Annotated in this window: 52 protein-coding genes, 1 tRNA gene and 1 pseudogene (2 of these 54 only partly in view); 29 read left to right on the forward strand and 25 right to left on the reverse strand. The window is 71.7% G+C overall.

The window, feature by feature from the left end:
* The 3 genes from RNL97_RS11085 to RNL97_RS11095 form a co-directional block, all read right to left on the reverse strand.
* A protein-coding gene (locus tag RNL97_RS11085) for a thiamine pyrophosphate-binding protein (protein WP_030592392.1) crosses the window boundary here: on the reverse strand, nt 1–1,216 show its 5' portion. It extends 467 nt beyond the left edge of the window; 1,216 of the gene's 1,683 nt are visible here — the first part of the coding sequence; the start codon lies at nt 1,214–1,216; the stop codon falls past the left edge of the window.
* Nucleotides 1,213–2,184, reverse strand: a complete 972-nt coding sequence (gene speB, locus RNL97_RS11090; protein WP_030592395.1) for an agmatinase — start codon at nt 2,182–2,184, stop codon at nt 1,213–1,215. Before speB ends, RNL97_RS11085 begins: the two co-directional genes overlap by 4 nt.
* Nucleotides 2,185–2,273: 89 nt before the next feature.
* A complete protein-coding gene (locus RNL97_RS11095; protein ID WP_030592398.1) occupies nt 2,274–3,785 on the reverse strand; it encodes a sodium:solute symporter family protein in 1,512 nt (503 codons plus the stop codon).
* A 104-nt stretch (nt 3,786–3,889) separates the two neighbouring features.
* Between RNL97_RS11095 and RNL97_RS11100 the strand changes: the two genes are divergently transcribed.
* Both RNL97_RS11100 and RNL97_RS11105 read left to right on the forward strand, forming a co-directional pair.
* The gene (locus RNL97_RS11100; RefSeq protein ID WP_243314076.1) at nt 3,890–5,467 is read left to right on the forward strand and encodes a PucR family transcriptional regulator; all 1,578 of its coding nucleotides are present in this window, start codon (nt 3,890–3,892) and stop codon (nt 5,465–5,467) included.
* A gap of 112 nt (nt 5,468–5,579) precedes the next feature.
* Complete coding sequence (locus RNL97_RS11105) at nt 5,580–5,849, forward strand: DUF1905 domain-containing protein (RefSeq protein WP_030592404.1); 270 nt, start codon at nt 5,580–5,582, stop codon at nt 5,847–5,849.
* 61 nt (nt 5,850–5,910) lie between these two features.
* Here the strand turns inward: RNL97_RS11105 and RNL97_RS11110 are convergent, their stop codons facing one another.
* The 3 genes from RNL97_RS11110 to RNL97_RS11120 all read right to left on the reverse strand — a co-directional run bounded on the left by RNL97_RS11110 (nt 5,911) and on the right by RNL97_RS11120 (nt 8,603).
* Nucleotides 5,911–6,867 carry an IS481 family transposase gene (locus RNL97_RS11110; protein ID WP_313750640.1) on the reverse strand — a complete coding sequence of 319 codons (957 nt, stop codon included), beginning with the start codon at nt 6,865–6,867 and terminating at the stop codon, nt 5,911–5,913.
* Nucleotides 6,868–6,970: 103 nt separating this feature from the next.
* Complete coding sequence (locus RNL97_RS11115; protein ID WP_030592407.1) at nt 6,971–7,591, reverse strand: DUF1707 SHOCT-like domain-containing protein; 621 nt, start codon at nt 7,589–7,591, stop codon at nt 6,971–6,973.
* Between the two features lie 94 nt (nt 7,592–7,685).
* Nucleotides 7,686–8,603 (reverse strand): LysR family transcriptional regulator, encoded by a 918-nt coding sequence (locus RNL97_RS11120; RefSeq protein ID WP_313750641.1) that lies wholly within the window; start codon nt 8,601–8,603, stop codon nt 7,686–7,688.
* A gap of 215 nt (nt 8,604–8,818) precedes the next feature.
* Here RNL97_RS11120 and RNL97_RS11125 point away from each other — a divergent pair, with 215 nt between their 5' ends.
* Both RNL97_RS11125 and RNL97_RS11130 read left to right on the forward strand, forming a co-directional pair.
* A complete protein-coding gene (locus tag RNL97_RS11125) occupies nt 8,819–9,913 on the forward strand; it encodes a M20 family metallopeptidase (RefSeq protein WP_030592413.1) in 1,095 nt (364 codons plus the stop codon).
* Entirely contained in the window at nt 9,910–10,560 is a 651-nt protein-coding gene (locus RNL97_RS11130) for a hypothetical protein (RefSeq protein ID WP_030592417.1), read from the forward strand. Before RNL97_RS11125 ends, RNL97_RS11130 begins: the two co-directional genes overlap by 4 nt.
* 236 nt (nt 10,561–10,796) lie before the next feature.
* Here the strand turns inward: RNL97_RS11130 and RNL97_RS11135 are convergent, their stop codons facing one another.
* Nucleotides 10,797–12,218 carry an FG-GAP and VCBS repeat-containing protein gene (locus RNL97_RS11135; RefSeq protein ID WP_313750642.1) on the reverse strand — a complete coding sequence of 474 codons (1,422 nt, stop codon included), beginning with the start codon at nt 12,216–12,218 and terminating at the stop codon, nt 10,797–10,799.
* 262 nt (nt 12,219–12,480) lie between these two features.
* Here RNL97_RS11135 and RNL97_RS11140 point away from each other — a divergent pair, with 262 nt between their 5' ends.
* From RNL97_RS11140 to RNL97_RS11150, 3 genes are all read left to right on the forward strand, one after another.
* Nucleotides 12,481–13,383, forward strand: coding sequence for a class I SAM-dependent methyltransferase (locus RNL97_RS11140; RefSeq protein WP_313750643.1), 903 nt, complete (start codon nt 12,481–12,483; stop codon nt 13,381–13,383).
* A 123-nt stretch (nt 13,384–13,506) separates the two neighbouring features.
* Nucleotides 13,507–14,199, forward strand: a complete 693-nt coding sequence (locus RNL97_RS11145; protein WP_398866436.1) for an eCIS core domain-containing protein — start codon at nt 13,507–13,509, stop codon at nt 14,197–14,199.
* Nucleotides 14,200–14,214: 15 nt separating this feature from the next.
* Nucleotides 14,215–14,358, forward strand: coding sequence for a ParB N-terminal domain-containing protein (locus RNL97_RS11150; RefSeq protein ID WP_313750644.1), 144 nt, complete (start codon nt 14,215–14,217; stop codon nt 14,356–14,358).
* 53 nt (nt 14,359–14,411) lie between these two features.
* Here the strand turns inward: RNL97_RS11150 and RNL97_RS11155 are convergent, their stop codons facing one another.
* On the reverse strand, nt 14,412–15,101 hold the full coding sequence (locus RNL97_RS11155) for a GOLPH3/VPS74 family protein (protein WP_030592426.1): 690 nt from the start codon (nt 15,099–15,101) through the stop codon (nt 14,412–14,414).
* Nucleotides 15,102–15,302: 201 nt separating this feature from the next.
* Between RNL97_RS11155 and RNL97_RS11160 the strand changes: the two genes are divergently transcribed.
* Nucleotides 15,303–16,220: an alpha/beta hydrolase gene (locus RNL97_RS11160; RefSeq protein ID WP_030592430.1), complete on the forward strand. Its 918-nt coding sequence runs from the start codon at nt 15,303–15,305 to the stop codon at nt 16,218–16,220.
* A gap of 9 nt (nt 16,221–16,229) precedes the next feature.
* Here the strand turns inward: RNL97_RS11160 and RNL97_RS11165 are convergent, their stop codons facing one another.
* From RNL97_RS11165 to RNL97_RS11185, 5 genes are all read right to left on the reverse strand, one after another.
* Nucleotides 16,230–16,820, reverse strand: coding sequence for a GNAT family N-acetyltransferase (locus tag RNL97_RS11165; protein ID WP_313750645.1), 591 nt, complete (start codon nt 16,818–16,820; stop codon nt 16,230–16,232).
* Nucleotides 16,821–17,022: 202 nt separating this feature from the next.
* Nucleotides 17,023–17,610 (reverse strand): YciI family protein, encoded by a 588-nt coding sequence (locus tag RNL97_RS11170; protein ID WP_313750646.1) that lies wholly within the window; start codon nt 17,608–17,610, stop codon nt 17,023–17,025.
* A 133-nt stretch (nt 17,611–17,743) separates the two neighbouring features.
* On the reverse strand, nt 17,744–20,131 hold the full coding sequence (locus RNL97_RS11175; protein ID WP_030592435.1) for an excinuclease ABC subunit UvrA: 2,388 nt from the start codon (nt 20,129–20,131) through the stop codon (nt 17,744–17,746).
* 108 nt (nt 20,132–20,239) lie between these two features.
* Entirely contained in the window at nt 20,240–20,653 is a 414-nt protein-coding gene (locus RNL97_RS11180) for a VOC family protein (protein ID WP_030592437.1), read from the reverse strand.
* 10 nt (nt 20,654–20,663) lie between these two features.
* Nucleotides 20,664–21,083 (reverse strand): helix-turn-helix transcriptional regulator, encoded by a 420-nt coding sequence (locus RNL97_RS11185; protein WP_030592439.1) that lies wholly within the window; start codon nt 21,081–21,083, stop codon nt 20,664–20,666.
* A 206-nt stretch (nt 21,084–21,289) separates the two neighbouring features.
* Between RNL97_RS11185 and RNL97_RS11190 the strand changes: the two genes are divergently transcribed.
* The 4 genes from RNL97_RS11190 (at nt 21,290) to RNL97_RS11205 (ending at nt 25,450) form a co-directional block, all read left to right on the forward strand.
* Nucleotides 21,290–22,447 carry an acyl-CoA dehydrogenase family protein gene (locus RNL97_RS11190; RefSeq protein ID WP_030592441.1) on the forward strand — a complete coding sequence of 386 codons (1,158 nt, stop codon included), beginning with the start codon at nt 21,290–21,292 and terminating at the stop codon, nt 22,445–22,447.
* Nucleotides 22,448–22,465: 18 nt separating this feature from the next.
* Nucleotides 22,466–23,350 carry an acyl-CoA thioesterase gene (locus tag RNL97_RS11195; protein WP_030592443.1) on the forward strand — a complete coding sequence of 295 codons (885 nt, stop codon included), beginning with the start codon at nt 22,466–22,468 and terminating at the stop codon, nt 23,348–23,350.
* Between the two features lie 38 nt (nt 23,351–23,388).
* On the forward strand, nt 23,389–24,357 hold the full coding sequence (locus tag RNL97_RS11200) for a cation diffusion facilitator family transporter (protein WP_030592445.1): 969 nt from the start codon (nt 23,389–23,391) through the stop codon (nt 24,355–24,357).
* Between the two features lie 169 nt (nt 24,358–24,526).
* Complete coding sequence (locus RNL97_RS11205) at nt 24,527–25,450, forward strand: hypothetical protein (RefSeq protein ID WP_050500223.1); 924 nt, start codon at nt 24,527–24,529, stop codon at nt 25,448–25,450.
* 64 nt (nt 25,451–25,514) lie between these two features.
* On the opposite strand, the gene RNL97_RS11210 is transcribed toward RNL97_RS11205, so the two are convergent.
* Together RNL97_RS11210 and RNL97_RS11215 are read right to left on the reverse strand one after the other, a co-directional pair.
* Nucleotides 25,515–26,312 (reverse strand): phosphatase, encoded by a 798-nt coding sequence (locus tag RNL97_RS11210; protein ID WP_243314082.1) that lies wholly within the window; start codon nt 26,310–26,312, stop codon nt 25,515–25,517.
* Nucleotides 26,313–26,378: 66 nt separating this feature from the next.
* Complete coding sequence (locus RNL97_RS11215) at nt 26,379–26,948, reverse strand: TetR/AcrR family transcriptional regulator (RefSeq protein ID WP_030592453.1); 570 nt, start codon at nt 26,946–26,948, stop codon at nt 26,379–26,381.
* 158 nt (nt 26,949–27,106) lie between these two features.
* On the opposite strand from RNL97_RS11215, the gene RNL97_RS11220 reads away from it, so the two are divergent.
* Nucleotides 27,107–28,018, forward strand: coding sequence for an NmrA family NAD(P)-binding protein (locus RNL97_RS11220; RefSeq protein ID WP_030592456.1), 912 nt, complete (start codon nt 27,107–27,109; stop codon nt 28,016–28,018).
* Between the two features lie 58 nt (nt 28,019–28,076).
* On the opposite strand, the gene RNL97_RS11225 is transcribed toward RNL97_RS11220, so the two are convergent.
* Nucleotides 28,077–28,742 carry a GOLPH3/VPS74 family protein gene (locus RNL97_RS11225; RefSeq protein WP_030592459.1) on the reverse strand — a complete coding sequence of 222 codons (666 nt, stop codon included), beginning with the start codon at nt 28,740–28,742 and terminating at the stop codon, nt 28,077–28,079.
* A gap of 100 nt (nt 28,743–28,842) precedes the next feature.
* On the reverse strand, nt 28,843–29,460 hold the full coding sequence (locus tag RNL97_RS11230; RefSeq protein WP_030592462.1) for an SACE_7040 family transcriptional regulator: 618 nt from the start codon (nt 29,458–29,460) through the stop codon (nt 28,843–28,845).
* Nucleotides 29,461–29,578: 118 nt separating this feature from the next.
* On the opposite strand from RNL97_RS11230, the gene RNL97_RS11235 reads away from it, so the two are divergent.
* Genes RNL97_RS11235 through RNL97_RS11250 form a run of 4 tightly spaced genes read left to right on the forward strand, consistent with a single transcriptional unit; the run spans nt 29,579 to nt 35,306 of the window.
* Entirely contained in the window at nt 29,579–31,201 is a 1,623-nt protein-coding gene (locus RNL97_RS11235) for a carboxyl transferase domain-containing protein (RefSeq protein ID WP_030592465.1), read from the forward strand.
* 7 nt (nt 31,202–31,208) lie between these two features.
* The gene (locus RNL97_RS11240; RefSeq protein WP_030592467.1) at nt 31,209–33,164 is read left to right on the forward strand and encodes an acetyl-CoA carboxylase biotin carboxylase subunit; all 1,956 of its coding nucleotides are present in this window, start codon (nt 31,209–31,211) and stop codon (nt 33,162–33,164) included.
* A 17-nt stretch (nt 33,165–33,181) separates the two neighbouring features.
* Nucleotides 33,182–34,135: a hydroxymethylglutaryl-CoA lyase gene (locus tag RNL97_RS11245; RefSeq protein ID WP_374115200.1), complete on the forward strand. Its 954-nt coding sequence runs from the start codon at nt 33,182–33,184 to the stop codon at nt 34,133–34,135.
* A gap of 4 nt (nt 34,136–34,139) precedes the next feature.
* Entirely contained in the window at nt 34,140–35,306 is a 1,167-nt protein-coding gene (locus tag RNL97_RS11250; RefSeq protein ID WP_030592471.1) for an acyl-CoA dehydrogenase family protein, read from the forward strand.
* Nucleotides 35,307–35,398: 92 nt separating this feature from the next.
* On the opposite strand, the gene RNL97_RS11255 is transcribed toward RNL97_RS11250, so the two are convergent.
* The 3 genes from RNL97_RS11255 to RNL97_RS11265 form a co-directional block, all read right to left on the reverse strand.
* The gene (locus tag RNL97_RS11255; protein WP_030592474.1) at nt 35,399–36,064 is read right to left on the reverse strand and encodes a hypothetical protein; all 666 of its coding nucleotides are present in this window, start codon (nt 36,062–36,064) and stop codon (nt 35,399–35,401) included.
* A gap of 190 nt (nt 36,065–36,254) precedes the next feature.
* Nucleotides 36,255–36,797, reverse strand: a complete 543-nt coding sequence (locus tag RNL97_RS11260; protein ID WP_030592477.1) for a DUF1707 SHOCT-like domain-containing protein — start codon at nt 36,795–36,797, stop codon at nt 36,255–36,257.
* Nucleotides 36,798–36,850: 53 nt separating this feature from the next.
* Nucleotides 36,851–37,294, reverse strand: a complete 444-nt coding sequence (locus tag RNL97_RS11265; RefSeq protein WP_030592479.1) for a winged helix-turn-helix transcriptional regulator — start codon at nt 37,292–37,294, stop codon at nt 36,851–36,853.
* Between the two features lie 225 nt (nt 37,295–37,519).
* Between RNL97_RS11265 and RNL97_RS11270 the strand changes: the two genes are divergently transcribed.
* From RNL97_RS11270 to glmS, 9 genes and pseudogenes are all read left to right on the forward strand, one after another.
* A complete protein-coding gene (locus RNL97_RS11270) occupies nt 37,520–38,977 on the forward strand; it encodes an MFS transporter (RefSeq protein ID WP_313751618.1) in 1,458 nt (485 codons plus the stop codon).
* 45 nt (nt 38,978–39,022) lie between these two features.
* A pseudogene (locus RNL97_RS11275) lies at nt 39,023–39,214 on the forward strand (GNAT family N-acetyltransferase); the annotation flags it as partial.
* A gap of 351 nt (nt 39,215–39,565) precedes the next feature.
* Nucleotides 39,566–41,014: a pyridoxal phosphate-dependent decarboxylase family protein gene (locus tag RNL97_RS11280; RefSeq protein ID WP_030592485.1), complete on the forward strand. Its 1,449-nt coding sequence runs from the start codon at nt 39,566–39,568 to the stop codon at nt 41,012–41,014.
* On the forward strand, nt 40,998–42,275 hold the full coding sequence (locus RNL97_RS11285; RefSeq protein WP_313750647.1) for a lysine N(6)-hydroxylase/L-ornithine N(5)-oxygenase family protein: 1,278 nt from the start codon (nt 40,998–41,000) through the stop codon (nt 42,273–42,275). The genes RNL97_RS11280 and RNL97_RS11285 overlap by 17 nt, the downstream gene beginning before the upstream one ends.
* Nucleotides 42,272–42,841 (forward strand): GNAT family N-acetyltransferase, encoded by a 570-nt coding sequence (locus RNL97_RS11290; protein ID WP_030592489.1) that lies wholly within the window; start codon nt 42,272–42,274, stop codon nt 42,839–42,841. The genes RNL97_RS11285 and RNL97_RS11290 overlap by 4 nt, the downstream gene beginning before the upstream one ends.
* A complete protein-coding gene (locus tag RNL97_RS11295) occupies nt 42,838–44,616 on the forward strand; it encodes an IucA/IucC family protein (RefSeq protein WP_313750648.1) in 1,779 nt (592 codons plus the stop codon). Before RNL97_RS11290 ends, RNL97_RS11295 begins: the two co-directional genes overlap by 4 nt.
* 104 nt (nt 44,617–44,720) lie before the next feature.
* A complete protein-coding gene (locus RNL97_RS11300; RefSeq protein WP_243314087.1) occupies nt 44,721–45,602 on the forward strand; it encodes a DUF4429 domain-containing protein in 882 nt (293 codons plus the stop codon).
* Nucleotides 45,603–45,688: 86 nt separating this feature from the next.
* Nucleotides 45,689–45,964: a hypothetical protein gene (locus RNL97_RS11305; RefSeq protein WP_003968990.1), complete on the forward strand. Its 276-nt coding sequence runs from the start codon at nt 45,689–45,691 to the stop codon at nt 45,962–45,964.
* Nucleotides 45,965–46,037: 73 nt separating this feature from the next.
* Nucleotides 46,038–47,867 (forward strand): glutamine--fructose-6-phosphate transaminase (isomerizing), encoded by a 1,830-nt coding sequence (gene glmS, locus RNL97_RS11310; protein ID WP_030592497.1) that lies wholly within the window; start codon nt 46,038–46,040, stop codon nt 47,865–47,867.
* 104 nt (nt 47,868–47,971) lie between these two features.
* Here the strand turns inward: glmS and RNL97_RS11315 are convergent, their stop codons facing one another.
* On the reverse strand, nt 47,972–48,493 hold the full coding sequence (locus tag RNL97_RS11315; protein WP_313750649.1) for a universal stress protein: 522 nt from the start codon (nt 48,491–48,493) through the stop codon (nt 47,972–47,974).
* Between the two features lie 919 nt (nt 48,494–49,412).
* Here RNL97_RS11315 and RNL97_RS11320 point away from each other — a divergent pair.
* The 3 genes from RNL97_RS11320 (at nt 49,413) to RNL97_RS11330 (ending at nt 51,439) form a co-directional block, all read left to right on the forward strand.
* The gene (locus RNL97_RS11320; RefSeq protein WP_243314088.1) at nt 49,413–50,630 is read left to right on the forward strand and encodes a helix-turn-helix domain-containing protein; all 1,218 of its coding nucleotides are present in this window, start codon (nt 49,413–49,415) and stop codon (nt 50,628–50,630) included.
* A gap of 10 nt (nt 50,631–50,640) precedes the next feature.
* Complete coding sequence (gene orn / locus RNL97_RS11325) at nt 50,641–51,246, forward strand: oligoribonuclease (protein ID WP_030592501.1); 606 nt, start codon at nt 50,641–50,643, stop codon at nt 51,244–51,246.
* Nucleotides 51,247–51,366: 120 nt separating this feature from the next.
* Nucleotides 51,367–51,439 (forward strand) — tRNA-His (locus tag RNL97_RS11330).
* 77 nt (nt 51,440–51,516) lie between these two features.
* Here the strand turns inward: RNL97_RS11330 and RNL97_RS11335 are convergent.
* The 4 genes from RNL97_RS11335 to RNL97_RS11350 all read right to left on the reverse strand — a co-directional run.
* A complete protein-coding gene (locus RNL97_RS11335; RefSeq protein ID WP_243314089.1) occupies nt 51,517–52,107 on the reverse strand; it encodes a lytic polysaccharide monooxygenase auxiliary activity family 9 protein in 591 nt (196 codons plus the stop codon).
* A 157-nt stretch (nt 52,108–52,264) separates the two neighbouring features.
* Nucleotides 52,265–53,302, reverse strand: a complete 1,038-nt coding sequence (locus RNL97_RS11340; protein WP_030592505.1) for a LacI family DNA-binding transcriptional regulator — start codon at nt 53,300–53,302, stop codon at nt 52,265–52,267.
* Between the two features lie 172 nt (nt 53,303–53,474).
* Entirely contained in the window at nt 53,475–54,932 is a 1,458-nt protein-coding gene (locus tag RNL97_RS11345) for a GH1 family beta-glucosidase (RefSeq protein ID WP_313750650.1), read from the reverse strand.
* Between the two features lie 61 nt (nt 54,933–54,993).
* Nucleotides 54,994–55,899 carry the 3' portion of a carbohydrate ABC transporter permease gene (locus RNL97_RS11350; RefSeq protein ID WP_313750651.1) on the reverse strand. Its footprint extends 15 nt past the window's final position, so 906 of the gene's 921 nt are visible here — the last part of the coding sequence; the start codon falls outside the window, past its right edge; its stop codon occupies nt 54,994–54,996.

Here is a 55,899-nt window from a genome sequence, read left to right on the forward strand (position 1 = left end):
TCGTCATGTCCCAGAAGCTGGGCGCGGCGTCGGGCAGCGCCTCGCGGACGGCCGCGAGGACCTGCTGCTCCAGGGTGAGGTCCTGGGCCTCGATCCGGACCCGTACCTTCTCCAGCACCGTACGTACGCGTTCGGCGGCGCCCGGGTCCTCGCGGCGCCCGACGGTGTCCAGGAGGTCGGCCAGCGCCTCGCGGGCGTCGGAGTGGATGCCGAGGGCGGGGTGGTTGGACTCCAGCTTCCCGGCGTCCGCCTCGATCTGGACCACGCGGCCGCGCGGGCGGAAGGTGTGGTAGTTCGAGGAGAGCTCGCCCAGGCCGGAGCCGACGACGAGCAGGACGTCCGCGTCCTCCAGGAAGTCGGTGGTGTGCCGGTCCTCCAGCCAGGAGCGCAGCGACAGCGGGTGGTCCCACGGGAAGGCGCCCTTGCCGCCGAAGGTGGTGACGACCGGCGCGTCGATCTTCTCGGCCAGCGCACGCAGCTTGCCGGAGGCGTCGGAGCGTACGACTCCGCCGCCCGCGACGATCACGGGCCGCTCGGCGTTCGACAGCAGGTGCGCGGCGGCGATGGTCAGCTCGGGCCGCGGGTACAGCTCACGCGGGGTGGCGTCCATCGCGCTGACGACGGGGAGCGTGGTCTCGGCCAGCAGTACGTCCTGCGGGATCTCGACCCAGACCGGCCCGTGCGGAGCGGTCAGCGCGGACGCCCAGGCGGCGGCGATCGCGGACGGGATCTGCGACGCGGTCCGCACGGTGTGCACGGACTTCACGATGTCGCGGACGGATGCCTGCTGGTCACGCAGCTCGTGGAGATAGCCGTGCCGCCCGCCGCCGAGCCCCGCCGTCGGGATCTGGCTGGAGATCGCGAGAACGGGGGCCGAGGCGGCTGCCGCCTCCTGGAGCGCGGCGAGCGAGGTGAGCGCGCCGGGCCCGGTCGACAGCAGCAGCGGGGCCACCTCCCCGGTGATCCGGCCGTACGCGTCGGCGGCGAACCCCGCGTTGTTCTCGACGCGGAGCCCGACGTACCGGAGCGAGGAGCGGCGCAGCGCGTCGAACATGCCGAGCGCGTGCTGACCGGGCAGGCCGAAGACGGTGGTCGCGCCGAGCCCCTGGAGGGTTTCGACGACGAGGTCACCGCCATTGCGGCCGGCCGGCGGGTTCAGTACGGCGGCGGCCTGGGCGGCGGTGAGCTGCGGCCGGTCGTCGTGGTCGTGGCTCACTTGGCGTCCTTCTCCGCCGCGATCTGGCGGGACATGATCGTCGTCAACTCGTACGCGGCGTGGGAGGCGGCCACAGAGGTGATCTCGGCGTGGTCGTACGCGGGGGCGACCTCGACCAGGTCGGCGGAGACCAGGTGGCAGGAGGAGAGCCCGCGCAGGATCTCCAGCAGCTCGCGGGAGGTGAGGCCACCCGCCTCGGGGGTGCCGGTGCCGGGGGCGTGCGCCGGGTCGAGGACGTCGATGTCGATGGAGATGTACAGCGGCCGGTCGCCGATGCGCTGGCGCAGCTGGTCGGCGATCTCGTCGACGCCGCGCCGCATGACGTCGGCGGAGGTGACGATGCCGAAGCCCATCTTCTCGTCGTCGGTCAGGTCCTGCTTGCCGTAGAGCGGGCCGCGGGTGCCGACGTGGGAGAGGGCGGAGGTGTCGAGGATGCCCTCCTCGACGGCCCGGCGGAACGGGGTGCCGTGGGTGTACTCGGCGCCGAAGTAGGTGTCCCAGGTGTCCAGGTGCGCGTCGAAGTGGAGCAGGGCGACGGGCCCGTGCTTCTTGGCGACGGAGCGCAGGAGGGGCAGGGCGATGGTGTGGTCGCCGCCGAGGGTCATCAGGCGTGCGCCGGTGCCCAGCAGGTCGTCGGCCGCGCCCTCGATGGTCTCGACGGCCTCGTTGATGTTGAACGGGTTCGCCGCGATGTCGCCGGCGTCGGCGACCTGGGCGAGGGCGAAGGGGGAGGCGTCCTGGGCCGGGTTGTACGGGCGCAGCAGCCGGGATGCCTCGCGGATGGCGTTGCCGCCGAAGCGGGCGCCGGGCCGGTAGGAGACGCCGGTGTCGAAGGGCACGCCGACCACGGCGACGTCGGTACGCCCGACCTCGTCGAGCCGGGGCAGCCGGGCGAACGTCGCGGGCCCGGCGTAGCGCGGGACACGGGAGGAGTCGATGGGGCCGCGCGGCGAATCGGTGCTGCTCATGGGGGGTGTGCCTTTCCTTCGGTTTCGTACGGTGTCAAGTGTGCGGGCACTTCAGCCCGTGCGGCCGCCTCAGGCCCGTCCGGCCGCGATCAGCCCGTCCGGCGGTTGAGGACGTCTGCGGGCTCGGCCGGATCCGGCGCGAGGGTTCTGCCCTCGAACGCCGGACGGGCCGGACTGCCCGCCAGACGTTCGCGCCACGCGGTCAGAACGGCGGCGTCCGTCGGCGGCGTGGCCAGCGAGACGACGACGTACACGACCAGCGACGCCAGCAGCCCGTAGTAGATCGGCTGGTTGGCGAGGATCCCGTAGTGCCACATCAGCCCGACCACCGCGACACCCCCCACGCACACCGCCGACAGCGCCCCGGCCGCCGTGCCGCGCCGCCACAGCAGCCCGGCGATGATCGGCACGAGGAGCCCGCCCACCAGCAGGTTGTAGGCCACGGTCAGCGCCTCGACCACGTCGTTGAGCGCGATGGCGATGAGGATGACGGCGATGCCCATGATGAGGATGAACGCCCGGTTCCCCCTGACCTCGTCATGCGGCTCGTCACCGGCCCCGCCCCCGCCGACGACCCCCCTCAACCGGGACCAGATGTCGTTGTTGGCGACTGTGGCGCAGGCGATCAGCGCACCGGAGGACGTCGACATCACGGCGGCCAGCGCGGCGGCGAGCACGAGCCCGCGCACCCCCACCGGCAGCTCGTCCTTGACGATCGTCGCGAAGGCGGAGTCGGCGCTGGCCAGGTTCGGGTACATCACCTTGGCGGCGGTGCCGATGACGGCCCCGGCGACGGCGTAGACGAGACAGTACGTACCGGCGACCGTCCCGCCCCACCGCGCCGTCGTGTCGCTGCGCGCGGTGAAGACGCGCTGCCAGATGTCCTGCCCGATCAGCATGCCGAAGGTGTAGATCAGGACATACGTGAAGATCGTCTCGCCGCCGATGCCGAGCGGGTCGAAGTACTCGGTCGGCAGCTTGGCCTTCATCTCGCTGAAGCCGCCCGCCTTGACGACGGCGATGGGCAGCAGGAGCAGCAGCAGTCCGATGGTCTTGACGACGAACTGGACCATGTCGGTCAGGGTGATCGACCACATGCCGCCGAGCGTCGAGTACGCGACGACGATGGTGCCGCCGAGGATGATGGCGACGGTGCGGTTCACGTCGAAGAGGACGTCGAAGATGGTGGCGTACGCGATGGTCGAGGTGACCGCGAGCATCAGCGTGTACGCCCACATGACGACACCGGAGATGATCCCGGCCCGCCCGCCGTAGCGGAGGTCGAGCATTTCGGAGACGGTGTAGACCTTCAGCCGGGCGATCCGCGCCGAGAAGAAGACGGAGAGCGCGAGGAGCCCGAGGCCGATGGTGAAGACCATCCACGCGCCGGAGAGCCCGTACTGGTAGCCGAGGCCGACGCCGCCGATGGTGGAGGCGCCGCCGAGGACGATGGCGGCCATGGTGCCGGAGTACATGGCGGGCCCGAGGCGGCGTCCGGCGACCAGGAACTCGCTCTTGGACTTGGCACGGCGCATGCCCCACCAGCCCATGGCGAGCATGCCGGCCAGGTAGACGACGATCACGGCGTAGTCGACAGCCATGGGCTTCCCTCCGTCTCGCGCAAACAGATGTACGTGCGAGGAAGACGGTAGGTGGCCGAAAGCCGACGCTGAAGTGTACGTTTCCTCCACTCTTACCCCATCGAATGGATGAACCGTCCATGCCGACCCCTCCCGCAGGCACCGCTCCCCCGCCCCCGTCCTCGTCCCCCGGACCGCCTGCCCCGCCCATCCCCTTGGCGGAACTGCTGGCGAGCAAGGACCTGGGCCTGCGCCGGATCGCGGGCCCGGCCGAGGCCGATCTGCTCTGGGTGCACACCTCGGAGATGGCGGACCCGTATCCGTACCTCCTCGGCGGTGAGCTGCTGCTGAGCGCCGGGGTGCTGCTGACGGACCCGGACCACTACGTCGGCCGGCTGGTGGAGGCGGGGGCGGCGGCGCTGGGATTCGGGGTGCGCCCGGTGCACGAGACGGTGCCCGGGGCGCTGATCGAGGCGTGCGACCGGTACGGGCTGCCGCTGCTGGAGGTGCCACCGCAGACCCCGTTCACGGCGATCGCGCGGGCGGTGTGGCGGTTGATGGCCGAGGCGCGCCACCGCGAGCTGCGCCGGGTGACCCGCGCCCAGCAGGCCCTGGCGACGGCGGCGGCCCGTTCCGACCCCGTACCGGCGGTCCTGCACCAGCTGGCGGCGCAGCTCGGCGGCCGGGCGGTGCTGCTGACGGCCCGGGGCGAGGAGGTCCACGCGGCGGGCCGCCGCCTGCCCCCGGAGCCGGCGGGAGCCCTGACCCGCCTGGCCCGCGTGGTGGCCCGGGAACGCCCCGGCTCCCCCGCGTCCGCCACCGACACCCACGGCGACACGCATCTGTCGGCGTACGCGCTGGGCGGCGGCCACGGCCTGGTCCTGGCGCTGGCCGCCGGGCGGCGGGAGTCCGGCGACCACACGGTGGCGGGCATCGCGGTCGTCCTGCTGTCGCTGCTGGCCGCCCCGCACCAGGGCGCGGACGCGGCGGGCCGTTCGGCGGCCCTGGTCCGCATGCTCCTGGGCGCCGGCCCCGCCGAGGTGGCCCCGCTCCTCGGCTCCACCGGCCCCTGGACGGTGATCCACGCCCGCCGCACGGACGGCACCCCGGCGGACGCCTTGACCGCCGGGGCCCTGGGCGCGTCGCTGGGCACGGCCTTGGTGGACGCGGCCCGCGAGGGTGGCGGCGAGGCGGTACGGCTGCTGCTGCCGGGCACGGCGCCGGGGGGCGAGACGGGGCGACGGCAACCGGGCACGGCACCGGAGGACGAGGCTGAACGACTGCTGCCGGAGGGGCACGGGGTCACCCCGCAGCCCGGCTGGACGCTCGGCGCATCCGCCCCCACGCCCGTCACCGCGCTCGACGCCGCCGACTCCCTGGCCGCCCGCGCCCTGGCCCATGCGCAGGCGACCCGCTCACCGCTGACGGTGGACGCCCCCGTGAGCGGCCTCGCCGCCCTGGTCCCGCCCCAGGAGGCGGCGGCCCACGCCCGCGCCCTCCTCGCCCCGCTCACCGCACCGCTGGCCGACACCCTGCGCTGCTGGCTCTCCCTGCACGGCAACTGGGACCGTACGGCGGTGGCGCTCGGGGTCCACCGCAACACGGTGCGCCAACGCATCGGGCGGTGCGGGGAGCTGCTGGGCGCGGAGCTGGACGACATGGACGTACGGGCGGAGCTGTGGTTCGCGCTGCGGCAGGGGTGAGCGGGGAAGGCCGGGCCTCCGAGTCACCGATGAGTTTCCGTGCCCGCCCCTGTCCTATGGGTGAACACCGCGACGGGCCCCGCCGCGGGCTCACGGACAGGCGGTACCGATGATGGACGAGCAATTCACCGCGACTCTGCGGAAGAGCCCGAGCAAGGGCGGCTGGACCTACGTGGTGTGGCCCGAGTCGGCCGAGTTCTTCGGCACCCGCGGCCTGGTGAAGGTCCGGGGCACCGTCGACGGCCACCCGTTCCGGAGTTCCTTCATGGCCCTGGGGGACGGCACGCACAAGCTGCCCGTGAAGGCGGACGTACGCAAGGCGATCGGCAAGGAGGAGGGGGACACCGTGACCGTCCGCCTGGAGGAGCGCATCTCCGGCTGACCCGGGCGGCCGACAGCGTGACGGCCCCGGCAGCGCGCTGAACGGACAGCGGGTTCAGGACCTAGTTGTATTGACCCGCAGGGTTGTTGACACGGGTGATGGGTGGGTGGCCGCCGAGTGCGGTGTGGCTGCGGTGGTGGTTGTAGGTGTGGAGGAAGTCTGCCAGGGCATCGGTGCGTTCGGTGTTGGTGGTGTAGGGCCGTTGGTAGGCCCATTCGTCGGCGAGGGTGCGGTTGAAGCGTTCGACTTTGCCGTTGGTCTGGGGCCGGTAAGGGCGGGTGAGTTTGCCGGTCGCGCCGATGTCGGCCAGGGCTTGCTTCCAGACCAGGCCCTTGCGGTAGGCCCACGCGTTGTCCGTCAGAACGCGCTCGATCCGGGTGATGCCCAGGTCGGCGAAGAACGCGGCGGCCCGGGTCAGGAAGGCTGCGCAGGTCGCGACTTTCTCGTCGGGGTGGATCTCGCTGTAGGCGAGGCGGGAGTGGTCGTCGAGGGCGGAGTGGATGTAGTCGAAGCCGACGTTGCTGCGGGTGGCGCGGCCGGCCTGGCGGCCCAGGGTCCTGTGGCCGCCGCCGTCGGGGATCCGGCCGAGCTTCTTCACGTCGACGTGGATCAGCTCGCCGGGTCGCTCACGTTCGTAGCGGCGGATCACGATGCCGGTCGGGCGGTCGAGCCAGGCCAGCCGGTTGAGCCGGTGGCGGGTGAGGACACGGTGCACGGTCGAGGCGGGCAGTCCAAGGATCGGGCCGATCCGCGCAGGTCCGAGCTTTCGGGTTCGCCGCAGATCGCAGACGCGATCTTCCACGGCGGCCGGTGTCCGGTGCGGTGTCCTGCAGGGCCTGCTGGACCGGTCGACAAGACCCGCGTCGCCCTCGCTCTTCCAGCGGCGGACCCATTTGTGAGCCGTGGGCCTCGATATGCCCATCTCGGCAGCCACATGCGCGACCGGACGGCCCGCCAGGACACGTGCGACCAGGATCCGCCTGCCGTGAACGGTCAGGCGGGCATTACGGTGTGACACGAAGACCTCCGTGTGCGGTGCGGCGTAGACACCCCCACCACACCGGAGGTCTTCGTCATGATCAAGACCTGCCCAGCGTTAACAACGCTCATGGTCAATACACCTAGTGCCTCGCATCGCCGGCCAGCTTGCGGCGTTCCCGCTTGTTGGGGTGGCGGATGACCACTCCGGCCATGCCGCCGGACCCGGTGAGCCGGATCAGCGGAGTGCCCGGGAGACGGTCGGATGTGGTCTTGTCCTTCAGGCCCCCGAAGCCGGGGTCCATGCCGGTGGTGTCCGCGGCCCAGCCGTCGGGGATGACGATCGTGACGCCGGAGGTCTCCCCGTACGCCTCCACCACGACCTGCGCGAGGCGGCATTCGGCCCTGGTGAAGTCGAGGCTCACCCCTCCCAGGCCCGCGCGCGCGACCACGTGCCCGGGAACCTCCCAGCGGCCGGGGCCCCGGGACGCGCCGTACATGCCGCCCTTGAGCACCAGCGGCGGCAGGTCCTGCGCGGCCGACGCCGGCGGCTTCGGCAGGTCGGCCGTCAGGACGGCCAGCTCGGCGTACGTCTTCGACGTCAGCGCCTGCTCCAGGCGGGAATCCAGCTCATCGAGGTCGATGCGCCCCTCGGCCGCCGCATCGCGCAGCTGCTCCACCACTGCTTCCCGGTCGTCGTGAGATGCGCGGAGCTCTCCTGCTGGGACGGGGCGCGGAGTGGGCTCCGGAAGCTGGGCAGTCATGATCCCAAGAATAGGTAGTCGGCGGGCCGGGCGACCAGAGGTCGCCGCACCGTGAGCAGCGTCCTGTGCCCCGTACCGGATCGGGCCTGTTCCTTCATGGCCGCCTCCCCCTCCCGAGGCCCCCGCCGTCGGCGGCTGCCGTTCGGAGCAGACCGCGCAGGGTCAGCGCTGACGGCAGCGGGGCGGCGGGCAGGGCGATGTGCAGGGTCCGGCAGAGCGCGGGGTCGGTGAGCCGGACCAGGACGAGCCCGTCCGGCACCGCCCAGGCGGCCAGGGACGGGACCAGTGCGACGCCGAGGCCCGCGGCCACGTAACCGAACTTCCCCGCCCACTCGGCGATCCGGATGATCTTCCTGGGGACGAAACCCGCCCGCGCGCAGGCGTCGGCGAGCATCGTGGGGCGGTCCCCGTACGCGTCCTGCAGCCAGGCCTCGTCGCGCAGTTCGAACAGGTCGACCACGTCGGCTCCGGCCAGGCGGTGTTCGCAGGGGAGGGCGACGAGCAGTTCGTCCTCGCACAGCGGTGTCGTGGTGACCCTGTCGGCGGAGGGCAGCCCGGAGGGGTAGTCGCTGACCACGGCCAGGTCGAGCGCCCCGTCCGCGAGCCGGGCCGTCAGCATGCCGCTGCGGCCCTCGACCGCGATGACCTCGACCTCCGGTCGAGCCAGCCGGAACGCCCGTAGCGCGGCCGGCACCAACGAGAAGTTGGCGGTGGAGAACGCCCCGACGTGGAGCAGCCCGCCATGCCCTCGGTGCAGCACGGCCAACTCCTGTTCCGCACGCGCCAGTCGGTCGAGGACGTCCACGGCGTGCCGGTACAGGGCACGGCCGGACGGGTTCAGCCGTACGCCTCGCGGAAGCCTCTCGAAGAGCGGCCCGCCCGCTTCCTGCTCCAGCGACGCGATGCGCCGGGAGACCGCCGACTGCGTGTAGTTGAGGCTGACCGCGGCCTTGGTGAAGGACCCCGTCCCCGCCACGGTCACCAGCAGCCGCAGCGCGTCGATGTCGAACACGGGACACCCCTCCTCAGCGCGACCCATTCCGGTGCCGCATGGCTCCCATGCAATGCAGTCGCTGGTGGAATGTACCGCCTCGTCCTAGCGTCGACGGGGCGGCCCCACGCGAGCCGCTCCGATCACTCCGGGGGATCCGACTCCCCTGCCCGACGAGGGGAAGTGCCGTGCTGAGCAGAGAAGTTGATACCGAGGAGGCAGGCGCGCTATCGGCGATGCTCGCCGACCTGGAGACGCTGGTGCGCTGCGAGTCCCACTCGGCCGACCTCGCCGCGCTCGCCCGGAGCGCCGACGCGGTCGGCGCCCTGGGGACGAGACTGCTGGGGACCGCTCCCGAGAGCATCGTGATCGACGGGGTGACCCATCTGCGCTGGGTCTTCGGCACGCCACGGGTGCTGCTGCTGGGGCACCACGACACGGTGTGGCCGATGGGCTCGCTGGAAGCCCGGCCGTGGTCGGTGGCCACGGGGATCGCGAGGGGGCCCGGCGTGCTCGACATGAAGGCCGGACTGGTCCAGATGCTCCACGCCCTGGCCTCCCTCCGCACCCTGGACGGGGTGTGCGTGCTGGTCAACGGGGACGAGGAGATCGGCTCCCCGACCTCGCGCGAGCTGATCGAGGAGGCGGCGCGGGGAAGTGTGGCGGCGTTCGTCCTGGAGGCGTCCGGCGACCGCGACGGGGCCTTGAAGACAGCGCGCAAAGGGAGCTCCCGCTACGAGGTGACCGTGCACGGACGGGCGGCGCATGCGGGGCTGGCCCCCGAGAAGGGGGTCAACGCCGCGGTCGAGGCGGCGCATCAGGTACTGGCCATCGCGGGAATCGGAGCGGCGGTGGCAGGAGGCGGCGGGGGGCCGGGCAGTGCGACCGTCACGCCCACCCTGATGTCGGCCGGCAGCACATCCAACACGGTGCCCGCACGGGCGAGGATCGCGGTGGACGTACGCGTACCCACCTCGGCCGCGCGGGATCACGTCGACACGCTCCTACGGGGGCTGTCGCCCCGCACACCCGGGGCCCGGCTGGAGATCGAGGACATCGGCGGACGGCCGCCCATGGAACCCGGTGCCTCCGCCGCACTCTTCGCCCTCGCCTCCCGGATCGCCCGGGAACTGGGCCAGCGCCCCCTGCGCGGGATCGCCGTCGGCGGCGTCTCGGACGGCAACTGCACGGCGGCCGTGGGCTGCCCGACGCTGGACGGGCTGGGAGCGGTGGGCGCGGGAGCTCACGCCGAAGACGAATACGTGGAGGTCGCGAGCATGATCCCCCGGTCCCGGCTGCTGGCCGAACTGGTCACCCGGACCCTGCGATGACCCGTCCCGGACGCGCCCGCGTCGCACTGCTCCTCACGGTCGTCACCGCCGCACTGCTGACCGCCTGCACGGGAACCGACACCGATCAGGCCCGCGCCGACGCCACCGCGACCACGCAACCGACCCCGGCCCCGACTTCGTCCCCGACTCCGGGCTCGCCGCCACCCCCGTCTCCGACCGCCTCGCCGACACCGAGTACCGCCGCCGAGATCGCCGAAGCCGTCGCCAAGTGGTACACGTACGGGGGCGAGACAGCGGTGGTCACCCTGGTCAAGGAGGCCCGGAACGCCGAATCCGCCCGCCCCCGCGAGGCGTTCGACCTCGTGATCCTGGACTTCGGTGGCCTCACGGAAGCGCTCAGCACGGCCCGGCTGATGGGTTCCATCCCCGACCCCAAGACCCAGACGGCCTGGGCGGCCGCCATCGAGCACCTCGACGGGGCGGTGCGTCAGGTCTCGAATTCGGTGCCGAAGGACGGCAGAACGATCCAGTCACCCCAGGAGACCGGACAGATGCTGCGGGGGTGGTCCACGTTCGACGAAGGGATCAAGAGCCTCAAGGCAGCGCAGGCGCTGCTGAACCGGAGGTTCGGCCTGAAGCCGTCGGTGGACCCGTGGGAGGTGGAACAGTCCCCGTCCGGCGGGTAGGGGCATCCCCGGCAGCTCAGGCGGCGGGCTCGGTTCCGACCTCGCCTGCGGTGTCCCAGCGGTGTCATGGTGACCGATCCGGCCGCCCATCTGTACGCCGCTCTGTACGCCGCCCACGGTCTCCCTGACCGACCGTGGGCCCCTCGCCGGGCCCGGGCTTCAACGGGTCGCCGTCTTCACCCTGTTCGTGCTCGACTCGGCACCCTCTGTCCGCCGGTGGCTCGTGAACGGACCCGTCAGCCCAGCCGGTTGCCGAAGCGGACCGCCGACGGCGTCATGCCCAGGCTCGCCTCGCCGAAGGAGACACTGCCCGTGGTGACCGGGCCCGTGCGGCTGCCCTTGAGGAGCCAGACACCGCCCTGACCGGTGTTCTCGCCGGGGGCCGCCACCGCCGACGTGGCCGGTACGCCCTTGGCGCCGGCCACCACGTGGACCTCGCCGCCGAAGGCGTCGCCCTGCTCGTCGACGCCGGGGACGTCCGCGGTGGACTGGCCGATCACCTTCGTGTTGGCGCCCGTGATGCCCGAGGCGCGGCCCTTGAAGACCAGGACCCCGCCGGCGTCCTTCGCCGTGCCGACGTCCTCACCCGGCAGGCCCACGACGACCTCGCCGTAGCCGTCGCCGTCCAGGTCCCCCACCGCGGCGCTCGCGCCCATGGCGTCGCCCTTCTCGTCGGCGCCCGGCACCCCGGCGGTGGCCTGGGTGATCCACTTCGGCTTCACGGAGGTGTTCTGCCCCTGGGGGCCGCCGAGGGCGACGGCCACCGCACCGCCCTTGCTCGGGAAGTCCACGTCGCTGTCCAGGCCGGTCGGCTGCCGGGTGAGGACCAGGTCCGGATACGCGTCGCCGTTGACCGAACCGACCGTCACCGAGGCGTGGTCGAGGTACGTTCCCGGCGCGGTGGCGATGGGGGTGTGGGCGAAGCCCGTGCCGGTCGACAGATACAGCGACGTCCCGCCGCAGTCCGGCTCCTCGGTGCAGCCGGTGCGTACCAGCAGGTCGTCCTTGCCGTCGTTGTCGATGTCCGCGGCCTGCAGGCCCTCGTAGGCCGTGACGCCGTCGGACGTGAGCGCCGTGCGGGTGCTCCCGACCGAGCCGTCCGCGCCGATGTTCTCGCTCAGCACGACCTTCCCGCCCCAGTCGGAATGGTCGATCCCGGCCACGTCCGCCCGGCCGTCGCCGTCGAAGTCGCCCACCGCGTCGCCCTGGCCCTGGAGCTCGACGGCCCGGGCGCCGAGACCGCTCCTGCCGCCGAACAGGATGATCGGCCGGCCGTTGCCGGCCGAGACCAGCAGGTCGGTGGAGCCGTCGCCGTCGATGTCGGCGGGCGTCGAACCGCCGAAGCGCGCGTTCGCGGCGGCCGAGCCCGGGACTCCGGCCGTGTTCTGGTGGATCACCTGGTGCCGGGCCGGGTTGATGCCCTTCGCGTCGCCCGGATACACCGCCACGTAACCGGCCTTCTTGATACCGGACACGGTCCCGTCGGGCACCGAGGCGACCATGTCCTCGTACCCGTCTCCGTTGAAGTCGACCTGCTGACGTGCGACGGGGGCCGGTGCGGCCGCCACCGCCGTACCCGAGACGGCCGGGGCGGCGGTCGCCGTGGCGGCGAGCGTCACGAGGATCGCCGAAGCGGTACGGAGTCGAGAAGTCTTCACTGGTCATCCCCCGGGATGCGCGCGTGCGCTCGTAGGCGGGCCTGCTGCCGCCACCTGCCCAGAAAGACCATCCGGGGGGCAACAGGTTGCGCACTCCGGTTCCGGACGTCTGCCCACGCGCCGCCCGTCGGCCGCCCACGAACCGGCCAACGGCCGCCTACGCGTGTCTGCGCATTGCCTGAGCGGCTGGTTTCGACGCCATCTTCTTGCGTTATAGGCAAGCTCGTATGCGTCAGACGCAGCAGACCGTACGCTCGACCGCATGGCCCACAGACACCAGCACCAGCATCAGCACGGGGCGCCCTCCGCGCATGCCCACTCCCACACCCACGGCTCCGGGGCGACACCGAACGGCCTTCCCGAAATCCTCGACCTCGACGCCGCCCTCTTCGCAGCCCACCTGACCGCGCTCACCGGGCGTATCGCCTGTCTGGCGGGTGATGACGTCCGGCACATCGTCGACCTCGGCTCGGGTACCGGGACCGGCACGTTCGCCCTGTTGGAGCGGTTCCCGACCGCCCGCGTGACCGCCGTCGACAGCTCCCCCGCGATGCTGGAGCGGCTCGTCTCGGCGGCCCGCGAGCGGGGGCTGGACGACCGTGTGCGGGCGCTGGAGGCCGACGCCGGTGCGGGACTGCCGGAAGTGGTCGACGCCGACCTCGTCTGGGCGTCGGCGTCCCTGCACCACCTGGACGACCCCGCGACCGCCCTGGCCGGCATCCGGGCCGCGCTGCGTCCCGGAGGGCTGCTGGCCGTCGCGGAGGTGGACGGGATGCCGTCCTTCCTGCCCGCGGACGGGGAGCCGGGCGAGCTGGAGGCCCGCTGTCGCGCCGCGCTCGACGGCCTGCACGCCGAGCGGATGCCGCACCGGGGTGCCGACTGGGGCTCCCTGCTGACGGCCGCCGGCTTCTCCGTCGAGCAGGAGCGCGCCGAGCCGTGGGAGCTGCGCGCCCCGCTGCCCGAGGGGGCGGGGCGGTACGCCTTCCTGGTCTTCGAGCGGATCCGCGGCTCTCTCGACGGGCGCGTCGACGCCGACGACCTGGCCGCGCTCGACCGGCTGGTCGACGGCGGGCCCGAGGACGTACGTCACCGCGACGACCTCGTCGTACGGTCCACGCGCCGGACGTGGATGGCCCGTCCCGTCCAGGAGGACATGAAGGAATGAGGAAGCAGGCAGCATCGCCGGACCCCCGGGGCACGGTGTGCTGCCCTGCCGTACCTTCCGCCGGGCGTACGCGGTCGAGCAGCCTGGAAAGGCTAGCCATCCACGCGACGAAGGAACCTCTCTGTGCGTGCGCACGCCTCGGGAAAAGAGCCTGCCGACAGCCCCGCACGGGCCCGGGCCGCGGCTCCGGCCCGCCTCCCGGGCGGCACCGGCGCCCTCGACGCCGGGAGTGCCCTGGCGCTGCAACGGTCCCTGGGCAATGCGGCGGTGACGCGCCTGCTGGAAGAGAAGCGGGAGCGGGAAGAGGAGTCGGCCCGGACCGGCGGGGCGGAAGCCGCGCCCGATGTGCAGCGTTCCGCCGTCCAGAACGTCCTCCGGGCCCCGGGCCGCCCCCTGGACACCGCGCTCAAGGACGACATGGAGAGCCGGTTCGACGCCGACTTCTCGGACGTCCGCCTGCACACCGGCGCGGCCGCCCGGGACTCCGCCGCCGGGATCGGTGCTCGCGCCTACACCTCCGGAAGCCACATCGTGATCGGCGACCGGGGCGACGACAAGCACACGCTCGCCCACGAACTGACCCACGTCCTCCAGCAACGCACGGGTCCCGTCTCCGGCAGCGACGACGGAACCGGTCTGCGGATCAGCGACCCCTCCGACCGATACGAACGCGAGGCCGAGGCGAACGCGTCGCGGGTGCTGTCCTCCCGGCTACCGGCCCACAGCCCGGCGGAGGGCGCGGGCCATGCCCCGTCCTCCCGCGGTTCCGGGGCAGCCGTTCAGCGGCGCTCCCGGGAGAAGCCTGCCGAGGAGTAGGGCGATCCGACGCACGTGGACCCCGACTGCCCCGGGCTGCGGCTGACGGTGGACCAGTCCCTGGCCGACGAGTACTACGAGACGGTTTCGGACGGGAACCACCGGCCGGCCGCGGCCGCCCGCGAGGGCCGCGCCTACGCGCCGTGCGTGGTCGTCTGATCGGGGCCCGGGCCCTCGACCCGGCCGGGTGGGACGTCGGCGTGACGCCCTTTCTAGGTGCTGCTGACGGCGACGGCGGTCCCGGCGGAAACCGCCGCCACCGTCCGCAGCACCGCCGCGTTCACCGCTTCCGCGCCCCAACTGCTCCGCTCCAGCTCCTTGGCCCGCTGGTAGACCTTGCCGGACCACGGGATGGAGCGGTGCAGCGTCGGGAGCGTGCCGCTCGCGGACAGCAGTCCGGCCAGCGCCGCCGTACGGTCGTCGGGCTCGGCGCCGTCGACCAGGACGGCACGAACCCTCTCCACCAGGGCCTTCTTGTACCCGGTGTCCGCGACCGTCGTCGACGTCGTACGGAACAGGCCCAGGGTCTTCTTCGTCTCCTGGCGCAGCACGCCCCGCTCCACGAGCCGGTCGAGCACCGTCTCCCGCTTCCCCGCCCCCGTGCCGATCTCGATCAGCAGGGTCTGTACGCCGCGCACCCGCTCACCGACCTTCGCGTGGACGGCCCGGAGCAGCGGGTCCGACGGCGTACGACCGGCGACGGCATGCACCTTCACGCCGTTCAGGCCCGTGCCGTTCCCGTCGGCCCTGAGGTGCCCGCCGAGGCCCAGCTCCACGAGGAGTGCGCCGCCCAGCGTGTAGTACAGCGTGCCCGCCCCCGCGATGGCCCCCGACGTGTCGTCCATCATCAGCAGGGTCAGGTCTTCGACGATGAGCAGGTCGTTCCCGGTCTTCTTCTGCATGGCCTCTGTCCAACCGTCGGCGTCCGGTGCGCGGGTCTCCGTCCAGCCTGCCCCGCGAGGGGCGGGCGGAGGGGTGCGCCCTGTCACCGCTGTTCATGACAGACGTCATGTCCGGGCGTCCGGCAGGGCCGCCCGGCCCCGCGGCGGCGCCGATAGCATCCGGGGAGACCCGAACGGACGAGGACGGAGAAGGAGCGACACGTGCGATTCGTCCTGGAAGCACTGTTCGAGGACGTGCCCGCCGAGCAGATCGCCGCGGCCCGTGACTTCTACCGGTCGCGGGCGGCGGGCCGGGGGCCCGCCGGCTTCGAGGAGCTCAAGGAGGCGCGAGCGAAGAAGGCCGCCCCCCGTGCCGCCGTTCCGCCGCCGGTCGAAGAGACGGTCGAGGCCGCCGGCGTACGCGTCCCGGTCCGGATCTTCCTGCCGTCCGGCGGTCCGCCCCAGGGTGTCCACCTGGGCATCCACGGCGGCGGCTTCTTCATGGGTGCCGCCGCTCAGGGCGACGAACGCCACCGTGCGCTCGCGGACACCCTGCGGATCGCCGTCGTCGGCGTCGACTACCGGCTCGCGCCCGAAGACCCCTGGCCGGCCGCGCCCGACGACTGCGAAGCGGTGGCACTCTGGCTCGTCGAGCAGGCCGAGGCCCGCTTCGGGACCGCGCGGCTCACGATCGGCGGCAGTTCCGCCGGAGCCACCCTCGCCCTCGCGGCCCTCCTCCGGCTGCGGGACCGGGGCGTCGTCGACCGGTTCGCCGGGGCGGCGCTCCGCTTCGGCGCCTACGACCTGAGCGCGCACACCCCGAGCGGCCGCCTCATCGCGGACGAGTACTTCATCCGGGCGTACGTCGGCCATGTGCGGGACCGCGACCGCACCCTTCCCGATATCTCGCCCCTCTACGCCGACCTGACCGGGCTTCCCCCGGCCCTGCTGGTCGTGGGTGCCGAGGACATCCTGCTGGAGGACAACCTGACGCTGGCGGGCAGGCTGTCGGCGGCCGGCAACGACGTCGAGCTGCGCGTCTACCCCGCGGCGCCCCACGGCTTCACGGGCCACCCCACCGCTCTGGCCGCCACCGCGCTCGACGGGATCAACTCCTGGCTGCGCGAGCGGATCAGCTGAGCGAACGGATCAGCGGTCGCCTCTGACGCGGGCGTGCAGATGCATGTCGTGCCGGCCGTCGTCGTGCACGGCAGCGCTGCGCCTGGTCCCCTCCAGCAGGTAGCCGGCCTTGGTGGCGACCCGGCAGGAGGCGTCGTTACGCGTCGAGTGGTCCAACTCCAGCCGGTGGAAGCCGATGCCGTCCAGCGCCCACGCGCTCACCGCCGCGAGGGCGCGGGAGGCGACCCCCGCGCCGCGTGCGGCGGGGAGCACCCAGTACGCCGCGTTCGCGACGCCGTCGGCGAAGTCCACGCCGCGCAGGGCCATCCGGCCGAGCACCTCGCCGCTGTCGCGGGCGACGGCCCAGTGGCAGCCCTTCTCCCGCTCCCAGTCCTGCCGGTACCCGTCGAACCACTCCCGGACCTCGGCCTCGGTCGACGGCCGGTGGGTGTGCCAGCGGCGGGTTTCCTCGTCCTCGTACGCGGAGAGGAACGCCCGCGCGTCGGCTCGCTCCCACGGACGCAGCAACAGCCCGCAGCCGACCACCGGGAGCACGGGTTGCGGGGCTCCGGCGAGGCGGCCGGTGGTCAGGGTGGGCGGCGTCGACAACGTACGGGTCATGGCCTCATGGTCACCTACCGCGCCCTGGTGGGGCGTTCGCCCCCGCGAGGGCCCAAGGCCGGCACGGATGTGCTGCCCGGGCCGGAGGACGCCGCGATGGCCTCGTGCGTACGCCACCGGGTGCTGGACGCGCTGCCGTACGGGGGGCGGCGGCTGTTCTCCACCGCCGGGATCCGAGGACGAGCCCCGGCAGCCCCTGCTGTCAGTGCCGCCCACCGCGCTCCCAGCGCTGGGCCGTGAATGCCGCAGGCCGTCCACCGGCCAGCCGTTCCGCGAACGGCCGGACGAGTCCCCGTGCCTCGTCCGGTAGCGCCCGTACGGCGGCGACCACTCCCGTCGTGCCGGTCCCCTCGTCGTCCGTCAGAGCAGCCACGAAGACGAACCGGCTGTCCGGCTCCGTGCCCCACAGGCCCTGCTGCTCGGCATCGTCCGAGGCCGGATCGCCTGTGGCGCGGACCGACAGAGGCCACTGAGCCGCGACGAGCGTGTACGTCACGCCCGCCTCAGGTCCACGGTTCAGCAGCACATCCGCCGCGACGACCGTGAGATCCCGGTAGAGCCCGGCCTTCCAGAACGGCTCTTCCCTCCCGAACCGCTCGGCGGCGGCACGGTCGGCGAGATCGACGACGTGGACGCTCCCCGTGTGCTCTTCCCCGTCGTCGGACACGGTGGGTCCGCGGAGCATCAACCGGCTGTCGAACCGGTCCATGTAGGACCAGTGCTCCTCGGACAGCTCCGTCAACTGGTCGGCGACATCCGGCCGATCCTCGGCGTATACGTAGAACGGCATGCCGAGACCGTACCGGGGCCCCTGACGCGGACGCGCAACGCCGCCTCAGGGGCGCAACCGGATCAGCCGCGAAGCCCAGGACCACCACCCCGCCGCCGGGGGCCTCCTTCGTGGACGCGGTCACGCGCGGGGCCTACTCCCCCACGTACTCCGCGAGGTGTTCGCCCGTCAGCGTCGAACGGCCGGCCACCAGGTCGGCGGGGGTGCCCTCGAAGACGATCCTGCCGCCGTCGTGGCCCGCGCCGGGGCCGAGGTCGATGATCCAGTCGGCGTGGGCCATGACCGCCTGGTGGTGCTCGATGACGATCACCGACTTCCCGGAGTCGACCAGGCGGTCCAGCAGGCCGAGGAGCTGCTCCACGTCCGCGAGGTGCAGGCCGGTGGTCGGCTCGTCGAGGACGTAGACGCCGCCCTTGTCACCCATGTGCGTCGCCAGCTTCAAGCGCTGGCGTTCGCCGCCGGACAGGGTGGTGAGCGGTTGGCCGAGGCTCAGGTAGCCGAGGCCGACGTCCACGAGGCGGTCGAGGATCCTGTGCGCGGCCGGGAGGGCCGCCTCGCCGGAGCCGAAGAACTCCTCGGCCTCGGTGACCGACATGGCGAGGACCTCGCTGATGTCGCGGCCGCCGAGGTGGTACTCCAGGACTGAGGCATGGAACCGCTTGCCCTCGCAGTCCTCGCAGGGGCTGGAGACGCTCGCCATGACGCCGAGGTCGGTGAAGATGACGCCCGCGCCGTTGCACGTGGGGCAGGCGCCCTCGGAGTTGGCGCTGAACAGGGCGGGCTTCACGCCGTTGGCCTTGGCGAAGGCCTTGCGGATCGGCTCCAGCAGGCCGGTGTACGTCGCCGGGTTGCTGCGGCGGGACCCCTTGATGGGGCTCTGGTCGACCGAGATGACGTTCTCGCCCGCCGGGATCGAGCCGTGGACGAGCGAACTCTTTCCGGAGCCGGCGACGCCCGTGATGACGGTGAGGACGCCGAGCGGGATGTCGACGTCGACGTCCTGGAGGTTGTGCGCCGTCGCACCGCGGATCTCCAGCGCGCCGGTGGGCTTGCGGACCTCGTCCTTGAGGGCGGCCCGGTCGTCGAGGTGGCGGCCGGTGACGGTGTCGGAGGCGCGGAGCCCCTCCAGGGTGCCCTCGAAGCAGACGGCGCCGCCCGCCGTACCGGCCCCGGGGCCGAGGTCGACCACGTGGTCCGCGATGGCGATCGCCTCCGGCTTGTGCTCGACGACCAGGACCGTGTTGCCCTTGTCGCGCAGGCGCAGCAGGAGGTCGTTCATGCGCTGGATGTCGTGCGGGTGGAGGCCGATGGTCGGCTCGTCGAAGACGTACGTGACGTCGGTGAGCGAGGAGCCGAGGTGGCGGATCATCTTGACGCGCTGGGCCTCGCCGCCGGACAGGGTGCCGGAGGGGCGGTCCAGGGCGAGGTAGCCGAGGCCGATCTCCACGAACGAGTCCAGCGTCTGCTGGAGGGCTTCGAGCAGCGGGGCGACCGAGGGTTCGTTCAGGCCGCGGACCCATTCCGCGAGGTCCCGGATCTCCATCGCGCAGGCGTCGGCGATGGAGATCTTCTTGATCTTCGAGGAGCGCGCGCCCTCGGTCAGCCGCGTTCCCTCGCACTCGGGGCAGGTGGCGAAGGTGACCGCGCGGTCGACGAACTCCCGGATGTGGGGCTGCATCGCCTCGCGGTCCTTGGACAGGAAGGACTTCTGGATCTTGGGGATCAGCCCCTCGAAGGTGAGGGTGGAGCCCTCGACCTTCACCTTGGTCGGCTCCTTGTAGAGGAAGTCCCGCATCTCCCTCGTGGTGAACTTGGCGATCGGCTTGTTCGGGTCGAGGAAGCCGGACTCGGCGTAGATCCGCACGGTCCACCAGCTGTCCGACTTCCAGCCGGGGATGGTGAACGCGCCCTCGGCGATCGACTTGGAGTCGTCGTAGAGCTGGGTGAGGTCGATGTCGGAGACCGATCCGCGGCCCTCGCAGCGCGGGCACATGCCGCCGGTGCGGCTGAAGGTCGCCTTGACCGCCTTCTTGTTGCCGCGCTCGACGGTGATCGCACCGCTGGCGGTCACCGAGGGGACGTTGAAGGCGAACGCGCCGGGCGGGCCGATGTGCGGCTTGCCGAGCCGGCTGAAGAGGATGCGCAGCATGGCGTTGGCGTCGGTGGCGGTGCCGACGGTGGAGCGGGGGTCGCTGCCCATGCGCTGCTGGTCGACGATGATCGCGGTCGTCAGGCCGTCGAGCACATCGACGTCGGGCCGGGCCTGCGAGGGCATGAAGCCCTGGACGAACGCGGGGTACGTCTCGTTGATCAGCCGCTGGGACTCGGCGGCGATGGTGGCGAAGACGAGCGAGCTCTTGCCCGAGCCGGAGACTCCGGTGAACACCGTCAGCCGGCGCTTGGGCAGCTCGATGCTGACGTCCTTCAGGTTGTTCTCCCGCGCACCGTGCACGCGGATCAGATCGTGGCTGTCGGCGGCGTGCGGCGCGGGCGGCTGCGGGGTCTTCGTTCTCGGAGCCATGCTCGTCGTCTCTCCGTTACTGGGTTACTGGTGCGCGGAGCCTACTGTCCGTGCGTGGGGCCGGGGCCCGCGTTCCGGGCTCCGGCCCCTGGGGCGGTAGGGAGGGTGCTATCCCTTGGCCTGGGTGATGCGCAGCATGTTGCCGGAGGGGTCCCGGAAGGCGCAGTCGCGGACGCCGTACGGCTGGTCGATCGGCTCCTGGAGCACTTCGCCTCCCGCCGCGCGGACCTTCTCGAACGCCCCGTCGACGTCGTCGGAGGTGAGGATGACCCCGCGCAGCATGCCCTTGGCGAGCAGCTCGGCCATGGTCTGCCGGTCGGCGGCCGGGGCGTTCGGGTCGGCGAGCGGGGGCTCCAGGACGATCTCCACGTCCGGCTGCGCGGGGGACCCGACGGTCACCCAGCGCATGCCTTCGAACCCGACATCGTTGCGCACCTCCATTCCCAGGGCGTCGCGGTAGAAGGCGAGGGCCTTGTCGTGGTCGTCGACGGCGATGAAGCACTGCGAGAGCTTGATGTCCATGGATTTCACGCTACGGGCGGGGCCCCCGATCCGCTTCTCCATTCCTGACCGGTCGGGTCAGCATCTTGGCGACGCACGCGGGGATGGTCTCGCCGGCCTCGTGGGGGCGGGCCCGGTAGGCGCGGGGGCTCTCCCCGACCAGCTCCGTGAAGCGGGAGCTGAACGAGCCCAGCGACGTACAGCCGACGGCGAAGCAGACGTCCGTGACCGACAGGTCGCCCCGGCGCAGCAGCGCCTTGGCCCGCTCGATGCGGCGGGTCATGAGATAGCTGTACGGGGTCTCGCCGAAGGCGGCGCGGAAGCTGCGGGAGAAGTGGCCGGCCGACATCAGGGCGTCGCGGGCCAGCGAGGGGACGTCGAGCGGTTCGGCGTACTCGCGGTCCATACGGTCACGCGCCCGACGCAGCCGGGCCAGGTCCTCCAGCCTCACGTCCCCGCCTTCCTCCCGCCGCTTTCGCCGTCTCCCTCCGATACTCCCCCACGCCGCTGGCAGTCGGGCCGTCCCTCGGCCTCCGCCGGTCCGTCGCGTGCCGAGCATCACCCTGGACAGCGACCGCAACCGGCGGGTAACTTCGAAGGGAGTCTGAGCAAGCGCTTAGCCATGGACGAACCGACTGCCGACCTAGGAGGCATCCCGTGCGCCGTACGGTATTCAACGAGGACCACGAGGCGTTCCGGGAGACCATCCGCGCCTTCATCGCGGCCGAGGTCGTGCCGGTCTACGACGAGTGGTTCGCCGCGGGCCAGGCTCCGCGCGACTTCTACCTCAAGCTGGGCGAGCTGGGCGTCTTCGGCATCGAGGTCGACGAGGAGTACGGCGGCGCGGGCATCGACTCGCACAAGTACGAGGCCGTCATCTACGAGGAGACCGCCCGCGCCGGCGTCTCCTTCGGCGGCTCCGGCGTGCACACGCTGCTCGGCCTGCCCTACATCAAGATGCTCGCCACCGACGAGCAGAAGAAGCGCTGGCTGCCGAAGTTCGCGAGCGGTGAGGAGATGTGGGCCCTCGCGATGACCGAGCCGGGCACCGGCTCCGACGTCGCGGGCATGAAGACCACCGCCAAGCTCTCCGAGGACGGCACCCATTACGTCCTCAACGGTGCGAAGACCTTCATCACCGGCGGCGTCCACGCCGACCGCGTCATCGTCTGCGCCCGTACCGCCGCCCCGCGCGAGGACGACCGCCGCTTCGGCATCTCCCTCTTCGCCGTCGACACGAAGTCCGAGGGCTACTCGGTCGGCCGCAAGCTCGACAAGCTGGGCCTGAAGGTCTCCGACACCGCCGAGCTGGCGTTCGTCGACGTCAAGGTCCCGGCCGAGGACCTCATGGGCGAGGAGAACAAGGGCTTCGGCTACCTCGGCACCAACCTGGCCTCCGAGCGCTGGGGCATCGCCTTCGGCGCGTACGCCCAGGCCGCGGCGGCCGTCCGGTTCGCCAAGGAGTACGTCCAGGACCGCACGGTCTTCGGCAAGACCGTCGCCTCGTTCCAGAACACCAAGTTCGAGCTGGCCGCCTGCCAGGCCGAGGTGGACGCGGCCCAGGCCGTCGCCGACCGCGCGCTGGAGGCCCTGGACGCCGGTGAGCTGACGGCGGCGGAGGCCGCCTCCGCGAAGCTGTTCTGCACCGAGGTCGCGCACCGCGTCATCGACCGCTGCCTCCAGCTGCACGGCGGCTACGGCTTCATGAACGAGTACCCGATCGCCCGCCTGTACGCGGACAACCGCGTCAACCGCATCTACGGCGGCACCAGCGAGGTCATGAAGTCGATCATCGCCAAGTCCATGGGTCTGTAAGGGATTACCTTTCCCTCCATGAACGAGAGTCCCGACCCCCTGCTCGATCTGCTCCACCTGCTCGACCTGGAGCAGATCGAGCGGGACATCTTCCGGGGCGAGAGCCGCAGCGCGCTCGTACCCCGGGTGTTCGGCGGCCAGGTCGCGGCCCAGGCGCTCGTCGCCGCGGGCCGCACCGTCCCCGCCGACCGGGGAGCCCACTCCCTGCACTCCTACTTCCTGCGGACCGGCGACCCCGGCGCGCCCATCGTCTACACCGTCGACCGCATCCGCGACGGGAAGTCCTTCACCACCCGCCGCGTCGTCGCCGTCCAGCACGGGCAGCCGGTCTTCCACCTCTCCGCGTCCTTCCAGACGCACGAGGAGGGCATGGAGCACCAGGCCCCGATGCCCGCCGCCCCGGACCCGGAGACCCTGCCGACGGCCGCCGAGATGCTGCCCCGGTACGCGGACCGCTTCAGCGATCCGGGGGTCGTGGACCGGCTGATCGAGGCGCGGCAGGCGGTGGACCTGCGGTACGTGGACGCGCCACCGTTCGGCACGGTGGGCGAGCCGCGCGAACCCCGCTCCCAGGTGTGGTTCCGGACCAACGGCAAGCTCGCCGACGACCCGCTGCTGCACGTCTGCATGGCGACGTACGTCTCCGACATGACCCTGCTCGACTCGGTGCTCCTCGCCCACGGGCGGGGCGGCTGGGCGGTCGGGGACGTGGTCGGGGCCAGCCTGGACCACGCGATGTGGTTCCACCGGCCGTTCCGGGCGGACGAGTGGCTGCTGTACGACCAGGAGTCGCCGTCGGCCTCCGGTGGCCGGGGACTGGGCCAGGCCCGTATCTACACCGCCGACGGCCGCCTCGCGATCACGGTCATCCAGGAAGGCGTCGTCCGTATCCCGCGAGGATGAGCGGCCTCCGAAGCCGCGATTCCGACATACTCCCCACCATGAGCGACGCGAAAGCCGACAAGACAGCTGACGGTGGGGAGTCCGCCTTCACCGTGATCGTGGCGGCCCTCGCCAACCTCGGTATCGCGGTGGCCAAGGCAGTAGCCGGTCTGATCAGCGGCTCCAGCGCGATGCTCTCCGAGGCTGCCCACTCGGTCGCCGACACCGTCACCGAGGTCATGCTCCTCACCGCCCTCAAGCGGAGCGGGAAGCCGGCGGACGAGGACCACCCCCTCGGCTACGGCCCCGAGCGCTACATCTGGGCGATGCTCGCCTCCATCGCCACCTTCGTCGGCGGGGCCGTCTTCTCGGTCTACGACGGGGTGCACACCCTGGTCGCGGGCGAGGAGCTGGGCGACCCGCTCATCTCCTACATCGTCCTGGCCGTCGCCTTCCTGCTGGAGGGCTACTCGCTGCGCACCGGGGTCAAGCAGGTGCGGCGCGAGGCGTCCCGGCTGCGGGTGCCGGACACGTACTACCTGCGCCACACCCCCGACACGGCCGTGAAAGCCGTCGTGATGGAGGATTCGGCGGCCCTGATCGGCCTGCTGCTGGCGGCGGGCGGGCTGCTGGGCGGGCAGCTCTCCGGCTCGGGCGTCTGGGACGGGATCGCGTCCTGCCTGATCGGTCTGCTGCTCGTCTACGTCGCCTGGGTGCTCGGCCGGTCCAACGCCCAGCTGCTCATCGGGCGGCCCCTGCCCGCGGCGGTGCGTTCCGCGGTGCGCGAGGAGCTGCTGTCGGTGCCCCACATCGTGGAGGTCCTGGAGCTGACCACGTTGATCCAGGGCCCGGACGAGATCCTGATCGCCGCGAAGATCGACTTCCGGGACATGGCCACCGCGGCGGAGGTCGAGTGGGCCTGCGAGGAGGCGGAGGCCCAGTTGCGCGGGCGGTTCCCGTCGGTCCGGCGGGTGTATCTGGACCCGACGCCGGGGCGGGCGCAGCGGCTGCGGCACCCGGAGCGCTGACGCCCGGGACGCCGGACGTCGTGGGTGATGCACCTCAACTGCGCGCGCGTACAACCCTTTCGCTCCGTCGACGATCAAGACTGTGCGGTCGCTGCGACCGTGCGCGGTTGCGGGTCCGCCCTTTCACGGCCTGCGCCCGCCCGCCGATAGTCGATCACGGAGACTCCTCATGTCCCAGCACTCCCGCAAGAAGCTGACGTCCGGCAAGAAGGTGATCCTGGGCGTCAGCGCACTGGCCGCCTCCGGGCTCGCCGTCGGCCTGCTCGTCACACCGGCCGCGGTGGCGGAGGGGACCGGTGCGGCCGAGGCGCAGAAGCAGAGCAAGGCCGCGGCCGCCGACGCGTCGGCGGCGAAGACCGCCGCGCCCAGCGCTTCGGCCGCGAGAACCGCCGCCTCCACGGTGGTCTCCGGCGTCACCGTCAACGGGAGCAACAGCGCCGGCGTCGGAACGACGAACACGCAGACGATCACCGTGAAGTGGAAGATCAGCGGCGGGTCGAAGCTCTACGGCAGCCACGCGTCGATCTGGCGCGGCACCGACCGCGACGGCGGACTGAAGCGGTTCATCAACTCCGAGCAGTTCGATGCGGACACCGACCCCTGCGCTCCGTCCGGCGACGCCACGTTCAGCTGCACGGCCACCTTCAGGATGGACCCCCGGAGCGACCTGACTAACGAGGATGCCGGAGCCTGGAAGATCTCCCTCTGGGCAGTCACCGACGCAGTCACCGACGTGCGCACCGACAACGCCAAGACCTGGTACCTCAAGCGCTGGTCCCGGCTGAGCAGCAACGCGGCCCCCGAGCCCGTCGCCAAGGGCAGGACGATCACGATCACCGGCAAGTTGGAGCGCGCCAACTGGGACACCCACAAGTACGCCGGCTACACCCAGCAGACCGTCCGCCTCCAGGAGCGTTCGCTGACCGGCTCGTACGCCACCACCAGCAGTCACCGCACCGGCACCGGCAGCCAGGCGGGCGTCGAGAAGAAGACGCGCACCGCCACTGCCGACCGCTGCTACCGCTACATGTTCGAGGGCACCTCCACCACGCCGCCGGTCACCGCCACCGGTGACTGCGTGGACGTGCGCTGAGCCCGCTGACCCGGCCGGCCACCGGGTCAGCGAGGTGACGGGCCACGTCGCGGAGCCGGCGCCCCTACGCGACGGACTCCTCCTCCAGCAGCCCCGCCGCGTGCAGCAGGTAGTCCGTCATCGGGTCGTAGAAGCGCGGGTCGGTGACGTGGTCGTCCAGCGGGACCGTGACCTGGAGGGTGCCCTCCGACTCGCCGAGGAAGAGGGCCGGGTCGTTGCAGTCGGCGTACCCGATCGCGTCCAGCCCCCGCTGTCCCGCGCAGCCCGCCCAGCCGTGGTCGGCCACGACCAGGTCGGGCAGCGGGCGGCCGAGATGGGCCATGGCGTCGAGGATGGCGGCCATCGGGGCCGGGGAGTGGGTGTGCCAGAGGGTCGCGCCGCGTTCCAGCATCGCGACGTCGGCGAACTGGAAGACCATGCCCTCGTCGGCGATCAGCCCGGACGGGATGCGGACGATCTCGCAGCCGGCCCGGCGCAGCGCGTCCGCCGTCTGCCGGTGCACGTCCAGCAGGCCGCCGGGGTGCCCGGTGGCGAACAGGACCCGCTCACCGCCGTCGGCGGCCTTGCGCAGACGGGCCGCCATCCGCTCCAGGGCGTCGACCGTCAGTTCCGGGTCGATGGTGTCCTGGCCCTGCCGGTGCGCGGGATCGTCGTTCACCCCGCAGCGCTCGGCCATGACGGCGAGGACGTCCTGCTCGTCGGTCCAGCGGTCGCCGAGCTCCAGACCGAGCCAGTAGTGGCGGTCGCCGTTGGCGAGCTTGCGGTAGTGGGAGAGGTTGTTGTCGCGTGGCGTGGCGACGTCCCCCGCGATACGCGTACGGACGAGGTGGTCGACGAGGGCGGCGCGGCTGGGTATCGGCATGGACCCATTGTGCCGTCCGGTGTGCGGACCGTGCCCGGTTCCTGATCAACGGAGAGGGCACGGCCGTCAGGGGCTCGGGGGGCTCGGGCTGAGCCCTTCGACGGCGAGGGCGAAGAGGCGGCCGGCCTGGACGGACGGTTCGGTGTGGTGCTCGGTGGCCAGAGCGATGCCGACGGCGAGGGTCAGCAGATCGTGGAAGGTGGTGCCCGGCCTGACCGACCCGTCGCGCAGGGCCCGGCGGAGCAGCGGCGTGGCCGCGTCCTCGATCACCGCGCCGCAGGAGTGCTGCCCGGGGGCGTCGGTGGGGGGCTCGAAGGTCAGGGCGTCGGCGAGGCCGCGGGCGCCCACGGCGTACGCGAGGAGGCCGTGCAGCCACTCCAGCAGGGCGGCGCGGCTGTCTTCGGCGCGGCTCAGCTCGTCGGCGCGCTCGCACAGGGCCTGGATGCGGGTCCGGAAGACGGCTTCGAGCAGGGCCTGCCGGGTGGGGAAGTGGCGGCGCACGGTGGCGGAGCCGACGCCTGCCGTGCGGGCGACCTGTTCGAGGGAGGCGGCAGCCCCGTGCTGGGCGACCTCGGCCTCGGCCACGGCGAGGATGCGGCTGTAGTTGCGGCGGGCGTCCGCGCGCTGACCGGTCACTTTCTCTCCCTGTTTGCTAAGTGGTGGGCCCCGCCATATCGTAGCCAACGAGAAACGGCGGACCCCGCCGTTTTACGGCTGCGTGACGCCGGCAGGAGAGTGCGGGTCGTCCACAGGAGGTGCGCCCGGCATTCGCCCGAACAAGAGGAGCCATCACCATGGCATCGGAATCCGCCCCCGTACTGGTCACCGGAGCCACCGGCCGCCAGGGCGGGGCCACCGCCCGGGCCCTGCTGGCCGCCGGCATGCCGGTGCGCGCGCTGGTGCGCGACCCGCACACGCGGCGCGCGAAGGACGTCGAGGCGCTGGGCGTCGAGCTGGTGACCGGGGACCTGACCGACCGGTCCTCGCTGGACGCGCCCTGCTCGGGCGTCCGGGCCGTGTTCTCGGTGCAGATGCCGCCGATGGACGCGAGCGGCGTCGACTTCGCGGGGGAACGGGCGCAGGCGGCCAACCTGATCGAGGCGGCGCGGGCGGCCGGCGTGCCCCAGTTCGTCCAGTCCTCGACCAGCGGCGTCGGGACTCACACGCGGACGCCCGGCTGGGCCGAGGGCCGCTGGGCCGCGATGACCCCGTACTTCGACACCAAGGAGGCGATCCTGGAGCAGGTGCGCGGAGCGGGTTTCGCCCGCTGGGCCGTGGTCAAGCCCGCGTTCTTCATGGAGAACCTCCCCCAACTGGCGCCGAACGGGCCCGAAGGCGGCCTGGCGACGGTGATACGGCCGGACACGGTCCTGGCGCTGGTGGCGAGCGAGGACATCGGCGCGGCCGTCGCGCACGCCGTACAGGAGCCGGACCGGTTCCACGGGGTGGAGCTGGAGCTGGCGGGCGACCGCCTCACGATGGCGGAGGTCGCCGAGGTGCTGTCCACGGCCTGGGGCGTACCGGTGACGGCCCCGTCGATGGACCTCGACGAGGCGCTCGCGGCGGGGATGCCCACCTGGGGCGCCGGTCATCTGTGGAGCAACGCCATCACCCAGCCGGCCCGCCCCGAGCTCGCACGGGAACTCGGCATTCCGGTGACCTCGTTCGCCACCTGGGCGCACCGGCACCTGACGCCGGCGACCTGAGGGGGACGGCCCGAGGACAGCGATCCGGCAGCGGTCCGGGCGCCGTACACCGGGCGTCCTACGACACCGCGGTGAGGACCGTCACGACGGTCACCGCGGAGATCGCCGCCTGGAGATTGCGGATCGCCTCGCCCACGCTCACGCCCGCCCAGTGGCCCTCGGCGATCTCGGCCATGCGCGGGGCGACCTGCTTCTTCGGCAGGGCGGGGAAGGCCTGGCGGTGCATGCCCGTGGCGTGCACCAGGGCGACGAGCGCGCCGGTGCGGGCGTCCGGCTCGGCGCCCTCCAGCACCGCGGCGGCCAGCCGGGCGCGCAGCTCCCGCTCGACGGTTCCGTCGGCCTCCGGGTAGCGGCGCACCGGGAAGACGCCGAGGGCGCGGTGCTTCTCCTCGGTCACCAGGCCGCGGGCGACGAGGCTGTCCACGACGTCCTGGGAGCCCTTGGCGTGGTCCCGGGTCAGCCAGTCGGTCACCTTGCGGCTGCTGGAAGCCCCGTGGACCCAGCGCGTGAGCCGGTCGAGCCGGCCGTCCAGGAGGGCGTCGCCGGTCGGGGTCGGGTCGAAGACCTCGACGCGGCCGCCCCTCACCGTGACGCGCCCCGCCATGACCAGCTCCAGGAGCATGCCGGCCGCCACGCCCCAGCGGGCGGCGGTCTCGCCCTTGGCCGCGCCGGTCTCGTCGTCCAGCGACAGCAGCATGATCTCTTCACCCAGTGAGACGGTCATGGTGCGGCTCCCCGATTCGTGGCGTGTCGACCGGACAGACGTACGTACCCCGTCCGTGGTTGCCCGGAACCCGGGGTGGCCCGGAAGAGCGGGCCGCCGCTCAGGAAGGTTCCGCCGCGGCGAAGGCGCCCCGGGCCAGCCGGTGCAGCAGGGCGGCGGTCGCCGCGCGGCCGGGCAGGGCGTCGGGGCGGGCCAGGTGCGGGGTGGAGTTCAGCAGGCCGAAGACGGCGTGCACGGTGACGCGGGCCCGGTTCTCGGCCAGCGACGGGTAGAGGGCGCGGACGACGCCGACCCAGACCTCGACGTACTCGCGCTGGAGCCGGCGCACCCGCTTGCGGTCCGTGTCGCGCAGCCGGTCCAGCTCCCGGTCGTGGAGGGTGATCAGGGGGCGGTCGTCGAGGGCGAAGTCGATATGGCCCTCGATGAGCGCGTCCAGGAGCGCCTCCGGGGAGCCGTCGCCCCGGGCCGCGTCCTCCGAGACCCGCAGCCGTCCGCCCTCCAGCAGGCGTTCGCTGATGCCCACCAGCAGTTCGGCGAGCATCGCGTCCTTGCCGGGGAAGTGGCGGTAGAGGCCGGGGCCGCTGATTCCGACGGCGGCGCCTATCTCGTCGACGCCGACACCGTGGAAGCCGCGCTCGGCGAAGAGGCGGGCGGCCTCCCGGAGGATCTGCTCGCGGCGGGTGGGGGCCGCGACGCGGGCGGCGGCATGGGTGCTCATGAGGATTCATTCTAGACAGGGTCGTTAGCGGTCGTTAACCTGAGGGAAACGCGTTAACGCTCATTAACAGCACGTCAACGCTTTCACCACTGCGGTACGGGCAAGGGGGCTCGACACGATGCAGCAGGCACCGGTCCTGGCGAGCGCGGCCGATCCCGCCTCGGAGGCCTGGCGGGCCAACGAGGCGGCGCATCGCGCGCTCTCCGACGACCTGGCGGGACGTCTCGCCACGGCACGGCTGGGCGGGGGTGAGAAGGCACGGGCCCGCCACGAGGCACGCGGCAAGCTGCTCCCCCGGGACCGGGTGGACACCCTTCTCGACCCGGGCTCGCCGTTCCTGGAGCTGGCCCCCCTGGCGGCCAACGGGATGTACGGGGACCAGGCCCCGGCGGCGGGCGTCATCGCCGGCATCGGGCGGGTCTCCGGCCGGGAGTGCGTGATCGTCGCCAACGACGCGACCGTCAAGGGCGGCACGTACTACCCGATGACCGTGAAGAAGCACCTGCGCGCCCAGGAAGTGGCTCTGGAGAACCGTCTCCCCTGCCTCTATCTGGTCGACTCGGGCGGTGCGTTCCTGCCGATGCAGGACGAGGTCTTCCCCGACCGGGACCACTTCGGGCGGATCTTCTACAACCAGGCACGGATGTCGGGGGCGGGCATCCCGCAGATCGCGGCGGTGCTGGGCTCCTGCACGGCGGGCGGGGCGTACGTCCCGGCGATGAGCGACGAGGCCGTCATCGTCCGCAACCAGGGCACGATCTTCCTCGGCGGTCCGCCCCTGGTGAAGGCCGCGACCGGCGAGGTCGTGACGGCGGAGGAGCTGGGCGGCGGCGAGGTCCACTCCCGTACGTCGGGGGTCACCGACCATCTCGCGGAGGACGACGCGCACGCGCTGCGGATCGTGCGCAACATCGTCGCGACCCTCCCGGACCGGGCCCCGCTCCCCTGGTCGGTCGAGCCGGCCGAGGAGCCGAAGGTGGACCCGGCCGGGCTGTACGGGGCGGTCCCGGTGGACTCCCGCACCCCCTACGACGTGCGCGAAGTGATCGCGCGCGTGGTGGACGGCTCCCGCTTCCAGGAGTTCAAGGCGGAGTACGGGCAGACGCTGATCACCGGTTTCGCCCGGATCCACGGCCACCCGGTCGGGATCGTCGCGAACAACGGCATCCTGTTCTCCGAGTCGGCCCAGAAGGGTGCGCACTTCATCGAGCTGTGCGACCAGCGCGGCATCCCGCTCGTCTTCCTCCAGAACATCTCCGGCTTCATGGTCGGCCGGGACTACGAGGCGGGCGGTATCGCCAAGCACGGCGCGAAGATGGTCACGGCGGTGGCCTGCACCCGGGTGCCGAAGCTGACGGTCGTCGTCGGCGGTTCGTACGGCGCGGGCAACTACTCCATGTGCGGCCGGGCCTACAGCCCCCGCTTCCTGTGGATGTGGCCGAACGCCAAGATCTCGGTGATGGGCGGCGAGCAGGCGGCCTCCGTCCTGGCCACCGTCAAGCGCGACCAGTTGGGCGACGACTGGAGCGCCGAGGACGAAGAAGCGTTCAAGGCCCCGATCCGCGCCCAGTACGAGACCCAGGGCAACGCGTACTACGCCAGTGCCCGGCTCTGGGACGACGGCGTGATCGACCCCGTGGACACCCGGCAGGTGCTGGGCCTCGCGCTCACGGCCTGCGCCAATGCCCCGCTGCCCCAGAAGGACCCGGCCGGGCCCGGCTTCGGCGTCTTCCGGATGTGAGGAACAGATGACGACGATGTTCGACACCGTTCTGGTCGCCAACCGCGGCGAGATCGCGGTCCGGGTGATCCGGACCCTGCGGGAGCAGGGCGTGCGCTCGGTCGCGGTCTTCAGCGACGCGGACGCGGACGCCCGGCATGTCCGGGAGGCGGACACGGCGGTACGGATCGGCCCGCCGCCCGCCGCCGAGAGCTACTTGAACGTGCCGGCGCTCCTGGAGGCGGCCCGCCGCACGGGCGCGCAGGCGGTCCACCCGGGGTACGGCTTCCTGGCGGAGAACGCGGAGTTCGCGCAGGCGTGCGCGGACGCCGGGCTGGTCTTCATCGGCCCGCCCGCCTCCGCGATCGCGCTCATGGGCGACAAGATCCGGGCCAAGGAGACGGTCGCGGCCTACGGGGTCCCGGTCGTGCCCGGCTCCTCCGGCAGCGGCCTGACCGACGCCCAACTGGAGGAGGCCGCTCGGGAGATCGGCACCCCGGTCCTGCTGAAGCCCTCGGCGGGCGGCGGCGGGAAGGGCATGCGCCTGGTCCGCGACGCGGCGGCGCTGGGCGAGGAGGTCGCGGCGGCGCGACGGGAGGCCCGTGCCTCCTTCGGCGACGACACCCTGCTCGTCGAGCGGTGGATCGACCGCCCCCGCCACATCGAGATCCAGGTCCTGGCGGACGCCCACGGCAACGTGATCCACCTGGGCGAGCGCGAGTGCTCGCTCCAGCGCCGCCACCAGAAGATCATCGAGGAGGCGCCGTCCGTCCTGCTGGATGAGGAGACCCGGGCGGCGATGGGCGAGGCGGCCGTCCAGGCGGCGCGCAGTTGCGGCTACGTCGGGGCGGGGACGGTGGAGTTCATCGTCCCGGGCAACGACCCCTCCTCGTACTACTTCATGGAGATGAACACCCGCCTCCAGGTCGAGCACCCGGTGACCGAGCTGGTCACCGGCCTGGACCTGGTGGAGTGGCAGCTGCGGGTGGCTTCGGGCGAGCAACTCCCTTACGCACAGAAGGACATCACGCTCACCGGCTGGGCGATCGAGGCGAGGGTCTGCGCCGAGGACCCCTCCCGCGGCTTCCTGCCCTCCGGCGGTACGGTGCTGGCGCTGCGCGAACCGCAGGGCGGCGGGGTGCGGACGGACTCGGGGCTCGGCGAGGGCGTGCCGGTGGGCAGCCTGTACGACCCGATGCTGTCGAAGGTCATCGCGTACGGCCCCGACCGCGCGACGGCGGTCCGCAAGCTGCGGGCGGCCCTCGCGGACACGGTGATCCTGGGTGTTTTGACCAACGCGGGTTTCCTGCGGCGTCTGTTGGCGCACCCGGACGTGGTCGCGGGGAACCTGGACACGGGTCTGGTGGAGCGCGAGGCGGAGGGCCTGGTGCCGGACGGCGTACCGGACGAGGTGTACGCGGCGGGCGCGGCGGTCCGCCGTGACGCCCTGGAGCCGCGGCCGGACGCGGGCGGTTGGACGGACCCGTTCTCGGTGCCGAACGGGTGGCGGACGGGGGGTGTGCGGGCACCGCTGGCGTTCCCGCTGCGGGTGCCTGGCACGGACCCGGTGACGTACGAGGCTCCGGCGGGAGCCGTGGTCGGGCCCGACCGGGTGACGGTCGAACAGGACGGCACGGTCGTTCACTTCCACCGCTCGGGCGACTGGCTCGGCCGGGACGGCGACGCCTGGCACGTCCAGGACCACGACCCGGTGGAGACGTCCCTGAGCGGGGCGGGCCGGAGCGGGGCGGACACGCTGGCGGCCCCGATGCCGGGCACGGTCACGGTGGTCAAGGTGGCCGTCGGGGACGAGGTCGAGGCGGGTCAGAGCCTGCTCGTGGTGGAGGCGATGAAGATGGAGCACGTGATCTCCGCCCCGCACGCGGGGACGGTGGCGGAGCTGGACGTCTCGGCGGGCGCGACGGTGGCGATGGACCAGGTCCTCGCGGTCGTGGTCCCGGCCGCCGACGGGGAGGACGCATGAGCGCGCAAGGGCTCCCCATGAAGGTCCCGGCCCCCGGCCTCCCGGCCCGGGTCCGCATCCATGAGGTGGGAGCGCGTGACGGCCTGCAGAACGAGAAGCAGGCCGTCCCGACCGAGGTGAAGGCGGAGTTCATCCACCGGCTGGCGAGGGCCGGCCTCACCACCATCGAGGCGACGAGCTTCGTACACCCGGAGTGGGTGCCCCAACTGGCAGATGCCGAAGCGCTGTTCCCGCTTCTCGGCGACATCGCGGACGTGGGCGACGTGTCCCTTCCGGTCCTCGTGCCGAACGAACGCGGGCTGGACCGGGCGCGGGCGCTCGGGGTGCGGTCGATCGCGGTGTTCGGCTCGGCGACGGAGACGTTCGCGGCCCGCAACCTGAACCGTACGGTCGACGAGTCGCTGGCGATGTTCGAGCGGGTGGTGGCCCGCGCGAAGGCGGACAGGCTCCGGGTGCGCGGGTATCTGTCGATGTGCTTCGGCGACCCGTGGGAGGGCGCGGTCCCGGTCGCCCAGGTGGTGAGGGTGGCCAAGGCCCTGATGGACCTGGGCTGCGACGAGCTGTCGCTGGGCGACACGATCGGGGTGGCGACGCCGGGCCACGTGACAGCGCTGTTGACAGCACTGAACGAGGCGGGCGTCGCGACGCCCGCCATCGGCGTGCACTTCCACGACACGTACGGCCAGGCGCTGTCGAACACCCTGGCGGCGCTCCAGCACGGGGTGAGCACGGTCGACGCCTCGGCGGGCGGCCTGGGCGGCTGCCCGTACGCGAAGAGCGCCACGGGGAACCTCGCCACCGAGGACCTGGTCTGGATGCTCGACGGCCTGGGCATCGAGACGGGCGTCGACCTGGCCGAACTGACCGCCACCAGCGTCTGGCTGGCCGGACACCTGGGCCGGCCGAGCCCGTCCCGCGCGGTCCGAGCCCTGACCCCTCCCCCTTCTTCCTCTCCCACAAGGAGTGTGTGACCCCATGTCCCTGGACCACCGGCTGACCGCCGAGCACGAGGAACTGCGCCGCACGGTCGAGGAGTTCGCGCACGATGTGATCGCGCCGAAGATCGGCGACTTGTACGAGCGCCATGAATTCCCGTACGAGATCGTGCGCGAGATGGGCCGCATGGGCCTGTTCGGGCTGCCGTTCCCGGAGGAGTACGGCGGTATGGGCGGCGACTACCTGGCGCTCGGGATCGCCCTGGAGGAGCTGGCGCGGGTCGACTCCTCGGTGGCGATCACCCTGGAGGCCGGGGTCTCCCTGGGCGCGATGCCGCTCCACCTGTTCGGCACGGAGGAGCAGAAGCGCCAGTGGCTGCCGAAGCTGTGCGCGGGCGAGGCGCTGGGCGCGTTCGGCCTGACCGAGCCGGACGGCGGCTCGGACGCGGGCGGCACGCGGACGACGGCGGTGCTGGACGAGGCGACCAACGAGTGGGTGATCAACGGTTCGAAGTGCTTCATCACCAATTCGGGTACGGACATCACGGAATTGGTGACGGTCACCGCGGTGACCGGCCGGAAGGAGGACGGCCGTCCTCTGATCTCCGCGATCATCGTCCCGTCGGGCACCCCCGGTTTCACGGTCGCGGCCCCGTATTCCAAGGTCGGCTGGAACGCCTCGGACACCCGCGAGCTGTCCTTCTCGGACGTCCGCGTCCCGGCGGCGAACCTCCTGGGCGAGCAGGGCCGGGGCTACGCCCAGTTCCTCCGCATCCTGGACGAGGGCCGGATCGCGATCTCGGCCCTGGCCACGGGCCTGGCCCAGGGCTGTGTCGACGAGTCGGTGAAGTACGCCGCCGAGCGCCACGCGTTCGGCAGGCCGATCGGCGCGAACCAGGCCATACAGTTCAAGATCGCGGACATGGAGATGCGCGCCCACATGGCCCGCATCGGCTGGCGGGACGCGGCCTCGCGCCTGGTGGCGGGCGAACCGTTCAAGAAGGAGGCGGCGATCGCGAAGCTGTACTCCTCGACGGTCGCGGTGGACAACGCCCGCGACGCCACGCAGATCCACGGCGGCTACGGCTTCATGAACGAGTACCCGGTGGCCCGGATGTGGCGCGACTCGAAGATCCTGGAGATCGGCGAGGGCACGTCGGAGGTCCAGCGGATGCTGATCGCCCGGGAGCTGGGACTGCCGGGCTGACCTGCCGCCTGCCGCACTGCGTGCTGCCGCCCCGTCCGCCGTGGAGCACTCCGCGGCGGACGGGGCGGACGTGCGGGCGGGGCCCGTCGGCGTTACGGGCGGGACTCCGATGTGATCGTGAACGGTCCCTCGGCGGCGGCCACGCACGGGACGACGTCCGATACCGCGCCCGCCGCCACACCCGATTCGCAGAGCCGGCCGCCGTCCTCGCGCAGGTCGAGGTGGAAGCGGGTCTTCTTGCCGTCCTGCTTGAGGTGGTGGATGCGTTCGTCGGTGTAGCCGAGGCTGTTCAGGGTCTTCCGGACCTTGGCGGTGGTGGGGTCCGCGAGCATCTGCAGCGCCGCGATGACGCGCTGTTCGTGGTGGACGCTCACACACCGTTCGCGGTCGTCCAGCTCCGCTTCGGGCCCGGTGGGAGGAGCGGGTTCGACCGGGTCGGCAGGAGGTGTCTCCCCGGGGGCGACGCTCTCCGGCTCCTCCGTATCGGGCTTGCTCGCGCCGGCGGGTCTCCGCGAGTTCACTCCCGGCTCGGGGCACGCCTTCTCGAACCTGTCGAACAGCGCCTGGGCCGCTCCCTGTTCGGGGGGCGGCTGCTGGGACACCGCCGAGGAACCGGCGCTCCCGCTCTGCCGGCCGCCGTCACTCTGTTCAGTTCCGCAGCCGGTGAGGACCACAGCGGTGACGGCAGTGAGAGCGGCAGCCGCGAGAATGCGCCGGCCGGGGGTGAACACGCTGATGGGGCCTCGGATGTGTGTCATGCGCCGAGTCTCTGTCGGGCACGTGCGCCCGGCTTGAGTACGGATACTCATCGTCCCGGGCCATTCACCGGCAGGGGGCGGGGTCGGAACCTGCCGGCCCCGCGGTCCTTCCGGACGGCCGCGACGGGAAGGCCCGGCCGGCACGGCGTTTCCGCCCGCACACGGGCCTCGCCCGCGAGGTCCGTACGTCTCAGCGCCAGGCGTGGCGGATCTTCAGCCGTCCGTATCCCAGCGCCCCCGAGAAGCGGATACGCGGCGCGTCGGGGCGGGACGGCTGCCGGGGCCGGTAGCGCAGGTCCTTCCACCCGGTCGCCAGGCCCTCGACCTCGACGATCGCGTCCCTCGGCACGATGATGCTCGCGTTGCCGGTGCCGAGACTCAGCTCGATGTCGATGACCGGATACGTGAGGACCGCCCGGGACAGGTCCAGGCGTACCCGCCCGAAGGCGGACTCGACCTTGAGAGTTCTGGGCACCTGCCACGCGCCGCGCCGCGTGATCCGCCCCCCGGCGGCGGCGATCGTCGCCGTCGTACCCGGGTCCTCCGCCGGGAGCGCGTCCAGGGCCACCGCGAGCTCGCCATAGGTCGTGGCGGAGAGCACCCGGTCGAGGCGGCCGTCCATCTCCTCGTGCGTGATGCGCTGTTCGGCGTACGCCTCCCGCACGCGCAACACGGCGCTCTCACGGTCGTCTTCGCCGACGCGCGTCGAGGCGCTTCGCTGAGGTGGGGTCACCGGTTCACCTTAGCGCCGCGCCAACCGCCGTGGCATGCAGCGCACTTGGGATCTCAGGAGGCCGACGCCCCCTCGCTCTGCCGGGCGTCGTAGTCGCTCCGTGCCTTCGCGATCTCCTGCTGGTGGCTCTCGGTCCAGTCGACGAGCGACCTGATCGTCGTGTGCAGGGTCGCGCCCAGCTCCGTCAGCTCGTACTCCACGCGGGGCGGGACGACGGGGTACACCGTGCGCCGCACCAGACCGTCGCGTTCGAGCTGGCGCAGGGTCACCGTGAGCATCCGCTGGCTGATGCCCTCGATGAGCCGCCGCAGCTCGGAGAAGCGCAGCGTGCGGCGTTCCAGGTGGGCGATGGCGAGGAGCGACCACTTGTCCGCGACGCGGTCGAGGATCTGCCGCACCTCGCAGCCCTCGCGGACGTCCCACTGGCTGATGTCGTAGTCCGGAGCGGCGTCGGTATCGGCGCAGTGACTCGGTGACTTCGAAGTGCCTTCTTCCATACCGCCCCACGGTGCCGCAAGCTTCGAGTGGTTACAAGAGGGAACCGACCACCGGTCCGGTAACTCGTTCTTTCCGCGCTGCTTGAGGCCTCCGCACGCGAACTCCTCACCACTGTTCCGCTGTTGTGGCGGCTCGCCATGCCCGTTTCCGGCCCGCATCCATCCGCGCACAAGGAGATTCCCGTGTCCTCATCACCGTCCGCACCGGCATCGAGCAGCGGCCGCATGACCGGCCGTGCCTGGGGCGTGCTGCTCGTCCTGTGCGGCGCGATCTTCCTCGAAGGCATCGATGTGGCCATGCTGAACGTGGCCCTGCCCGCGATCCGCGAGGATCTCGGTCTGTCCACCGGCACCCTCCAGTGGGTGATGAGCGCGTACGTCCTGGGCTACGGCGGGTTCATGCTGCTGGGCGGACGGGCGGCCGATCTCTTCGGCCGTCGCCGGATGTTCGTCCTCTGGCTCGTGGTGTTCCTGCTCTTCTCCGGGCTCGGCGGTCTGGCCACCGAGGGCTGGATGCTGATCGTCGCCCGTTTCGTGACGGGGATCGCCGCGGCGTTCATGACCCCGGCCGGTCTGTCGATCATCACCACCGGCTTTCCGGAGGGGCCGCAGCGCGACAAGGCCCTCCTCGTCTACGCGGGCACCGCCGCCGGGGGCTTCTCGATCGGTCTGGTCGTCGGCGGGGTGCTCTCCGCGATCGACTGGCGGTGGGTGTTCTTCGCCCCGGTCGTCCTCTCGCTGGGCATCCTGCTCGCCGCGCTGGCGCTCATCCCCGCCTCGCCCCGCCCGGACCGCACCGGGCAGGGCGTCGACCTGGCCGGAGCGGTCACCGTCACCGCGGGCATCCTGCTGCTCGTCCTCGGCGTCGAGCGGGCCGCGCACGCCCCGGCCGTCTGGACCGTCGGCACGGTCGGCGCGGCGCTGCTCCTGTTCCTGGCGTTCGTCGTCATCGAGCGCTCCTCGCCCTCGCCGCTGGTGCGCCCGGGCATCTTCCGCAGCGGGTCACTGGTCCGCGCCAATGTGTCGGGGCTGCTCTTCGCCGCGGGGTTCTTCGGCTTCCAGTTCATCGCCGTGCTCTACCTCCAGGAGCTGCGCGGCTGGTCGTCCCTGCAGACCAGTTTCGCCCTGATCGTCATGGGCGTGGACGCGGTGCTCTCGCCGCTCCTGGCCCCGAAGCTGGTGGCCCGGTTCGGCAACGCCCGGCTCATCTTCGGCGGGCTGCTCGCCGCGGCGCTCTCGTACGCCCTCTTCCTGCCGCTCGCCGCGGACTGGACGTACGCGGCGATGTTCCCGAGTCTGCTCCTGGTGGGGGTGGCCTTCTCCCTGGTCTACGGGCCGCTGACCATCGTGGCCACGGACGGCGTCGCCGAGGAGGAGCAGGGGGTGGCCGGCGGACTGCTCTACACGTCCTTCCAGTTCGGTGCCGCGCTGGGGCTGTCCGCCGTGACCGCCGTCAACATCAGCGCGACGGACGGGACATCACCCGCCGCCCTCCTCGACGGGTACCGAGCGGCCCTGGTCGTCCCGCTGGCCGCCGCCCTGGTCGCCGCCGCCGTCAGCGCGTTCGGCCTCCGGGCCCGGCGGACGCGGGCGGGCAGCGCCCCGGGCGGCGGCCACGGGGCCGGGTCGGACAGGAGCAGCGCACCGGGCGGGGTCGAGCAGCCCGCCGGGCCAGGGTCCTGACCGCGCGCACGGCAGAGTCCCGCCATGGATCTCCGGCATCGGGCCGACAACCCCCGATCGCTCGGGGTCTCTCGGCGCCTCGGGTATGTGGACGGCGGCCTGGACACGGGTGTCGCGCACGGGGCCCCGGTCACGCTGCGGCGGCTGCGCCTGGACCGGGCCCGGCGGGAGGCGCACCGGAGCGTGGAGGTGACCGTGGAGGGGCCCGACGCCTGCCGGGCGGAGTTCGGGGGGTGAGTCGGCGGGGTGGCGCACGACACCCCGTTCGAGCAGGGAGCGCGGGTTCGCCCCGGAGCGCATGACGTCCACCACGTACTGGACGCGCGGGCCGAGCGAGGACCCGGCGCGGACGGCGGAATCGGAGGCCGTATCCGCCGGAAACGGCTCGCCGGAGCGGCCCGCAGCAGAGCGGGTGCACCAAGTGGCGCGATGGGGGCGAAAGCAGACAACCGGCACACTCGCCGGGGGCGAGGGAAGGGAGCGATTCTGAGTTAGGTTAGGCTCCCCTTACTTCGAGATCGCGCCCTCGTACCCTCTTCCTGCCCGGAGGGACGCGATGAAGTTCCCCTCACCCGGGAGGACCCCTTCATGCGTGCGCACCTGCTCAACAACACGACTGCGGAGCACTATCGGAGCACCGTCTCCGCAGGCGTGGAACGGGTCGCGGCCACCCTCGCCGCCACCGAGCGCCCCTTCAGCGGGATCGGTGTCGACGAGCTCTCCCCCGTCGTCGACGCGATCGACCTCGACCGGCCGCTGGGCGACGCCGCCGCCGCCCTCGACGAGCTCGGCGAGGTCTACCTCCGCGACGCCGTCTACTTCCACCACCCCCGCTACCTGGGCCACCTCAACTGCCCGGTCGTCATACCCGCCGTGCTCGGCGAGGCCGTGCTCTCCGCGATCAACTCCTCCCTGGACACCTGGGACCAGAGCGCGGGCGGCACCCTCATCGAGCGGCGCCTGATCGACTGGACCACCGAGCGGATCGGGCTCGGCCCGGCCGCCGACGGGATCTTCACCAGTGGCGGTACGCAGTCCAACCTCCAGGCCCTGCTGCTGGCTCGGGAAGAGGCCAAGGTCCGCCCCGAGCACTTCACCCGGCTGCGGATCTTCACCTCCGAGTGCAGCCACTTCAGCGTGCAGAAGTCCGCCAAACTGCTCGGCCTCGGCCCGGACGCCGTCGTCTCCGTCCCGGTGGACCGCGACAAGCGCATGCAGACGGTGGCGCTCGCCCACGCCCTGGAGAGCTGCGTGGCCGAAGGGGCCGTCCCGATGGCCGTCGTCGCGACCGCCGGCACCACGGACTTCGGGTCCATCGACCCGCTGCCGGAAATCGCCGCGCTCTGCGAGCAGTTCGCCACCTGGATGCACGTGGACGCCGCGTACGGCTGCGGGCTGCTGGCCTCCCGCGAGCGGCGCGGGCTGCTCGAAGGCATCGAGCACGCCGACTCGGTGACCGTGGACTACCACAAGTCCTTCTTCCAGCCCGTGAGTTCGTCGGCCGTCCTGGTCCGTGACCGGGCGACCCTGCGCCACGCCACGTACCACGCGGAGTATCTGAACCCGCGCCGGATGGCCGAGGAGCGGATACCCAACCAGGTCGACAAGTCCCTCCAGACGACCCGCCGGTTCGACGCGCTCAAGCTGTGGATGACGCTGCGCGTCATGGGCGCCGACGGCATCGGCGAGCTGTTCGACGAGGTCTGCGACCTGGCCGCCGAGGGCTGGAAGCTGCTCGCCGCCGACCCGCGCTTCGACGTGGTGGTCCAGCCGCGGCTCTCCACGCTCGTCTTCCGCTACATCCCCACCGGGGCCGTATCCCCGGACGAGATCGACCGCGCCAACCTCCACGCCCGCAAGGCGCTGTTCGCCTCCGGTGAGGCGATCGTCGCGGGCACCAAGGTGGGCGACCGCCAGTACCTGAAGTTCACCCTGCTCAACCCCGAGACGACCGCGCACGACATCGCCACGGTCCTCGACCTGATCTCCGGCCACGCCGAGAAGTACCTGGGAGACTCCCTTGACCGCGCTTCCTGACCCCCACGACTTCATCGGGATCGGCCTCGGCCCGTTCAACCTCGGCCTGGCCTGCCTCACCGAGCCGATCGACGAACTCCGCGGCGTCTTCCTGGAGTCCAAGCCGGACTTCGAGTGGCACGCCGGGATGTTCCTCGAAGGGGCCCATCTCCAGACGCCGTTCATGTCGGACCTGGTCACCATGGCCGACCCGACCTCGCCGTACTCCTTCCTCAACTACCTCAAGGAGCGCGGTCGGCTCTACTCGTTCTACATCCGGGAGAACTTCTACCCGCTGCGGACCGAGTACAACGACTACTGCCGCTGGGCCGCCGGGAAACTGAGCAGCATCCGGTTCGACGAGACCGTCGAGACGGTGACGTACGACGAGGGCACCGAGCTCTACACCGTGCGCACGGTGTCCGGCGAGGAGTTCCGCTCGCGCCACCTCGTCCTCGGTACCGGCACGCCACCGCACATCCCCGAGCCCTGCCAGGGGCTCGGCGGGGACTTCATCCACAACTCCCGTTATCTGGAAGGGAAGGCCGAGCTCCAGAAGAAGAAGTCGATCACCCTGGTCGGCAGCGGGCAGAGCGCGGCGGAGATCTACTACGACCTGCTCTCCGAGATCGACACCCACGGCTACCGGCTGAACTGGGTCACACGCTCCCCGCGGTTCTTCCCGCTGGAGTACACCAAGCTGACCCTGGAGATGACCTCACCGGAGTACATCGACTACTTCCACGCGCTGCCCGAGGAGACCCGCTACCGGCTGGAGACCGGACAGAAAGGGCTGTTCAAGGGCATCGACGGGGAGCTGATCGACGCGATCTTCGACCTGCTCTACCAGAAGAACCTGCCGGGCCCCGTGCCGACCAGACTGCTCACCAACTCCGCCCTCGTCAGCGCGCGTTACAACGAGGAGGGCGGCGCGTACAGCCTGGGGCTGCGCCAGGAGGAGCAGGGCAAGGACTACGAGCTCACCACCGAGGGCCTGATCCTCGCCACCGGCTACCGCTACGAGGCTCCCGCCTTCCTCGCGCCCATAGCCGGGCGGCTGCGCCACGACAGCCGGGGCCGCTTCGACGTGGCCCGCAACTACAGCATCGACACCACCGGGCGCGGGGTCTTCCTCCAGAACGCCTCGGTGCACACCCACTCGATCACCTCGCCCGACCTCGGCATGGGCGCCTACCGCAACGCGTACATCATCGGCGAGCTGCTCGGCCGTGAGGTCTACCCGGTCGAGAAGTCCATCGCCTTCCAGGAGTTCGCCGTATGACCCGCCCCGGCACACAGCAGTCCGCCGCCATCGGCACGTTCACCGTCCGGCCGCTGGACCCCGCCGCCGACGCCGAACTGGTGCACGGCTGGGTGACCCACCCCAAGGCCGCGTTCTGGCTGATGGGAGACGCCCGGCTCGCCGACGTGGAGCGGGAGTACCGGTCCATCGCCGCCCACCCGCACCACGAGGCGTTCATCGGGCTGCACGACGGCGAGCCCGCCTTCCTGATCGAGCGGTACGACCCCACCGAGGTCGAGCTCAAGGGGCTGTACGAGGCGGAGCCCGGCGATGTCGGGATGCACTTCCTGGTCGCCCCCACCGACACCCCGGTGCACGGCTTCACCCGGGCCGTGATCACCGCCGTGATGGATTTCCTCTTCGCCGACCCGTCGGTGCGCCGGGTCGTCGTCGAGCCCGACGTGACCAACAGCGCCGTCCAGGCCCTCAACAAGGCCGTCGGGTTCGAGGTGCTCCGCGAGATCGCCAAACCGGAGAAGGATGCTCTGCTCAGCGCCTGCACCCGTGAGCAGTTCGAAGCAGCAACCGGAGGTAACGACCGATGACGACCGACCTCACCGCCGGCGTCGCCCACCTCTCCCCGGAGCGCTGGGCCACCGCAAACCGACTGCTGGTCCGCAAAGCACTGGCGGAATTCAGCCATGAGCGGTTGTTGACCCCCGCCCCGCTCGGCGACAACCGCTACACCGTCCGTAGCGACGACGCCTCCACCGAGTACCGTTTCACCGCACGCGTCTTCGCCCTGGACCACTGGCAGGTCGAGGCCGAGACCATCACCCGGCACCGGCACGGCTCGGAACTCCCCTTGGACACCCTGGAGTTCTTCATCGAGCTGCGGCACGCGCTGGAGATCTCCGAGGAGATCCTGCCGGTCTATCTGGAGGAGATCTCCTCCACGCTGGCCGGAACCGCCTACAAACTCGCCAAGGAACCGGCCACCTCCGGCCAGCTCGTCGCCGCCGGCTTCCAGGCCGTCGAGACCGGGATGACCGAGGGCCACCCCTGCTTCGTCGCCAACAACGGGCGGCTCGGCTTCGGCGTGGACGAGTACCGGGCGTACGCCCCCGAGGCGGCGTCCCCGATCCGGCTGGTGTGGCTGGCCGCCCACCGGGAGCGGGCCACCTTCACCGCGGGCGCCGGGCTCGACTACGACGCGCTGATCAAGGACGAGCTGAGCGAGGCGACCCGGGAGCGGTTCGCCGGCGCGCTGCGCGGGCTCGGCCTCGACCCGGACGACTACTTCCTGCTGCCCGTCCACCCCTGGCAGTGGTGGAACAAGCTCGCGGTCACCTTCGCCGGAGAGCTGGCCGAACGCCGTCTGGTGGTGCTCGGCGAGAGCGAGGACGGCTATCTCGCCCAGCAGTCGATCCGTACCTTCTTCAACACCGACCACCCCGAGAAGCACTACGTCAAAACGGCGCTCTCGGTCCTCAACATGGGCTTCATGCGCGGGCTTTCGGCTGCCTACATGGAGGCCACGCCCGCGATCAACGACTGGCTGGCCGGTCTCATCGAGCGCGACGACCTGCTGCGCGGGGCCCGGTTCTCGATCATCCGGGAGCGGGCCGCGATCGGCTACCGCCACCGCTCGTTGGAGGCGGCCACCGCGAAGGGCTCCCCGTACCGGAAGATGCTCGCCGCCCTGTGGCGCGAGAGCCCCGTCCCGGGCCTCCAGCCGGGCGAGCGGGTCGCGACGATGGCCTCACTGCTCCACACCGACCACGAGGGCGGCTCGGTGGCCGGGGTGCTGATCGCCGAGTCGGGCCTGGACCCGCAGGTGTGGCTGCGGCACTACCTGGACGCCTACCTGGTGCCGGTGCTGCACAGCTTCTACGCCTACGACCTGGTGTACATGCCGCACGGCGAGAACGTGATCCTGGTCGTGGAGGACGGGGTCGTCACCCGCACGATCTTCAAGGACATCGCCGAGGAGATCGCGGTGATGGACCCGGAAGCGGTGCTGCCGCCGCAGGTCGAGCGGATCCGGGCGGAGGTGCCCGAGGACATGAAGCTGCTGTCGGTCTTCACCGACGTCTTCGACTGCTTCTTCCGCTTCCTGGGCGCGGGCCTGGCCACCGAGGGCCTCCTCGACGAGGACGCCTTCTGGCGGACGGTCGCCGCCTGTGTGCGGGACTACCAGGAGTCGGTGCCGTATCTCGCGGAGAAGTTCCAGAGGTACGACCTGTTCGAGCCGGAGTTCGCGCTCTCCTGCCTCAACCGGCTCCAGCTGCGCGACAACCAGCAGATGGTCGACCTCAACGACCCCGCGGGCGCGTTGCAGTTGGTGGGCCGACTGAAGAACCCGATCGCCGGCTTCTGAGCCCGGCCGCCGCGGTGCCGCGGCCCCCGGACGGTGAGCGCCCGAGGACGGTCCCTCGGGCGCTCGCCCCTCTCCCACGACGGCCGGCTGGCAGAATCGGGGCCATGGCGGAAATCATCCAGCGGGACGGAACATGGACGTTCGACGGGGACACCGTGCGCATCGTGCCGGGCGGAAAGGCGCATCCGGTCCGGCAGGAGCTGGGTGAGATCGCCGTTCCGCTGGAGGCGGTGGCGGGCGTCTCGTTCGAACCGGACCGCAAGGGCGGTCGGCTGCGGCTGCGGCTGCGCGGGGGCGCCTGCCCGGTGCTGCGGGCCGCCGACGGCCGGCTCAAGGACGGCGCCGACCCCTATGCGCTGACCGTGGAGAAGGACCGCACGGGGGTCGCGGAGTACTTCGTCGACGAGGTCCGCAACGCGCTGCTGATCGAGCAGGTGCCGGACACCCCGGTGGACCGCTTCCTGCTGCCGGGGCCGACGCTGCCGGTCTCCGGCGGGGGCGGCGACGGCACGGCGTCCTTCGACGGCGAGAGCGTCCGGCTGACCTGGAACTGGAAGGCCGAGGAGTCCAAGACCGCCGGGGGCGCGTCCACCTTCCCGCTGTCGCGGATCGCGGGGGTGCGGTGGCTGCCGGCGATCGGTCTGGAGAACGGCTATCTGCGCTTCGAGCCGGTGGAGGGGCCCGTCTCCGCGCCGCCGAAGTACGACCCGTACGCCCTGGACCTGTGGGGGATATCCAAGAAGGAGCACACCGCGGTCCTGGTCGCGGCGGCGGTGCTGATGCGGCTGCCCGGGGCCCGTGCGGCTCTGGACGCGCCGCAGGCGTCCCCCGCCCTGACCAAGGCGGCCGAGCCCGCCGCGGCGACCGCGGGCGATCACGACGCGCTGCTGCGGCGGCTGCGGGAGCTGGGCGAGCTGCACAAGGCGGGGGTCCTCACCGACGAGGAGTTCAGCACCGCGAAGCAGGCCGTACTGCGCAGCATGTGACGCGATCGGGCGACGTTCCCCGCACCTGCTGCCCGATATCGGGCAGATTTCTTGCATAAGCGCGCCCCGGCACGCAATATCGACGGGTGCTTGAACGCCGCTCGTCGCACGACGACCTCATCGATCACCTCGTACGCTCCACCGCGCTCCAGCGCGGCGAGGCGGCCCGGGTGATCCTCGACGTGCTGGCGTACTTCGACGAGAGCACCGACGACTTCGTCCGGCGCCGCCACCGCGAACTGCAGTCCGGCGGCCTGGTCAACACGGAGATCTTCGAGCGGATCGCGGCCGAGCTGCCGCACCGCGCCGTGGCGCCGCCGGAGCTCTCGCTCCGCCAGCTGCGCCGCATCGTCTACGGCTGAGCGGGCCGGGCGCCCGTGTGCGGGGCGCCGCCACGCATGTGTACGTGTACGTCGATGGAGGGGCAGAGAATTCATGTGCGGGATCGTCGGATACATCGGGAAGCGTGACGTCGCTCCGCTGCTGCTGGAGGGCCTGCAGCGGCTGGAGTACCGGGGCTACGACTCCGCGGGCATCGTCATCACCGGCAAGGCGGCGGCGGGCAAGCCGGGCACGCTGAAGATGGTCAAGGCCAAGGGCCGGGTCCGTGAGCTGGAGGCCAAGGTCCCCAAGCGGTTCGCGGGCACCACCGGCATCGCCCACACCCGCTGGGCCACCCACGGCGCCCCGAGCGACGAGAACGCCCACCCCCACCTGGACGCGGAGAACAAGGTCGCCGTCGTCCACAACGGCATCATCGACAACGCCTCCGAGCTGCGCACCCGGCTCACCGCCGACGGCGTCGCCTTCCTCTCGGAGACCGACACCGAGGTGCTGACCCACCTGATCGCCCGCGCCCAGGCCGACACCCTGGAGGAGAAGGTCCGCGAGGCGCTGCGCCACGTGGAGGGCACGTACGGCATCGCCGTGCTGCACGCCGACTTCAACGACCGCATCGTGGTCGCCCGCAACGGCTCGCCGGTCGTCCTCGGCATCGGCGAGAAGGAGATGTTCGTCGCCTCCGACGTCGCCGCCCTGGTCGCCCACACCCGCCAGGTCGTCACGCTCGACGACGGCGAGATGGCCACGCTGAAGGCCGACGACTTCCGTACGTACACGACGGAGGGCTCGACCACGACGGCCACGCCGACCACCGTGGAGTGGGAGGCCGAGTCGTACGACATGGGCGGCCACGACACGTACATGCACAAGGAGATCTCCGAGCAGGCCGACGCCGTGGACCGGGTCCTGCGCGGCCGGATCGACGACCGGTTCTCCACCGTGCACCTGGGCGGTCTCAACCTGGACGCCCGCGAGGCGCGCGGGGTGCGCCGGATCAAGATCCTCGGCTGCGGCACCTCGTACCACGCGGGCCAGATCGGCGCCCAGCTGATCGAGGAGCTGGCCCGGATCCCCGCCGACGCCGAGCCGGCCTCCGAGTTCCGCTACCGCAACCCGGTCGTGGACCCCGACACCCTGTACGTCGCGGTCTCCCAGTCGGGCGAGACGTACGACGTACTGGCCGCCGTCCAGGAGCTGAAGCGCAAGGGCGCCCGGGTCCTCGGCGTGGTCAACGTGGTCGGCTCCGCGATCGCCCGGGAGGCCGACGGCGGTACGTACGTCCACGCGGGCCCGGAGGTCTGCGTCGTCTCCACCAAGTGCTTCACCAACACCGTGGTCGCCTTCGCGCTGCTCGCCCTGCACCTGGGCCGGATCCGTGACCTGTCGGTCGCGGACGGCAAGCGGATCATCGACGGGCTGCGCCGGCTGCCGGAGCAGATCAGCGAGATCCTGGCGAACGAGGACGAGATCAAGCGTCTTGCGGCGGAGTACGCGGACGCCAAGTCGATGATGTTCATCGGCCGGGTGCGCGGCTATCCGGTGGCCCGAGAGGCTTCGCTGAAGCTGAAGGAGGTCTCGTACATCCACGCCGAGGCCTACCCGGCCTCCGAGCTGAAGCACGGCCCCCTCGCGCTGATCGAGCCCGCGATGCCGACCGTGGCGATCGTGCCGGACGACGACCTGCTGGAGAAGAACCGCGCCGCGATGGAGGAGATCAAGGCCCGCAGCGGCCGCATCCTCGCCGTGGCCCACCAGGTGCAGGAGAAGGCCGACCACACGATTGTCGTGCCGAAGAACGAGAACGAGCTGGACCCGATCCTCATGGGCATCCCGCTCCAGCTGTTCGCGTACCACACGGCCCTCGCGATGGGCCGGGACATCGACAAGCCGCGCAACCTGGCGAAGTCCGTGACGGTCGAGTAGACGACCCCGCACAGACGTCGGGCCCCGTACCGCGATGAAGCGGTACGGGGCCCGACGCGTGCCGTTGCAGGGCCTTCTGGCGGTCCCTCAGGAGATGCGGGCCCTCAGGGGATGACGATGACGGGGCGTTGCGCCCGGCGGGCCAGGCGGCCGGCCACCGAGCCGAAGATCCGGCCGACGATGCCGTGCGTGGAGCCGACGACGATGGCGTCGGCGGCATACTCCCGGCCGACCTCCTCCAGCTCGTGGCAGATGTCGCCGCCGCGCTCGACGAGCACCCAGGGAACCTCGGAGAGATAGTCGGCGCAGGCCAGCTCCAGGCCGAGGACCTCGGTGCGGTGGTCGGGGACGTCGACGAAGACGGGGGGCTCGCAGCCCGCCCAGACGGTGGTCGGCAGCCGGTTGGCGACGTGGACGATGATCAGGCCGGAGCTTGAGCGGCCCGCCATGCCGATGGCGTAGGCGAGGGCCCGCTCGCTGGACGTGGAGCCGTCGAAACCGACCACGACTCCGTGCCGGAAGGCGGGATCGCACGCATGGCGTGCTTCTTCGACCGTCCGCGGCTCCGACCCGGGGTCGGCTAGCGGCTTGCGGTCCTTGGGTTCAGGGATTTCGTGACCGGCCATCGGTGTCTCGGCGAAGAGAGTCCTCGTGAGGAGGGAACGGTTTCGATGTGCATCGGGTGCGTCAGCTGATGGTGAGGCTCTGTCCGGGAATCATCTTCCCAACCCCATACCCCCAAGGGTACGGCGTCACTCCTCCATCGCCCAGACCCCCGCAAAAGCGTGCGCGACGCTGGAGGGAGCATGCACGAGCCCGCCCGGTATGGCAATGCCGGTTGTGTCGTACACGCGCCTCGGAAGGGGCGAACACCGTCAGGCGTCCTGTTTTTCGCGAGGGCCCGCGACCACCCGCGAGGGGTGGCGAGGAAGCCCGCACCCGGTCCCTGTTGGCCACGTCTCCGAACACCACCCGAAACCCGTCCTTCGCGTGCTCCCCGGCACATCGGCCGGTGACAGGACGCCGCGGAACCTCGGCCCCTTCCGCCCCACAACGCCCGGCGTGACCGCCCTCCCTGACCCGAACACGCCATGCGCCCTCTGCCGCGAAGGAGCGCACCGGCGTGGCCGCCTCACGGCGGTTGTGCGCCCGGCGTGACCGGATACAGCACACACAACCGATAGCTTTCAGCCAATTTCACCCGTGGGTCGGCCCCTTCACGGGATGGCCGGACAACCCACCGCCCACCAGGCAGGAACGGACCGCGCGGTACGCTTTCACCCGACGCGGACGGGCCACGTTGGCGAAGGGCACTTCCCTGTGCGCTTCGCAGGTGGAACGCTTCGTGATCGAACGCTTCACGCCACGTTTCCTTATCGACATTGAGCTGGTGGGGGAAGGTGTCACGGCAGGACCACGCGACGCAGTAGATTCGATCTTGAAAAATCGGGGGCTGGGGAACCGTGCGAAACCGAGGGGAAACGTGCAGGAGCGGCAGGCCCGTAAGGACCAGGGAGACGCGAACACCGAGGGGGGCTTAGCGTCATGAGCCAGGACTCCGCCACCGCGACGGAGGCCGCACGCAAGCTGACCGGGCGGCGACGCCGGGAAGTCGTTGCCGTGCTGCTGTTCAGCGGCGGCCCTATCTTCGAGAGCTCCATCCCGCTCTCCGTTTTCGGAATCGACCGGCAGGACGCGGGAGTCCCCCGCTACCGCCTGCTGGTCTGCGGGGGCGAGGAAGGACCGCTGCGCACCACCGGTGGGCTCGAACTCACCGCGCCGTACGGCCTGGAGGCGATCAGCAGGGCCGGCACCGTGGTGGTGCCCGCCTGGCGGTCGATCACCTCGCCGCCGCCCGCCGAGGCACTGGACGCGCTGCGGCGCGCCCATGAGGAGGGCGCCCGCATCGTCGGTCTGTGCACGGGAGCCTTCGTGCTCGCGGCCGCCGGCCTGCTGGACGGCCGGCCGGCCACCACACACTGGATGTACGCGCCGACGCTGGCCAAGCGCTATCCGTCGGTGCACGTCGATCCGCGCGAACTGTTCGTGGACGACGGCGATGTGCTCACCTCCGCCGGTACGGCGGCGGGTATCGATCTCTGCCTCCATATAGTCCGCACCGACCACGGCACGGAGGCCGCCGGGGCGCTCGCCCGCCGGCTCGTCGTGCCGCCGCGGCGCAGTGGCGGGCAGGAGCGCTACCTGGACAGGTCTTTACCGGAGGAGATCGGGTCCGACCCGCTCGCCGAGGTCGTGGCCTGGGCCCTGGAGCATCTGCACGAGCAGTTCGACGTGGAGACGCTCGCGGCGCGCGCCTACATGAGCAGGCGGACCTTCGACCGCAGGTTCCGTTCGCTCACCGGCAGCGCACCGCTGCAGTGGCTGATCACCCAGCGGGTGCTGCAGGCGCAGCGGCTGCTGGAGACCTCCGACTACTCGGTCGACGAGGTCGCCGGCCGCTGCGGCTTCCGCTCCCCGGTCGCGCTGCGCGGGCACTTCCGCCGCCAGCTCGGCTCCTCCCCCGCCGCGTACCGGGCCGCCTACCGGGCCCGTCGTCCGCAGGGGGTGGCGGAGAGCGCCGCGACGGTGGTCGAGACGATGGTGCCCAGCCAGGGGCCGCCGTCCGGACGCCGGGGCTCCTCGATGTCCTCCGCACCGGTCGCCGTGGCGGCTGCGGCGGGTCCCGGGGAGCACTCCCTGCCCGGCCCCGACGCGTTCGTTCCCGGCCGCCCGGCCCTGCCGGGACAGCGGAGTGCCCCGTAGGGTGGGGCCCATGAACGACCGCATGGTGTGGATCGACTGCGAGATGACCGGGCTCTCGTTGACGGACGACGCACTCATCGAGGTGGCCGCCCTGGTCACCGACTCGGAGCTGAACGTGCTCGGCGAAGGGGTGGACATCGTGATCCGCCCGCCGGACGCGGCCCTGGAGACCATGCCCGAGGTGGTGCGGCAGATGCACACCGCCTCGGGCCTCCTCGACGAGCTGGCCGGGGGCACCACCCTGGCGGACGCCGAGGAGCAGGTCCTGGCCTACGTCCGCGAGCACGTGAAGGAGCCCGGCAGAGCCCCGCTCTGCGGAAACTCGGTCGGTACCGACCGCGGCTTCCTGGCGCGGGACATGCGGGATCTGGAGAGCTACCTGCATTACCGGATCGTGGACGTGTCCTCGGTCAAGGAGCTGGCCCGGCGCTGGTTCCCCCGGGCGTACTTCAACAGCCCGGACAAGAACGGCAACCACCGGGCGCTGGCGGACATCCGTGACTCCATCACGGAGCTCCGCTACTACCGGGAGGCGGTCTTCGTCCCGCAGCCCGGCCCGGACTCGGAGCGCGCCAAGGAGATCGCGGCGCGCCTGGTGACCCCGGCCACACCGTAGGAACCCGCTGGTCACGGGCGTGAGAGCGCCCGCGGACCGGCCCCGGGAAACGGGGGCGCGAGCACCCTCCCGGACCCTGTACACTTTTTCTCGGCCGGTCGGAAACGACCGGGCGACATGGTGGGTATAGCTCAGCTGGCAGAGCACCTGGTTGTGGTCCAGGATGTCGCGGGTTCAAGTCCCGTTACTCACCCTGAGGGAAGGGCCCCGGTCTTCGGACCGGGGCCCTTCGTCATGCCGTGGTGCGGTGCCGCCCGGCGGCCCCGTCGCTCAGAACGTGACGTCGGAGCAGGCGTAGAAGGCGTTGCCGGTGTCCGCGATGGTCCAGACGCCGAGGATCAGGTGCTTGCCCGACTTCTGCGGCAGGTTGCCCGCGTGTGTGACCGTCGCCCCGGGCTGCCGGCCGCCGAAGGGCACGGTCAGGAAGGGCTGCGGTTCCAGGTCGGCCCGGGTGAGGGGCTTCGCCGGGTCGTAGCCGTCCTTGGTGACGTAGTACCGGAAGTCGGTCGTGGCGTGCCGGGCGGTGATCCGCCAGCGGAAGGTGTGGTTCGCCCCGGCGGTCACGGCGGTGGCCGGCCAGCCCCCGCCGCGCGGGTCGTCCAGCTCGGCAAAGCGCTGGTTGCCCCCGGCACAGATCAGACCGTCACGGGGACCCCGCGCCGGGAAGCCCTTGGGGCCCTCGACGCTCGGCGGCTCCCACTGGATCTGACCGCAGTCGCGGACGGTGCCGTTGCCGCAGAGCTGCTGCCTGCTGACCGGTGAGTCGGTGTACCCGTGGCTCTGTGCGCTGCCGGAGGTGGCCAGCAGGGAGGCCCCGGCGATGCCGAGGCCGAGGAGTAAGGACGTGATCTTTCTGCGCATACGGTGCTCCTGAGGTGAGGGGTGGAGCTTGCGGACAGACGGACCGTGTGCGACGGCTCGCCGCACTTGGTCTAGACCAAGACGGAGGCTAGCCCTGTCCCTTGGTCATGTCCATACCACTGAACCCCCGCGCCCGGGCCGGAGCCGACGCCCCGCCTCACGACGAGTCGCGGACCACCAGCTCCGTCGGCAGCACCACCGAAGGGCGCTCGTCGCCCGGGGTGCGGCCGGCGATCTCGTCCAGGAGGAGTTGGGCCATGCGGCGGCCCATCTCCTCTATGGGCTGGCGGACGCTGGTGAGGGGCGGGTGCATATGGCGGGCGACGACCGAGTCGTCGAAGCCGACCAGGGCCACGTCCTCGGGGATGCGGCGGTCCGCCTCGCGCAGGACCTGGCGGGCGCCGGCGGCCATCACGTCGGAGGCGACGAAGACCGCGTCCAGGTCGGGGCGGCGGGTCAACAGGTCGCGCATGGCCGCCGCGCCGCCCTCCTCGGTGAAGTCGGCGGGGGCGATGAGGCGCTCGTCGGGGGCCAGGCCGGCGGCGGAGACCGCCGCGCGGTAGCCGTCCAGGCGGCGCTGGGCCCCGTACACCTCCAGGCGGCCGGTGATCGTGGCCACCTGGCGGCGGCCCCGGGAGACGAGGTGCTCGACGGCGGCCCGCGCGCCCTCGAAGTTGTCGGAGTCGACCGAGGGCAGCGTCTCGGCCGCGTGCCGGGCTCCGCTGATGACGCAGGGCATGCCCAGCTGCTCCAGCAGCTCCGGCAGCGGGTCGTCCGCGTGGACGGCGACCAGGAGGACCCCGTCGACGCGGTGGGCGGTGAGGTACTGGGCGAGGCGGCGGCGCTCGCGGTCGTTGCCGACGAGGGTGAGGAGCAGCTGCATCTCGGTGTCGGCCAGGGCCGCCCCGACGCCGCGCACTATGGCGGAGAAGTACGGTTCGGCGAAGAAGCGGGTCTCCGGCTCGGGCACCACCAGCGCGATGGCGTCGGTGCGGTTGCCCGCCAGGGCGCGGGCGGCGCGGTTGGGGACGTATCCCAGCTCGGCCACGGCCGCCTCGACCGCCTGCCGGGTCGCGTCGCTGACCCGGGGCGAGCCGTTGATGACCCGCGAGGCGGTGCCCCGGCCCACACCGGCCCGTGCCGCCACCTCTTCGAGCGTGGGCCGCCCGCCGCTCCGTACTCGCGCTGCCGCCATGGCCGCCTCCCCGTTCCCGGTCAATTTCTCACAGCCGTAACGTCAATCCAAGTCCTGGATCGATCACCTCGACGAGCGTACGGACAGGGTATTGGGAGCGCTCCCAAAGAGGGAAACGAAACGGCGGTGGGCCCGGTCGCGGAGACGACCGGGCCCACCGTTCCCAGGAGGGTCAGGCCTCCGGGGGAAGCGCGTGGCGGGCGATCACGTCGCCGTACCAGAGGGCGCTGGACTTCGGCGTACGGCGCTGGGTCGCGTAGTCGACGTACACCGCACCGAAGCGCTTCCCGTAGCCGTAGCCCCACTCGAAGTTGTCCATCAGGGACCAGAGGAAGTAGCCCCGTACGTCGGCCCCGTCGGCCACCGCCCGGCGTACCGCCTCCAAGTGGCCGTGCAGGTAGGCGATCCGCTCGGGGTCGTGGACCCGGCCGTCGGCGTCAGGGGCGTCGTCGAAGGCGGCCCCGTTCTCGGTGACCATCAGCGGCAGGTCCGGGTGCTCGCGCGCGACGTCCATGAGGAGGGCGTGCAGACCGTTCGGGTCGACCGACCAGTTCATGGCGGTACGGGGCTTGCCCTCGGCCAGGTGGAAGGCCACGTGCTCGGAGCCGGGCCACGGGGAGTGGTCACTGCTGCCGTGGCCGTCGTTGCGGGTGTCCCCGGCGCCGTCGGCGGGCGTCGACACGATGGTGGGCGTGTAGTAGTTGACGCCGAGTACGTCGATGGGGGCCGCGATGGCGGCGAGGTCGCCCTCGTGGATCAACGCGGCCCAGTCCACGATGCGTCCGGTGTCGGCCAGCAGGTCTTCCGGGTACGCGCCCTTCAGCATCGGGCCGGTGAAGATCCGGTTGCCCACCGCGTCGATCCGGCGGGCCGCATCCGCGTCCGCCGGGCTGTCGGTCAGCGGGCGCACCTGGTGGAGGTTGAGGGTGACCGAGGTCTGCGCGGCAGCGGGGAGGTTCGCGCGCAGCGCCTCGGTCGCCCGGCCGTGGGCGAGGTTGAGGTGGTGGGCGGCCCGCAGCGCGGCGGCCGGCTCGGTACGGCCGGGGGCGTGGACCCCGGAGCCGTACCCGAGGAAGGCCGAGCACCAGGGCTCGTTCAGCGTCGTCCACATCGAGACCCGGTCGCCGAGCGCGCGGGCCATGATGGCCGCGTAGTCCGCGAACCGTTCGGCCGTCGCGCGCTCGGGCCAGCCGCCCGCGTCCTCCAACTCCTGGGGCAGGTCCCAGTGGTAGAGCGTGGCGACGGGCTTGATTCCGGCCGCCAGCAGCTCGTCGACGAGCGAGCGGTAGAAGTCCAGGCCGCGTTCGACGGCGGGGCCCCGGCCGGTGGGCTGCACCCGGGACCAGGAGACGGAGAAGCGGTACGCCTGGAGGCCGAGGCGCTTCATCAGGGCGACGTCGTCGCGGTAGCGGTGGAAGTGGTCGGCGGCCACGTCCCCGGTATCCCCGTTGAGGACCTTGCCGGGGGTGTGGCTGAAGGTGTCCCAGATGGAGGGGGTGCGGCCCCTCTCGGAGGCCGCGCCCTCCACCTGGTACGCGGCGGTGGCCGCGCCCCACAGGAAGCCTGTGGGGAAGGGGGCCTGGGCGGCGGGTGCCTGCTGCGGGACCGTGTCGGGTCGGACGGCTGTCATGCGGGAGCGCTCCCTTGGGGGACGTCGGGAAAAGCGAGGGTGGGGAGGAGAGGCAGGGGGGTCAGCCCTTGACCGCGCCGGACATGATGCCGCCGACGATCTTCTTGCCGAAGAGGACGAACACCACCAGCAGCGGCAGCGTGCTGATCAGCGCGCCCGCCATCACGATGGACTGGTCGGGGGTGTAGGAGGCGCTGAGCTGGCCGAGGGCGACCTGAAGGGTCGGGTTCTGCTGGTTGAGGGCCAGGTAGGGCCAGAAGAAGTCGTTCCACGCCTGGACGAAGGTGAGCATCCCGAGCACCATCATCGCGGGGCGCGCCACCGGCAGCACCACGCTGCGCACGATGCGGAAGTTGTTGGCGCCGTCGACCTTGGCCGCCTCGATCAGCTCGTACGGCAGGGCCTCGATCAGGTACTGGCGCATGAAGAACACGCCGAACGCGCTCACCAGGGTCGGGAAGATCACCGATTCGAGCTGGCCGCCCCAGCCGAGGCCGGACATCATCATGAACAGCGGGACGACGCTGAGCTGCGGCGGGATGGTGAGAGTGGCGATGACCGCGGTCATCAGCCAGCCGCGGCCCCGGAAGCGCATCTTGGCGAACGCGTAGCCGGCGAGCGTGCAGAAGAAGAGCGTGGCGAGGGTGATCGAGGACGAGACGATGATGCTGTTGACGATCGCCTTGCCGAGGTTCGCCTGCTCCCAGGCGGTCTGGATGTTCTCGATCAGCTTTCCGCCCGGGAAGAACGGCGGGGTGGAGGCGAGGACTTCGTCCTGGGTGCGGGAGGCCGCGACCAGGGTCCAGTAGAGCGGCAGCAGCGAGCCGAAGCCCACGACAGCGAGCGCGGCGTACGCGAACGGGCCGCCCTTCAGCTGCTGTCCCGCGCCCATCCGGAAGCGGCTGGGGCGGGACGGCCCACCGCTCTTCGGGGTCGGCGCGAGCTTCGCGGGGGCGGTGGGGGTGGG

The sequence above is a fragment of the Streptomyces parvus genome, assembly GCF_032121415.1.
In the GTDB taxonomy this organism is placed as follows: domain Bacteria; phylum Actinomycetota; class Actinomycetes; order Streptomycetales; family Streptomycetaceae; genus Streptomyces; species Streptomyces globisporus_A.

Excerpts from the sequence above, each read along its gene's own strand:
- speB (WP_030592395.1), bottom strand. The coding sequence starts at position 2,184 with ATGAGCAGCACCGATTCGCCGCGCGGCCCCATCGACTCCTCCCGTGTC.
- RNL97_RS11095 (WP_030592398.1), bottom strand. The coding sequence starts at position 3,785 with ATGGCTGTCGACTACGCCGTGATCGTCGTCTACCTGGCCGGCATGCTC.
- RNL97_RS11100 (WP_243314076.1), top strand. The coding sequence starts at position 3,890 with ATGGATGAACCGTCCATGCCGACCCCTCCCGCAGGCACCGCTCCCCCG.
- RNL97_RS11105 (WP_030592404.1), top strand. The coding sequence starts at position 5,580 with ATGGACGAGCAATTCACCGCGACTCTGCGGAAGAGCCCGAGCAAGGGC.
- RNL97_RS11115 (WP_030592407.1), bottom strand. The coding sequence starts at position 7,591 with ATGACTGCCCAGCTTCCGGAGCCCACTCCGCGCCCCGTCCCAGCAGGA.
- RNL97_RS11125 (WP_030592413.1), top strand. The coding sequence starts at position 8,819 with ATGCTCGCCGACCTGGAGACGCTGGTGCGCTGCGAGTCCCACTCGGCC.
- RNL97_RS11130 (WP_030592417.1), top strand. The coding sequence starts at position 9,910 with ATGACCCGTCCCGGACGCGCCCGCGTCGCACTGCTCCTCACGGTCGTC.
- RNL97_RS11140 (WP_313750643.1), top strand. The coding sequence starts at position 12,481 with ATGGCCCACAGACACCAGCACCAGCATCAGCACGGGGCGCCCTCCGCG.
- RNL97_RS11155 (WP_030592426.1), bottom strand. The coding sequence starts at position 15,101 with ATGCAGAAGAAGACCGGGAACGACCTGCTCATCGTCGAAGACCTGACC.
- RNL97_RS11165 (WP_313750645.1), bottom strand. The coding sequence starts at position 16,820 with ATGACCCGTACGTTGTCGACGCCGCCCACCCTGACCACCGGCCGCCTC.
- RNL97_RS11170 (WP_313750646.1), bottom strand. The coding sequence starts at position 17,610 with ATGCCGTTCTACGTATACGCCGAGGATCGGCCGGATGTCGCCGACCAG.
- RNL97_RS11175 (WP_030592435.1), bottom strand. The coding sequence starts at position 20,131 with ATGGCTCCGAGAACGAAGACCCCGCAGCCGCCCGCGCCGCACGCCGCC.
- RNL97_RS11180 (WP_030592437.1), bottom strand. The coding sequence starts at position 20,653 with ATGGACATCAAGCTCTCGCAGTGCTTCATCGCCGTCGACGACCACGAC.
- RNL97_RS11195 (WP_030592443.1), top strand. The coding sequence starts at position 22,466 with ATGAACGAGAGTCCCGACCCCCTGCTCGATCTGCTCCACCTGCTCGAC.
- RNL97_RS11200 (WP_030592445.1), top strand. The coding sequence starts at position 23,389 with ATGAGCGACGCGAAAGCCGACAAGACAGCTGACGGTGGGGAGTCCGCC.
- RNL97_RS11205 (WP_050500223.1), top strand. The coding sequence starts at position 24,527 with ATGTCCCAGCACTCCCGCAAGAAGCTGACGTCCGGCAAGAAGGTGATC.
- RNL97_RS11210 (WP_243314082.1), bottom strand. The coding sequence starts at position 26,312 with ATGCCGATACCCAGCCGCGCCGCCCTCGTCGACCACCTCGTCCGTACG.
- RNL97_RS11220 (WP_030592456.1), top strand. The coding sequence starts at position 27,107 with ATGGCATCGGAATCCGCCCCCGTACTGGTCACCGGAGCCACCGGCCGC.
- RNL97_RS11225 (WP_030592459.1), bottom strand. The coding sequence starts at position 28,742 with ATGACCGTCTCACTGGGTGAAGAGATCATGCTGCTGTCGCTGGACGAC.
- RNL97_RS11230 (WP_030592462.1), bottom strand. The coding sequence starts at position 29,460 with ATGAGCACCCATGCCGCCGCCCGCGTCGCGGCCCCCACCCGCCGCGAG.
- RNL97_RS11235 (WP_030592465.1), top strand. The coding sequence starts at position 29,579 with ATGCAGCAGGCACCGGTCCTGGCGAGCGCGGCCGATCCCGCCTCGGAG.
- RNL97_RS11240 (WP_030592467.1), top strand. The coding sequence starts at position 31,209 with ATGACGACGATGTTCGACACCGTTCTGGTCGCCAACCGCGGCGAGATC.
- RNL97_RS11245 (WP_374115200.1), top strand. The coding sequence starts at position 33,182 with ATGAAGGTCCCGGCCCCCGGCCTCCCGGCCCGGGTCCGCATCCATGAG.
- RNL97_RS11250 (WP_030592471.1), top strand. The coding sequence starts at position 34,140 with ATGTCCCTGGACCACCGGCTGACCGCCGAGCACGAGGAACTGCGCCGC.
- RNL97_RS11255 (WP_030592474.1), bottom strand. The coding sequence starts at position 36,064 with ATGACACACATCCGAGGCCCCATCAGCGTGTTCACCCCCGGCCGGCGC.
- RNL97_RS11265 (WP_030592479.1), bottom strand. The coding sequence starts at position 37,294 with ATGGAAGAAGGCACTTCGAAGTCACCGAGTCACTGCGCCGATACCGAC.
- RNL97_RS11270 (WP_313751618.1), top strand. The coding sequence starts at position 37,520 with ATGACCGGCCGTGCCTGGGGCGTGCTGCTCGTCCTGTGCGGCGCGATC.
- RNL97_RS11280 (WP_030592485.1), top strand. The coding sequence starts at position 39,566 with ATGCGTGCGCACCTGCTCAACAACACGACTGCGGAGCACTATCGGAGC.
- RNL97_RS11290 (WP_030592489.1), top strand. The coding sequence starts at position 42,272 with ATGACCCGCCCCGGCACACAGCAGTCCGCCGCCATCGGCACGTTCACC.
- RNL97_RS11295 (WP_313750648.1), top strand. The coding sequence starts at position 42,838 with ATGACGACCGACCTCACCGCCGGCGTCGCCCACCTCTCCCCGGAGCGC.
- RNL97_RS11300 (WP_243314087.1), top strand. The coding sequence starts at position 44,721 with ATGGCGGAAATCATCCAGCGGGACGGAACATGGACGTTCGACGGGGAC.
- glmS (WP_030592497.1), top strand. The coding sequence starts at position 46,038 with ATGTGCGGGATCGTCGGATACATCGGGAAGCGTGACGTCGCTCCGCTG.
- RNL97_RS11315 (WP_313750649.1), bottom strand. The coding sequence starts at position 48,493 with ATGGCCGGTCACGAAATCCCTGAACCCAAGGACCGCAAGCCGCTAGCC.
- RNL97_RS11320 (WP_243314088.1), top strand. The coding sequence starts at position 49,413 with ATGAGCCAGGACTCCGCCACCGCGACGGAGGCCGCACGCAAGCTGACC.
- orn (WP_030592501.1), top strand. The coding sequence starts at position 50,641 with ATGAACGACCGCATGGTGTGGATCGACTGCGAGATGACCGGGCTCTCG.
- RNL97_RS11335 (WP_243314089.1), bottom strand. The coding sequence starts at position 52,107 with ATGCGCAGAAAGATCACGTCCTTACTCCTCGGCCTCGGCATCGCCGGG.
- RNL97_RS11340 (WP_030592505.1), bottom strand. The coding sequence starts at position 53,302 with ATGGCGGCAGCGCGAGTACGGAGCGGCGGGCGGCCCACGCTCGAAGAG.
- RNL97_RS11345 (WP_313750650.1), bottom strand. The coding sequence starts at position 54,932 with ATGACAGCCGTCCGACCCGACACGGTCCCGCAGCAGGCACCCGCCGCC.